32 protein-coding genes and 3 tRNA genes (1 of these 35 running past the window's edge) are annotated in these 41,324 nt (G+C 69.6%); 14 read left to right on the forward strand and 21 right to left on the reverse strand.

Annotated elements, in window-relative coordinates:
- Window positions 1-5, forward strand: partial view of an amino acid ABC transporter permease gene (locus tag ACFVJX_RS04295; protein WP_384124117.1) — the final stretch only. It extends 1,012 nt beyond the left edge of the window; only the last 5 of its 1,017 coding nucleotides appear in the window; its start codon lies beyond the left edge, outside the window; its stop codon occupies window positions 3-5.
- Entirely contained in the window at window positions 2-814 is an 813-nt protein-coding gene (locus tag ACFVJX_RS04300; protein WP_384124114.1) for an amino acid ABC transporter ATP-binding protein, read from the forward strand. The genes ACFVJX_RS04295 and ACFVJX_RS04300 overlap by 4 nt, the downstream gene beginning before the upstream one ends.
- 177 nt (window positions 815-991) lie before the next feature.
- On the opposite strand, the gene ACFVJX_RS04305 is transcribed toward ACFVJX_RS04300, so the two are convergent.
- The 10 genes from ACFVJX_RS04305 to ACFVJX_RS04350 form a co-directional block, all read right to left on the reverse strand.
- Complete coding sequence (locus ACFVJX_RS04305; protein WP_384124112.1) at window positions 992-3,496, reverse strand: MFS transporter; 2,505 nt, start codon at window positions 3,494-3,496, stop codon at window positions 992-994.
- Between the two features lie 339 nt (window positions 3,497-3,835).
- Complete coding sequence (locus ACFVJX_RS04310; RefSeq protein ID WP_384124110.1) at window positions 3,836-4,345, reverse strand: MarR family winged helix-turn-helix transcriptional regulator; 510 nt, start codon at window positions 4,343-4,345, stop codon at window positions 3,836-3,838.
- A gap of 647 nt (window positions 4,346-4,992) precedes the next feature.
- Window positions 4,993-6,507 carry a class I SAM-dependent DNA methyltransferase gene (locus ACFVJX_RS04315; RefSeq protein WP_384124108.1) on the reverse strand — a complete coding sequence of 505 codons (1,515 nt, stop codon included), beginning with the start codon at window positions 6,505-6,507 and terminating at the stop codon, window positions 4,993-4,995.
- 78 nt (window positions 6,508-6,585) lie between these two features.
- Entirely contained in the window at window positions 6,586-8,172 is a 1,587-nt protein-coding gene (locus tag ACFVJX_RS04320; protein ID WP_384124106.1) for an N-6 DNA methylase, read from the reverse strand.
- On the reverse strand, window positions 8,169-9,620 hold the full coding sequence (locus tag ACFVJX_RS04325) for a restriction endonuclease subunit S (protein WP_384124104.1): 1,452 nt from the start codon (window positions 9,618-9,620) through the stop codon (window positions 8,169-8,171). Before ACFVJX_RS04325 ends, ACFVJX_RS04320 begins: the two co-directional genes overlap by 4 nt.
- Window positions 9,617-13,273 (reverse strand): DEAD/DEAH box helicase family protein, encoded by a 3,657-nt coding sequence (locus ACFVJX_RS04330; protein ID WP_384124102.1) that lies wholly within the window; start codon window positions 13,271-13,273, stop codon window positions 9,617-9,619. Before ACFVJX_RS04330 ends, ACFVJX_RS04325 begins: the two co-directional genes overlap by 4 nt.
- Window positions 13,274-13,694: 421 nt before the next feature.
- Entirely contained in the window at window positions 13,695-13,937 is a 243-nt protein-coding gene (locus tag ACFVJX_RS04335; RefSeq protein WP_384124100.1) for a hypothetical protein, read from the reverse strand.
- 574 nt (window positions 13,938-14,511) lie between these two features.
- Window positions 14,512-14,585: transfer RNA gene (locus ACFVJX_RS04340), tRNA-Ile, on the reverse strand.
- 245 nt (window positions 14,586-14,830) lie between these two features.
- Window positions 14,831-14,903 (reverse strand) — tRNA-Asn (locus tag ACFVJX_RS04345).
- A 5-nt stretch (window positions 14,904-14,908) separates the two neighbouring features.
- A tRNA-Asn gene (locus ACFVJX_RS04350) sits at window positions 14,909-14,981 on the reverse strand.
- 191 nt (window positions 14,982-15,172) lie between these two features.
- Here ACFVJX_RS04350 and ACFVJX_RS04355 point away from each other — a divergent pair.
- From ACFVJX_RS04355 to ACFVJX_RS04370, 4 genes are all read left to right on the forward strand, one after another.
- Window positions 15,173-15,472 (forward strand): hypothetical protein, encoded by a 300-nt coding sequence (locus tag ACFVJX_RS04355; protein WP_024492917.1) that lies wholly within the window; start codon window positions 15,173-15,175, stop codon window positions 15,470-15,472.
- 71 nt (window positions 15,473-15,543) lie between these two features.
- Window positions 15,544-16,989, forward strand: a complete 1,446-nt coding sequence (locus ACFVJX_RS04360) for an FGGY family carbohydrate kinase (RefSeq protein WP_384124098.1) — start codon at window positions 15,544-15,546, stop codon at window positions 16,987-16,989.
- Window positions 16,990-17,156: 167 nt separating this feature from the next.
- On the forward strand, window positions 17,157-18,890 hold the full coding sequence (locus ACFVJX_RS04365) for an ABC transporter ATP-binding protein (RefSeq protein ID WP_384124096.1): 1,734 nt from the start codon (window positions 17,157-17,159) through the stop codon (window positions 18,888-18,890).
- Window positions 18,890-20,821 carry an ABC transporter ATP-binding protein gene (locus ACFVJX_RS04370; protein WP_384124094.1) on the forward strand — a complete coding sequence of 644 codons (1,932 nt, stop codon included), beginning with the start codon at window positions 18,890-18,892 and terminating at the stop codon, window positions 20,819-20,821. The genes ACFVJX_RS04365 and ACFVJX_RS04370 overlap by 1 nt, the downstream gene beginning before the upstream one ends.
- Before the next feature lie 46 nt (window positions 20,822-20,867).
- On the opposite strand, the gene ACFVJX_RS04375 is transcribed toward ACFVJX_RS04370, so the two are convergent.
- The 6 genes from ACFVJX_RS04375 to ACFVJX_RS04400 form a co-directional block, all read right to left on the reverse strand.
- Complete coding sequence (locus tag ACFVJX_RS04375) at window positions 20,868-22,013, reverse strand: RNA polymerase sigma factor (RefSeq protein ID WP_384124092.1); 1,146 nt, start codon at window positions 22,011-22,013, stop codon at window positions 20,868-20,870.
- A 270-nt stretch (window positions 22,014-22,283) separates the two neighbouring features.
- On the reverse strand, window positions 22,284-24,191 hold the full coding sequence (gene dnaG, locus ACFVJX_RS04380; protein WP_384124090.1) for a DNA primase: 1,908 nt from the start codon (window positions 24,189-24,191) through the stop codon (window positions 22,284-22,286).
- 73 nt (window positions 24,192-24,264) lie between these two features.
- Window positions 24,265-25,524: an NAD(P)/FAD-dependent oxidoreductase gene (locus ACFVJX_RS04385; RefSeq protein ID WP_384136380.1), complete on the reverse strand. Its 1,260-nt coding sequence runs from the start codon at window positions 25,522-25,524 to the stop codon at window positions 24,265-24,267.
- A gap of 178 nt (window positions 25,525-25,702) precedes the next feature.
- Complete coding sequence (locus tag ACFVJX_RS04390) at window positions 25,703-27,031, reverse strand: deoxyguanosinetriphosphate triphosphohydrolase (protein ID WP_384136381.1); 1,329 nt, start codon at window positions 27,029-27,031, stop codon at window positions 25,703-25,705.
- Window positions 27,032-27,067: 36 nt separating this feature from the next.
- Window positions 27,068-28,021 carry a sirohydrochlorin chelatase gene (locus ACFVJX_RS04395; RefSeq protein ID WP_384136383.1) on the reverse strand — a complete coding sequence of 318 codons (954 nt, stop codon included), beginning with the start codon at window positions 28,019-28,021 and terminating at the stop codon, window positions 27,068-27,070.
- 89 nt (window positions 28,022-28,110) lie between these two features.
- A complete protein-coding gene (locus ACFVJX_RS04400) occupies window positions 28,111-28,929 on the reverse strand; it encodes a Cof-type HAD-IIB family hydrolase (protein ID WP_384136411.1) in 819 nt (272 codons plus the stop codon).
- Window positions 28,930-29,080: 151 nt separating this feature from the next.
- Between ACFVJX_RS04400 and ACFVJX_RS04405 the strand changes: the two genes are divergently transcribed.
- Window positions 29,081-29,818, forward strand: coding sequence for a vancomycin high temperature exclusion protein (locus ACFVJX_RS04405; RefSeq protein WP_384136385.1), 738 nt, complete (start codon window positions 29,081-29,083; stop codon window positions 29,816-29,818).
- Window positions 29,819-29,863: 45 nt separating this feature from the next.
- On the opposite strand, the gene cutA is transcribed toward ACFVJX_RS04405, so the two are convergent.
- Together cutA and ACFVJX_RS04415 are read right to left on the reverse strand one after the other, a co-directional pair.
- Window positions 29,864-30,208 (reverse strand): divalent-cation tolerance protein CutA, encoded by a 345-nt coding sequence (gene cutA / locus ACFVJX_RS04410; protein WP_384136387.1) that lies wholly within the window; start codon window positions 30,206-30,208, stop codon window positions 29,864-29,866.
- 66 nt (window positions 30,209-30,274) lie between these two features.
- On the reverse strand, window positions 30,275-30,982 hold the full coding sequence (locus ACFVJX_RS04415; protein ID WP_384136389.1) for an NADPH-dependent FMN reductase: 708 nt from the start codon (window positions 30,980-30,982) through the stop codon (window positions 30,275-30,277).
- Between the two features lie 88 nt (window positions 30,983-31,070).
- Here ACFVJX_RS04415 and ACFVJX_RS04420 point away from each other — a divergent pair, with 88 nt between their 5' ends.
- The 4 genes from ACFVJX_RS04420 (at window position 31,071) to ACFVJX_RS04435 (ending at window position 34,387) form a co-directional block, all read left to right on the forward strand.
- Window positions 31,071-31,871, forward strand: a complete 801-nt coding sequence (locus ACFVJX_RS04420) for an aminotransferase class IV family protein (RefSeq protein ID WP_384136391.1) — start codon at window positions 31,071-31,073, stop codon at window positions 31,869-31,871.
- An 88-nt stretch (window positions 31,872-31,959) separates the two neighbouring features.
- On the forward strand, window positions 31,960-32,421 hold the full coding sequence (locus ACFVJX_RS04425) for a DUF5990 family protein (RefSeq protein ID WP_384136413.1): 462 nt from the start codon (window positions 31,960-31,962) through the stop codon (window positions 32,419-32,421).
- A gap of 379 nt (window positions 32,422-32,800) precedes the next feature.
- Window positions 32,801-33,664 carry a hypothetical protein gene (locus ACFVJX_RS04430; RefSeq protein WP_384136393.1) on the forward strand — a complete coding sequence of 288 codons (864 nt, stop codon included), beginning with the start codon at window positions 32,801-32,803 and terminating at the stop codon, window positions 33,662-33,664.
- Between the two features lie 99 nt (window positions 33,665-33,763).
- Window positions 33,764-34,387 (forward strand): class F sortase, encoded by a 624-nt coding sequence (locus tag ACFVJX_RS04435; RefSeq protein ID WP_384136394.1) that lies wholly within the window; start codon window positions 33,764-33,766, stop codon window positions 34,385-34,387.
- 21 nt (window positions 34,388-34,408) lie between these two features.
- Here ACFVJX_RS04435 and ACFVJX_RS04440 read toward each other — a convergent pair whose 3' ends face one another.
- Window positions 34,409-35,197 carry a sulfite exporter TauE/SafE family protein gene (locus ACFVJX_RS04440; RefSeq protein ID WP_384136395.1) on the reverse strand — a complete coding sequence of 263 codons (789 nt, stop codon included), beginning with the start codon at window positions 35,195-35,197 and terminating at the stop codon, window positions 34,409-34,411.
- A gap of 276 nt (window positions 35,198-35,473) precedes the next feature.
- Here ACFVJX_RS04440 and nirB point away from each other — a divergent pair, with 276 nt between their 5' ends.
- From nirB to ACFVJX_RS04455, 3 genes are all read left to right on the forward strand, one after another.
- Complete coding sequence (gene nirB, locus ACFVJX_RS04445; protein ID WP_384136397.1) at window positions 35,474-38,071, forward strand: nitrite reductase large subunit NirB; 2,598 nt, start codon at window positions 35,474-35,476, stop codon at window positions 38,069-38,071.
- On the forward strand, window positions 38,071-38,439 hold the full coding sequence (gene nirD / locus ACFVJX_RS04450; RefSeq protein WP_384136399.1) for a nitrite reductase small subunit NirD: 369 nt from the start codon (window positions 38,071-38,073) through the stop codon (window positions 38,437-38,439). Before nirB ends, nirD begins: the two co-directional genes overlap by 1 nt.
- 86 nt (window positions 38,440-38,525) lie before the next feature.
- Window positions 38,526-39,455: an oxidoreductase gene (locus ACFVJX_RS04455; protein WP_384136405.1), complete on the forward strand. Its 930-nt coding sequence runs from the start codon at window positions 38,526-38,528 to the stop codon at window positions 39,453-39,455.
- Window positions 39,456-39,485: 30 nt separating this feature from the next.
- On the opposite strand, the gene ACFVJX_RS04460 is transcribed toward ACFVJX_RS04455, so the two are convergent.
- Window positions 39,486-39,896 carry a VOC family protein gene (locus tag ACFVJX_RS04460; RefSeq protein WP_384136407.1) on the reverse strand — a complete coding sequence of 137 codons (411 nt, stop codon included), beginning with the start codon at window positions 39,894-39,896 and terminating at the stop codon, window positions 39,486-39,488.
- A 131-nt stretch (window positions 39,897-40,027) separates the two neighbouring features.
- The gene (locus ACFVJX_RS04465) at window positions 40,028-41,047 is read right to left on the reverse strand and encodes an ArsR/SmtB family transcription factor (protein WP_384136409.1); all 1,020 of its coding nucleotides are present in this window, start codon (window positions 41,045-41,047) and stop codon (window positions 40,028-40,030) included.
- Window positions 41,048-41,324 lie beyond the last annotated feature (277 nt).

Consider the following 41,324-nt stretch of genomic DNA (forward strand, 5'->3'; position numbering starts at 1 on the left):
AGTGACCACCGACACCCGACACACCGAACAGCACCCTCTCGTGGTGGCACGCGCGGTGCGCAAGCACTTCGGCGACCTGGAAGTACTCAAAGGCATCGACCTGACCGTGGACAGCGGGGAGGTCGTCGTCCTCCTCGGCCCGTCGGGCTCCGGCAAGTCGACCTTCCTGCGGTGCCTGAACCATCTGGAGGTTCCCGACGGCGGCTCCATCCACATAGGGGGCGAACTGATCGGCTTCCAGAGGACGAGCACCGGAACCCGCCACCTCAAGCCCCGCGAGGTGACCCGGCAGCGCCGCGACATCGGCATGGTCTTCCAGCACTTCAACCTCTTCCCGCACCTGACCGTGCTGGAGAACCTCGTCGAGGCCCCCACCGGAGTGCTCGGTGAGCGCAGGAACGCGGCGCGGGAACGGGCCCTGGCTCTGCTCGACCGGGTGGGAATCAGCGACAAGGCCGACGTCTATCCGCGCCAGCTCTCCGGTGGACAGCAGCAACGAGTCGCCATCGCCAGGGCACTGGCCATGCGGCCCAAGCTGATGCTCTTCGACGAGCCCACCAGCGCACTCGACCCGGAGCTGGTCGGTGAGGTGCTCGCCACGATGCGGGACCTCGCCCACGACGGCCTGACCATGCTCGTCGTCACCCACGAGATCACCTTCGCCCGCGAGGTCGCCGACCGGGTGATCTTCATGGACGCAGGCCACGTCCTGGAGAACGGCACACCGGAACAGGTACTGGACCACCCGACGCATCCCCGGACCCGGGAGTTCCTCAGCCGCTTCCTCGTCAATCAGCCAGCCCAGGGAGGGTGAGGAGGGCCGCCGTCCCTTCCGGCCGGTCCGCGGGAAACCGGTGAAGGGACCGAGGCCCTCCAGGTGTCGAGCTCGTGGTCGTGATCGTGGTCGTGGTCGAAGTTTGTGGTCGAGGCCGACAGCTCCACGGCCGCGCGGACCAGGCGCAGGACGCGGTGGCCGCCGCGCGGGCAGGACTCAGAACGCCGGGTGGGACAGCTCGATGTCGACGTCGTCGACACCGGAGCCCGTCACGTGCAGCGCGGTGGCGACAGCCGGGTACCCGCTGGCGACGACGGAGTACTCACCGGCGTCCAGATCGGCGAAGGCGTACGCGCCGTCCGCGCTGGTGGTGGCCGTCGCGGCGACGTTGCCCGCGGCGTCGATGAGCGTGACGCGGGCGTCCGGCAGCGGGCGCCGGCCGGCGCCCGCCCGCACAGCTCCCTGGAGCCGGGCGCCCGCGACGAGGGCGATCTCCACCCGGCCCGAGCCGCCGGCGCCGATCGTGACGGGATGGGCGGCCGGCCGGTGCCCCGCGGCGTTCACCGCGACCGTGAACTCGCCGACGGGCAGCCCTCCGAAGGTGAACTCCCCGTCGGCTCCGGTCTGTCCGGTGCCGAGCACCTCGCCGCGCACATCGGCCACGATCACCGTGGCGGCGGCGACCGGCCGGCCGTCGGCACCACTGACGACGACGCTCAGACCCGGCCCGGCGGAGAGCACGATGTCGTGGGCGAGCGGCTCCTCACCGACGGTGACGGTGGCCGCCTGCGGCTGGAGCCCGTCGGCCGCGGCGATCAGTACGTAGGTCCCGGCACCGGGCACGGCGAGCTCGTAGCCGCCGTCGGAACGGGCCTCGGCCCGGCCAAGTTGACGCCCTGTCAGGGAGATCAGGGTGACGGTGGGGCGCGAGGCGCCGCCGGAACTGCGGATGCGTCCGTGAAGGGCGGGTCCGGCCGGGACGGGTGCCTGACCGGGGGCCTGGACATCCTGGACGGTTACCTGACCGGAGGCCTGGACGTCCTGGTCCACCCCCGTGCCGACGGCCGCCCCCGTGCCGACGGCCGCCTCCGTGCCGACGGCCGTCTCCGTGCCGACGGCCGCTTCCGGGGCGGGTGCCGGCGAAGGCTTCGAGGGGGTGACCGGTTCGGCGGCCGGTGCGGCCGGCCGCGTGCGGCGGAAACCGATCAGAGTCGCCGTTGCGATCAGGGCCACCAGCATTCCGACCGCGCCGACGGTCATGCAGACGTGGACGGCGTCGGTGAAGCTCGCACCGATCGCGCCGCGCGCGGGGCCGGTCGCCCCGGGGCCGAGCCCGAGGTGGCCCGCGGCGCCCACGCCGCCCTTCGCGAGGGCGTCGCCCACCCGCTGCTGGTCGGCGGCGGAGAGTCCGGAGTCCGCGAGGTGTCCGGGCAGCGCGGAAGTGATCCGGCTGGTGAGTACGGCACCGAGGACGGCGGGGCCGAGCGCGCCGCCGAGCTGGCGCAGGGTGTTGTTCCCCGCGCCCGCCATCCCCGCCAGGTGATGCGGCACGCTGCCGACGGCGACCGCACTGATCGGCGTCATCACGAAACCCATACCGAGGCCGAACAGCGCGAGCGGACCGGCCATCGCGCCGAACCCGGAGTCGGTCTCCAGACCGGTCAGCCACAGCATGGCACCGCCGACGCCGAACAGGCCGACGCTCAGCAGTACGCCGGGCGCGACCTTGCCCATCAGACGGCCGACGAACGGGCCGGTGAGGACGGAGACGCCGTTGAAGACCAGCATCCGCCAGGCGATGTCGAGGACGGAGAGCTGCTGGACGCTGCCGAAGAAGAGGCTGAGGGTGAAGACGGACCCGATCATCCCGAACATGACGACCGCGTTGACGACGCCGGCGCCGGTGAAGGGACGTACCGCGAACAGCTTCAGGGAGAGCATCGGCGAGGCGGAACGCAGCTCGGCGACGATGAAGGCGATCAGACCGAGGCCCGCGGCTGCGAACGCGACGACGACCTTGGTCTGGCTCCAGCCGCCGGTCCCGCCTCCCTCGATCACCCCGTAGATCAGACCGATGATGAAGACGATCGCGGCGATCTGGCCGGGGACGTCGATGGCGCGGCCGTGCGCGGAACGCGAGTCCTCCAGCATCCGCACGGCCACCAGCCCGGTGACGGCGGTGATGACGGCGGCCGGCAGGAAGATCCAGCGCCAGTCGGCGTGCTCCAGGATGACGCCGCTGATCAGCGGGCCGAGGGCCATGCCGATGCTGAGGGAGGCGGCCCAGGCGCCGATGGCCTTGGCGCGGGCGCGGAAGTCCGGGTAGGCGTGACTGATCAGGGCGAGCGTGGAGGAGGCGAGAGCCGCGGCACCGGCGCCGGCGACGGCCTGGCCCGCCCAGACCTGCGGGACGCTGTGCGCGGTGAGGGAGACCACCGAGCCGGCGGCGAACAGGAACATGCCCGCCAGATAGGCCTTCTTGCGGCCGTACAGGTCACCGATCAGACCGAAGGTGAGGATCAGCGCGGCCATCGGCAGGATGAACGCGTCGGAGACCCACTGCAGGTCGGATGTGGAGGCGTCGAGCCCCTGCTGGATACGCGACAGCGACACCGAGACGCTGCCGATGGGCACGTAGGCGGCGAACATCCCGAGACACGCCAGCACTGTGGTCAGTACCGGGCGCTGGACGGGGCGGTGGGCGGCGGATATCGCGGTCATGGGTGAGACGGACCTCCTGATCGAACGCGGCGGCCAAGTTATCAGTTGCCTGTCATAGTCCCAAATGGCTGAGATAGACGGATGCGGACTTCCCCGCTCGCGGGCAGGACACGGGGCGCGGGAAAGCGGCGTTACGTTCCGAGGAAGGGGCAGGGGCCGTACGTCCGTGGAAAACGGCAGCGTCCGTACGTCCGTGGAAAGGGACAGGGGCCGTACGTCCGTCGAGTGCGGCAGGGGCCGTACGGTCCGTGGGCTCGCCGGCCGCCGGCCGCCGGCGCCGATCGTGCACGGCGACCGTCCGTCATGGACCCCACCGGGCGGTCCGACGCCGGAGAAGTCTCAGCCGGCGGCGGGCGGGTCGGGCCACATACGGGCCACCGGGGAGTCGGGGCCGTCGAGAGCGATGGCGATGCGACGCATACCGAGCGTCAGACGGTCCAGCTCCTCGGGCCCGCCGACCACATCGGAGAGTCGCTCCACGACACCTTCTACGAGCCGCCGCCCCTCGGCCATGCCCCGCCGCCCGGCCTCGGTCGGCTCGACCAGCACGACCCGTCTGTGCACCGGGTGCGGATGCCGCTCGATCCACCCGATCCGCTCGAGATGCGCGAGCGCCGTCGTCACACTCTGCGGCGTGATGTTCTGCCCACGGGCCAGATCCGCGCCGGACAGCGGCCCGTACTGATCGAGCGTCATCACGATCCCGAGCTGCGTCATCGTGACGCCCAGAGGGCGCAGCCGTTCGTTCAGGGCACGGCCCACGGAGTTGTTCGCCCGCCACATCGAGTGACTGAACGTCTGGTTCCACGACGTGCCGGAGGCGGTCCCCTCCGGGCGACGGCTCGGCATCTTCAACTCCCTGCGGACAAACGAGTCCCATCGTAGCGGCAGGGGGGCGACGGGCCGGGCGGCCCGTGCTGCGGCACGGCCCCGGAGCGGTGGTCGCCGGCCGGCCGGAGGGGGTTCGGCCCTCACGAGACCGGGCCGGACGAGGCAGCGGTGCGACTTCCCCCGGTCCGTCTCACGCAGAAAGCCCCGGAAAACACGAATCCCCAGGCCAGAACGATTCTGCCCGGGGATGCTCGGTGGGGCGGGTGGGACTCGAACCCAAAAGGGTGACGCCTCTCACCTGCGGAAACGTCACAGAGGCGGACATTCGCATCCTGCTGCGTCCCTCTCCGTCCTCCTCGATCCCCGGCAACCACGGTGCCGTGCGGTACGTACCGCACGGCTTCGGGGCACCCTAGGCGCCTACAGCAGGAGACGGCCCACCCGGCACACCCGCCGCAAGACAGCAAACCCCACGGCTCACCCGTGGTGCATACTGCCCGCCTCTCCCCCTGTTCGACACAGTCACGCTCTGCTACAAGCGGAATCGGCCGACGTGTCGCGCTCGGGAGCGGGATACCAGGGCCTCGCATAGTTCCGCGCTCTCCTGGATGGTCGTCCCGGGCCTTGTGCGTCGTCGCTGTCCGCCGCGGCCCCTCGCATCCCGCTTACGCGAGGCTCTCCGCCACCGCGCGGAAGCGCTTGCCCGCCTCGTCGAGGTGGTCAGCGATGGACAAGGCGATCTCTCCAGGAGAACCGAAATCGTCAAGGGTCGCGGCGAGATTGGCTTTCAGGTCCAGGCTGACACTCGGCCTCTCCAGAAGTTCATCCACCGGGTACCGGCGGAAGCGCGGGGACGGTATGCGCCCTCGATGGTCGCTCTCGCCGGGCCGGTAGGCGGCGAGGAAGTCCGCGAAGTCGTCCTCCATGAGGGGCCTGCCGGTGTCCGTGTGGTGGTTGTCGGTCCTGGCGTCATACACCCATAGCGCGCGCGTGGCGGGATCGCCGGTTGGTCGAGGAACGGACTTGGTGAAGAAGAGAATGTTCGACTTGGAGTTGGTGCCGTGGAAGATGCCAGTGGGGAGCCGCAGCAGGGTGTGGACGTCGCAGTTCTTGAGCAGGGCTTCGCGGACGGTGGCAGCGGCACCACTGCCGAAGAGGACACCGTCGGGGACAAAGACCGCAGCCCGTGCGCCCTGAGGCAGCGTGATGGCTAAGTGCTGGAGGAAGTTGGTCGGCAGGTCCGCTTTCTGTGCCCAGAAGTCGTCGCGCTGGTCGGTGTCGGGAACGATGTCGCCGCTCTTGAACGGGGGGTTGCAGATGGCCACGGTCGCAGCCACGTCCCGGTGGTACCGGCGGGTGGCGACGCCCTTGGCCTTGAGGGAGTCGGCGCGCAAGACCGGCGGCATGTCCGAGAGGACGCGTCCGGTGTTGAGCAGGATGTTCATGGTGGCGAACCGGCACATCTGGGCGTCGATGTCGGCAGCCGCGATGGCCGTCGAGTCGACGTACGTGCCGGAGGCGGCCATCTCCCGGTGAGCTGCGATGAGCGTGCTGCCGAGGCCGCCGGCCGCGTCGATCACTCTGTCCTCGCCCGTGACGGCGAGCGCTTTCGCGACGACGGCGAGAAGCGGAGGCGGGGTGAGGATCTGCCCGGTCTGCCGCTTGGTGAGGAAGTCCTCGCGACACTCGGCGAGCATGGAGGAGAACGCCTCACCCAGGGCGCCCTGGGGGACAGCGGTCCACTGGTACGGGGCGAACTCCTCGACGATGAGGCGTCTGAGCTCGGACATCCGGTCGATGTTCCAGGGCTGGGCGTCACAAAAGAGGACGCTCGCGGTGGCCCTGCGCGGGTCGACCGGGTTGGGCGCGCCGAGCTCACGCAACAGGCGGGTGAGGAAGGTGTGCAGGTCCTCGCCGTTGAGGTCGGTAAGTTTGGGCCAGGTGCCGGCCGGGGCGATAGGCAGTTTGGCGAACCGCCCGGGACGCAGGGTGTGCTCATGGTCGATCTTGAGGAAGAGCAGGTAGGCGATGTGCTCGACAAACTCAAGGCGAGTCAGGGCTTTGGTGCTGGTCTTCTCCCGGTAGAACTTCCACAGGCGATCGGTTATCCGCCTGCTCGTCCAGTCGCCTTCCTGCGGCTCTCTCGCCGCTCCCCGGCTAACGCCCCGCCCCACCGTCATGCTTTGCCCTACCTTCCGTCGTGCCCCGAGCGCGCCTGAGCTTCATGGGCCCCATCGCCCCGCTCGGGTGACGGCGGCCTACCGCTCTGGTGCTTCTTCGCCTTGGGTGATGCTGTCGTCCACGGCCTGTGCACTCGGCTTGAGCGCACGGGCTACTGCGGTGAACTGGGCCAGAGCCGTCTCTAGTTCATCCACGATCTCCTGGGCGATCACGTCGGGGGACGCGAAGACCGTGTCGGAGGAGGACGCGGACTGAAGCACCGTCAAGTCCAGATTCACCTTGTCGCGAGCGATCAACTCATCGTAATCGAACGCACGGAACCGTTCACTGGGCTTTCGCGCCGAAAAGTCGGAACCACCGGAGTGGTAGGCCGCGACGAAGTCGTCAAGGTGCTCACGGCGTAGCTGTCGCTGCTTGAGGGTGAAGTGCTGGTCGGTGCGGAAGTCGTAGACCCAGAGCTGGCGGGTTCCGGGGCGGCCTCCGGAGCGCTGGCCGGTCTTGTCGAAGAACAGGACATTGGCTTTGACGCCATTGGCATAGAAGATGCCGGTCGGAAGCCTGAGCAGGGTGTGCACGTCACACAGGTCGAGAAGGTTGCGGCGGATCATGGTACCCGCACCACCCTCGAAGAGGACGTTATCGGGTAGGACGAGGGCGCCACGCCCGTTGGTCTTCAGCAGGTTGTAGATGTGCTGGACGAAGTTGAGTTGCTTGTTGGTCGTGGGCGCCCAGAAATCGGTACGGGCGGTGTACGCCTCGCCGGTCACCGAGCCGACACCGAAGGGCGGATTGGCGAGCACGATGTCGTAGTGCTTGTGGATCGGCTTGGCCAGCGAGTCCTGAATGGTGATCAGCGGCTTGGCCTCGGAGGTACCGATGCCGTGCAGCAACATGTTCATCAGGGCGAGACGGGCGGTCTCGCGGACCAGTTCGTAACCGGTGATCGACCCGGTCTGGAGCTTGCGTCCCTCGTCGCCGTACAGCTCGTCCTCGTAGCGGGTAGCGATGTGCGCGTGCGCGGCGATCAGGAAGCCGCCGGTGCCGCAGGCCGGGTCGGTGACCGTCTCGCCGATCTTCGGCTGGACGCAGTCGACCATGGCGTCGATGAGGGGACGCGGGGTGAAGTACTGCCCCGCACCTGTCTTACGGTCCTCCGCGCCACGCTGGAGGAGGCCTTCGTAGGCGTCGCCCTTGAGGTCCTGGTTTTCGGTGGTCCAGGTGTACGGGTCGATCAGATCCTTGATCAGGCGTTCCAGGATGGCTGGCTCGTGGATCTTGTTGCTTGCCTTCGTGAAGACCTCGCCGAGCATCGTGCCGCCACGCTGGCCGAGGTCCTTGAGGATGAACTCGTAGTGATCTAGCAGCGCTTCGGCGGACCGCGTGGTCAGACTCGTCCAGTCACGGCCCTCCGGGACGAGCGGGGCCTCAGGGGCGTTGCGGCGGAACTTGGCGGGACGCTTGGCCCGCTCGTCGGCCATCTTCAAGAAGAGAAGGTACGTAAGCTGCTCGACGTAATCGAGCGTCGAGACGCCGGAGTGGCGCAGTAGCTCGCAGTACGACCAGAGACGGTTGACGAGGGTGGAGGTCGGGACCGGCGCGGGGACGGCGATAGCCGGGGCCTGAGCCCGGGTGACCTGCTTGTCGTTACTCACGGCGGTGCTCACAGGGAAAGCTCTTCCTGGCCCGAGGAGGCCGGCTTGCTGGTGGTCTTGCGGAGAGCGCGCTTACGTGCGGGCTTGACAGCTGCCTGACGCTGGGCACGGATACGGTCGAGGAGGGCGGAGGCAGGCTCGTCGGTGGGGTCCTGGGGGACGAGAGCTCCAGTGAAGGCAGCGTTGAAGAGCGCGCCGCGGAGCGCGGATGCCTGTTCATAGCTTTCCGCCAACACTGCCCTGAGGGCCGCCCTCTCCTGCTCAAGATCAGCCAGCCTATCCACGATTCGGCGCTGCGTCCCAAGAGGCGGTACGGGCACAAGGATCCGTTCGACCTTCGCCTTATTCAAGGCTGGCTGGTTCCCCCCGGACGCGGAAGTTCGCGTCTCTTCATACCTTGAAACCAAAAACTGATAAATAAATTCTGGGAGAATTTCAGTCTCGGAAACTCGAATTGAGGCGCAATTCTGATTATGCGCGGCAGGAATATCGAGAATAGCAGACTGCCCTCGAGTCTTCCCTTCCCCAATCATCGCAAGCATCACCGTCCCAGGAGGGTGAATCCTATTTTCCGGCTTCGAGATCGACTCTCTCGAAATAAACTCTCGCGTCTCGCTGATCCTCTTGAATGAGACCTCTCCGCTACTTACCCACGGAATATCCCCGCTCCAAAAATCTGGATTCCCGCGAGACGGAGTCGATCCCACCGAAACACGAAACAGAGAGCCCAGCCGACTCCAAATCCAACTGCTGGGAGTATCCCATGCCTCAGAAGAAGATCTAGCCTCGCCTGAAACTAGGTCCTCGGCTTTCCCCTCCGAAAAGTCATCAGTTACGAGACGGCCACTAAATGCCTCTCGCAGCAAAGCCCGAAAGAATTCATCTGCGAGACGTTCCACCTCACGAAGCGAGGCCTCCCCAGCCCGAATAAGGGCGAGCTGTTCGTCCAACTTGGCGACGATTCGGCACTGTTCAGGGAGAGGTGGCAGCAGGATCGGAAAATCCGAGAACTGCTCCCAGTGCGCCCTAGGGCGATCACCCGTCGGATTCTTCTCCATTACATAGTGAACAAAATCAGGGCTCAGCATTCGATACAGCAAAAATCGAGAATCCACACCCTCGACGGATGGGAACACGATAAACTCTCCAGAACAGATCCCCGCGAATTCCGCGACGGTCACCTTATTTAGATATGGACGCAACCTCCCATACAGAAGATAACCCGGCTGCACCACGGGAGAAGAACTCTTGATGGTCGCCGAATCACCGAATCCAACGACTCGTCCAGTATGTGACTCTACATTGTCCATACCGAGATAGGGAAAATTATCCGAAGGGGTCGGCTGGCGGCGTCCTGAGGCCGGAGTAATCAAATCCCCGAGCGTCGCCCGAACCCATCCCTCCGGCAGCCTCTCCCCCGGCGCGCTCGCCACCGATTCCCCCGCGCCCGAGTCCGTCACGCACCCAGCTCCTTGTCCAGTTCGTCAATGATTTCTTCCGCCCGATTCGCTCCGAATTCGGCGAGGAATCCGTCCGTTCCGTTGCGTGTCGTGAACGGGGCGTAGTCAAGGTCGGCGGTGTCGAAGCGTACACGCTCGATGGTCGCGCCGACGATGTGGTCAAGCCACCATCGCTCGCGCTTACTGAAGCTGACACCGGACTGTTCCTGGCGGGCGAGCCAAGCCGCATAGCGCTCCCGTACAACCTCTTCGTGGGGGCGAGGAGCCGGAGCTCCGCGTTCAGCGCCGCCGGCGAGTTCGTAGCGCAGGAGGGCGAGGAGGTCGGCGGCGGTGCGCTTGGCGCGCTTGTGTACCAGCGTCTCGCCGACGTTCTCATACGCCTTCCAGAGAGTGTCTGGGGTCCAGGAGCGCGGCGGACGGGCAACGCTCCGTGCCACGTCCTTGAGGCGACGCAGGGCGGCGGCGGGCGGGACATCAGAGTCGGCGCCGAAGGCGATAGTCAGGGCCGCAATCTCGTCGCGGTTGTCGTCGATGTACTGCTTCCAGTCACGGACGGTGGCCTGTGCGCTCTCCTCGTCGTCGACGGCCGCGCCCGCCCGGACCAGCGCGTCACGGCTGTTCTCGTCATAGAGGATGTCCTTAGCGCGGCGCATCTCCAGGAGCCTTGTACGCAGTGCCGGCGCGGCGGCGAGTGGCTTCAGCGCATGCTCGATGAGGTCGCGGACCGCTCGCTCGGGGTTTCGGCCGACGCGCTCAGCTGCCTCCCGCGCTCCCAGCTGCTCATCGATCGAGACCGCCTTGACCATGCCGTGGACGATCTCCTTCAGCGGGACACCACCGCTGATCCGCTCAATCTCGGCGCGTTCCTCGCTCGTCATCTGAAGGTCGAGTTTGGCGAGGCGGGAGGCGAGCGTGGAGACCTCTTCCTCCTCGATCGTGTGGGCGGCGGTCTTGCGGAGCAGTTTCTCCAAGCTGATCTGCTTGTCGCTGTGACGCTCCAGCGGGGCCGCGTCGACCTTCGGCTTTCGTGTGACGCCGACTGCGTCCACCATGACGAATCGGGTCTTGGGGCCCACCCCGGGTGTCACCCGTTCGAAGTCGGTGAGGGAGAGCGTCCGTGCGCCTCGGCCCTTCATCTGCTCGAAGTAGGCCCAGCTCTTGACGTCCCGCAGGAAGATCAGGCATTCGAGGGGCTTGACGTCGGTGCCGGTGGCGATCATGTCGACGGTGACCGCTATACGGAGCTGGGGGAGGTTACGGAAGTCGGCGAGCCGTTCGGCCGGCTTCCTTGCCGCGTGCGTGATCTTGGTACAGAAGTCGTTGCCCTTGCCGAAGACGTCACGGATGACCTCGACGATCTCTTCGGCGTGATTGTCGTTCTTCGCGAAGACCAAGGTCTTGGGAACGTACATCTCGTCCCACAGCAGCGCGCCGGTTTCCGAATCGCGTTTGGCCCGTTCCGGGAAGATCTCCGTGAACAGCCGGTCCCGGAAGGTCTGGATCACCGTACGCAGCTGGTCCTTGCTGATGATGCCGACGCCGACCTCCTTCGCGCCGTACTCGATGTCCTCGGCAATATCCTCGTACCGCTGACGACGGGTCCGGCGATCGCGGACCGGGACCGTTCCCTGCGCGATGACCCCGCCCTGGCCGGTTATCCGCGTCTCGATCTCGTATACGGAAAAGTCGACGTTGACCCCGTCGGCAACCGCCTCCCGGTAGGTGTATTCGCTGACCAGGTTGCCGTTGAAGTAGCCGAAGGTCTGGGCGACCGGGGTGGCGGTGAGACCGACGATCGGGGCGTCGAAGTACTCCAGGACCGAGCGCCACTTGCCGTAGATGGAACGATGGCACTCGTCGACGACGATCAGGTCGAAGGCTTCGGGGGGGATGGTGGCGTTATAGCCGACCTCGATGTCGCCAGGCACGTCGTACGGCAGGTCCGCTTCTTCGCCCTCACCCTCAGGGGCCGTGTCGGGAAGATTACGGCCGGTGAGTTCCATATAGAGGCGCTGCACGGTGGAGATGACAACCTTCGAGGAGGCGAGCATCCCTTCCGCACCCAGCCGCTGCACGTTGAAGAGGTCGGCGAACTTGCGTTGGGTATCCGGGGTAGTGAAGTTCTCGAACTCCGCGAAGGCCTGTGCGCCCAGGTTGTTGCGGTCGACGAGGAAGAGCACCCGTTCAGCGCGTGCGTGCTTGAGCATGCGGTAGGAGAACGTGACCGCTGTGAACGTCTTGCCCGCGCCGGTGGCCATCTGAACGAGAGAACGGGACTGCCCCATGCCGTGCTGGCCCCTGCCGAGAGCAACAGAGTCCTCCACCCCCTGAACGGCGGTGATCTGAGCGGGGCGCAAGGGGCGCTCATCAAGTTCGGGCATCCGAAGCCGCAGCCGAGCGCGGTAGCTGGGAGCCTGCGGGTCCTCGTCGGCTTGGCGCATCCAGCGTGCCAGGGTACGTGGCTGGTGAAAGGAGAAGATCCGGCGCGTACGGGAATCCGGATCGAGAGTGGAGCGGAAGCGAGTCTCGCCGCCATCACTCACGTACCGGAACGGCAGTGGGGTGCGCCAGGCGACCAAGCGCTGCTGTGCGTCGGTGAGATGGTCGGCGTACCCATTGACCTGAGTTTCCGCTGCTGTGAGGTCAGCGCCTTCTCGCTTGGCCTCAATGACGCCGACGAGCTTCGCCTCTACATATAGGGCATAGTCGGCTCGGCCCCGTGCCGTGGTCACCTCACGTACGGCCACACCGCTGCCGCGCCGGTCACCCTGTACGTGGAGATTGAGGCCGGATGCAGCGTCCTGGACGTACCAGCCGGCCTGCGCCAGCATCTCGTCGAGCTTGAAACGGACCTGTGCCTCGGTCAGGGGCTCTCGGGATGCCTGCTCCGCGTTGTCAAGCAAGCGAGCGCGCTCTGCCACCGCAGCCGAGGCTGCGGCTGTGCTGGTGGCATCGGCGCGGTGCCGGTGAGCGCGCTCTTGGTCGGCCGCCGTCTCGATGGCCGCCAGCTGAGCCTGCATAGCGGCGACCTGGCGGGCCAACTCCTCGCGCTCGGCCTGGGCCTGGGCGAGCTCGCGCTCGGCAGCGGCTCGCGCAGCCTGCTCGACCTGCGCCTGTGACGCCTGATCCCGGTAGCTCAGCCGGGCCTCTTCGAGTGCCTTGCGGGCAGCGGCGATATCGTCCGCTAGCCGGGCGTTCCTGGCGGCCGACGTTCGGTCAGGGCTCGGCGGTACGAAGGTGAACTGCTCCCGGGATCCGGTGAGCAGACGGTGGTACCAGACACCGAGGCGGAAGCAGGTCTGCAAGGCACGGAAAGCGTCTTCGGCGCTGTCGTGACCTTTGTGATTGGCGTCGTTGCCGAGTGTGCGGACCTCGTGGAAGGCGTTACCGACGTCGCCGTGGAGGTAGCCCTCCCGGTCCAAGGCTTTGAGACGGTCGAACTGAGTACTTCCCTCGACACGAACCCGGCCCCGGCTCACCAACTCCTCCGCGAGGGCTTCGCCGAACTGCCGCGACTTGATCAAGGAGGTGTTGGGATCGTCGAAGACGTGGCTCTCAGTAGCGGCCCCGTAGGCCACGAGGAGCGGCAGGTCAGCCAGGAGGAAACCGAAGTTCCTAGACTGCTGAGCGAGGCGTACCAGTCTGGGGTCCACCGTAGAACCACCTGCACTCATGTGACCCATCCGCCTTCCAAGTGGGCCACACCTGGCGCTGAAGCCTCGATGACGTCCACGTCTCTCACCAGTACGTCTGCGTGATCCTCAATGGACCCTAACGGGGCAGCCCTCCGTGCCGCTAAGGTTTCCTACGACACCGTGCGAAACCTGCGGCTACCTGCGTCATCGGAGTCACCCCACCAGCAGGGCAGCGCGACCGGGTCTGCTGTGCCTGCGGGTGACAGGTCAACTTGTCACCCAACTCTCCATCAGACCCGGCGGTCGATCCGGGCCAGCCGATGGAGCCGGTGGCGGGTCAGGATCCGGTGGACCGTCGAGGCCAGGAGGCGGAGGATCGGGCCGCTCCTCGACGGGGCCAGTTCGCGGGATTGCCGCAGGTCTCAGACCTGTTCCTCGATCACGGCAGGCTGCTCTCGGGCGTCGACTCAGGACCGGCCCCTGTTTTGCGGGTACGCAGCGAGTTGTAAAGCATGGTCCCGCCCACACCCATGCCAGCACCAATAATGACGCCTTGTTGGCGGCCCACCATCTGACCGATCTTGATGCCCTGTTGGCGGCCCGCCAACCGGTAGGCAGCTCGCAAGGCTGCGGGACCGCCCCGCTTCGCGGCTTCTGCGGAGAGCTTGGCGTAGTCCCACATCTGGGGGCACCTCGGTTCGTTTCACTGGTCGGGACGAAACGATGGTCTCAGGGCGGCATGACGCAGGTGGGAAAATTCGCTACTTCTCGTCATCAGCAGCCGCTCCCCTCCTATGGCGATGACGCCTGTGACGTCGAGGTTTGCCAGCAATGAGTAGGTACGTAAATGCGTGCAAAACAACTGCGCCCTGCGGTCAGACGTGGACCGCGGGTGCGACGTGCACCAGGTACGCCGTCGCGCGCACCCGGGCAAGCAAGGGCGCGCCTTCCGGGCCTTCGCCGATGCCAGCGGTGTCACCTGGCAGACCAGGTGACACGGCAGAGACAGCAGGGGGGCGTCATGCGATCTGGCAGGCACGGATGGAGCGCGAAGCCTCCCTATGACGGCCGTGGGACTGCGCCACGACGCTCCCTCATGCAACGACCACAAATGGCCAGGTCAGCGGCATCTAAATCGATCCGACCCGCTGAAACAGAGGAGCCGTACCGCACGACGCGCGGCTGGTACCGCACGGAAAACCGCCACACAATCCACGTTTCCCCAGGCCAGAACGATTCTGCCCGGGGATGCTCGGTGGGGCGGGTGGGACTCGAACCCACGGCCGACGGATTATGAGTCCGCTGCTCTAACCGGCTGAGCTACCGCCCCTTTTCGGCGTGGCGCGTACATGTGTACGCGCCGTCTGCCGCAGCATAGCCGGTCATACGATCTCTTGCTTCGGATGCCCGGGTACTCGTGACCATGAAGACTGCGCTGGTCCCCGCCCGGTTCCGGTCGACGTGAAGTTGACGCGAAAGAGTCACACCAGCCCCACGCGCACCACGGTGGCAGGCCTCCGGAGAACCGGGTCCGGGCACGCGAAAAAGGACCCCGCAGGGCCCTCTTCCGTTCCGCTCCCCCGACTGGACTCGAACCAGTAACCCTCCGGTTAACAGCCGAATGCTCTGCCAATTGAGCTACAGGGGATCGCGCTCCCCCGACTGGACTCGAACCAGTAACCTGCCGGTTAACAGCCGGCTGCTCTGCCAATTGAGCTACAGGGGATTGCTGCGTTGCCTCGAAGAACACCTGCCTGGCGGCTGCCGGGCGGCGGACGTTCGCTGCGACACATACATTAGCGCAAGCAGGGGGGTGCTTTGCCAATCGGTATCGGCCGGGGTGATCTCCGGTGCCTGCGGGTAGGCGAGCAGCACACGTCGCACCACGTCGCACGGAGTGAAGGAAGGGTGGCAGCCATGCGGTACCGGCTCACGTTCATCGCCGGAGTGGCCCTCGGTTACGTGCTCGGCACGCGTGCCGGGCGCGAGCGTTACGAGCAGCTGAAGAAGTCCGCACGCCAGTTCTCCCAGAACCCGGCCGTGCGCAACACCTGCGAGTCGGCGGCCCAGAGCGGGCGCGAGTTCGCCGGCAAGGCGGCCCACGTGGTGGGTGAGAAGGTCGGCGACAAGGTGCCGGCCTCGGTCGCCGACCGGGTGCGTTCGCTGCGCGGGCGCGGTCCGAACGGCGAGGACGACTGGGGTACGACCAACACCTGAGGCCGCGTCCTCCTCGATGTCTGCCGTACCGCCGGTGCAGGAATGCTCCGGCGGTACGGCAGAATCTGTGTATGGGCATAGTCGCCGGCTTGGACAGTTCTTCCGCCTTCACGCACATCGTGGTCTGCGATACGGACACGGGTGCCGTACTGCGCCAGGGATACGCCGCACATCCCGTGGAGGCGAAGGCCACCGAGGTCGATCCGCAGGCATGGCTGCTCTCACTCGGTGAGGCGGCCACCGGCGGGCTGCTCGAGGGCGTGCAGGCCATCGGGGTGTCCGCGCAGCAGCACGGGCTCGTGCCGCTGGACCGGCAGGGCAATCTCGTACGTCCGGCACTGCTCGGCAACGACAAGCGGGCGCAGGTGGCCGCGGCCGATCTGATCGACGGGCTCGGCGGGCGGCAGGCCTGGGCCGAGGCGGTCGGGGCGGTGCCGCAGGCCGCGCAGCCGGTGTCGAAGCTTCGCTGGCTGTCGCGGACCGAGCCGGAGATGGCGCAGCGGGTCGCCGCCGTGCTCCAGCCGCACGACTGGCTGGTGTGGCAGCTGTTGGGCCGCCCGGCCCGGCGGACCACGGACCGGGGCGCCGCGTCCGGGAGCGGTTACTGGTCGGCGGGCAGCGAGTCCTACCGGCCGGAACTGGTGGAGCTCGCGCTCGGCCGGCAGGCGGCGCTGCCCGAGGTGCTCGGGCCCTGCGAGGCGGCCGGCACGACACCCGAGGGGCTCCTGATCTCGGCGGGCACCGGCGAGACGATGGCGGCGGCGTTCGGGCTGGGGGTCGGGGTCGGTGACGCGGTGGTGTCGCTGGGGGCATCGGGTTCGGTGATGGCGGTGCACCACGAGGCGCTGGCCGATTCGACCGGAATGATCAACTCGTTCGCGGACGCCACCGGGATGCATCTGCCGGTCGTCTATACGTCGAATGCGGTACGCGCGCTGCGCGGCACCGCCGAGATGCTGGACGTGGAGGGGCTCGACGAGCTGTCGGCGCTGGCGCTGAAGTCGACGCCCGGCGCCTCCGGGCTGGTGCTCCTGCCCTATCTGGAGGGGGAGCGCACCCCGCGGCTGCCGCACACGGCCGGGACGTTGAGCGGACTGCGGCGGGAGTCGATGAAGCCGGAGCACCTGGCGCGGGCCGCGTTCGAGGGGATGCTGTGCTCGCTGGCCGACGCGCTGGACGTACTGCGCGGGCGCGGTGTCGAGGTGCGGCGGGTGTTCCTGCTGGGTGCCGCCGCCGAACTGCCCGCGGTGCAGGCGATCGCGCCCGCGCTGCTGGGGACGCAGGTGATCGTGCCGGAGCCGGCGCAGTACGCGGCGCTGGGTGCGGCCAGGCAGGCGGCCTGGGCGCTGGGGGTCTCGCAGGGGACGCTCGATCCGCGCACTCCCCCGTCCTGGCAGGACGCGGCGGCACAGGTGCTGGATCCCGGCGAGGAGCTGGCGGTCGGCCAGGCGGTGCGCCAGCAGTACATCGCGACGCGGGACCAGATCCACCCGGGGGCGTTCGACTCCGCGCTCTGATCCGCCTACCGTGGGTGACCAGCAGGGGGCCGGAACGGCGTTCCGCCGAAAAATTATGGACCGGGTCTGTTTTTTGACCTGGACTTGAATAAAAACGTTCGCAGTCCCGGCGGGCGGTGCCGGAAGATGGTTCGACTCCCGACCTCTGCCGACTCCGAGAGACACGCGTGCTCATAAAACTCCTGCGGGCCTATCTCGGCCCGTACAAGAAACCGATCGCTCTGCTGGTCGTCTTCCAGCTGCTGCAGACCTGCGCCACTCTCTACCTGCCGACCCTGAACGCCGACATCATTGACAACGGTGTCGTCAAGGGGGACACGGGTTACATCCTCCAGTACGGCGGCGCCATGATCGTCGTCAGCATCGCCCAGGTGGTCTGCAACATCGGGGCGGTCTACATCGGCGCGCGTACCGCCTCCGCGCTCGGCCGCGATGTCCGGGCGTCGGTCTTCGACCGGGTCCAGTCGTTCTCCGCACGTGAACTCGGCCGGTTCGGCGCTCCCTCACTGATCACCCGTACGACCAACGACGTCCAGCAGATCCAGATGCTGACCCTGATGACGTTCACACTGATGGTCTCGGCACCGATCATGTGCGTCGGCGGGATCATCATGGCGCTCGGCCAGGACGTGCCGCTGTCCGCGGTGCTCCTGGGGGTGGTGCCGGTCCTCGGCATCGCGGTGAGCCTGATCGTCAGGCGGATGCGTCCGCTGTTCCGCACGATGCAGGAGCGCCTCGACACGGTCAACCGGGTGCTGCGCGAGCAGATCACCGGCAACCGGGTCATCCGCGCCTTCGTCCGCGACGGCTACGAGGAGAAGCGGTTCCGCGGCGCCAACAACGAGCTGACGGACGTGGCACTGTCCACCGGCCGGCTGATGGCACTGATGTTCCCGACCGTGATGACGGTCGTGAACGTGTCGTCGATCGCCGTCGTCTGGTTCGGCGCGCACCGGATCGACAGCGGTGGGATGCAGATCGGCGCGCTGACCGCGTTCCTCTCGTACCTGATGCAGATCGTCATGTCGGTGATGATGGCCACCTTCATGTTCATGATGGTGCCGCGCGCCGAGGTATGCGCCGAGCGCATACAGGAGGTCCTGGAGACCGATTCCAGCGTGGTGCCGCCGGTCGACCCGGTACGCGAACTGCGTGCCCACGGTCATCTGGAGGTCCGGGGCGCGCACTTCCGCTACCCAGGCGCCGAGGCCTCGGTGCTCAGGTCGGTGGATCTGGTGGCCCGGCCGGGCGAGACGACCGCGATCATCGGGTCGACGGGCAGCGGCAAGTCGACACTGCTCGGTCTCGTACCCCGGCTGTTCGATGTGACGGACGGCCAGGTGCTGGTCGACGGGGCGGACGTAAGGACGCTGGACCCGGTGCTGCTGGCCAAGACCGTGAGCCTGGTCCCGCAGAAGCCGTACCTGTTCTCGGGAACGGTCGCGTCCAACCTGCGGTACGGGAACCCGGACGCGAGCGACGAGGAGTTGTGGCACGCGCTGGAGGTCGCCCAGGCCAAGGGGTTCGTCGAGGGTCTGGAACACGGGCTCGACGCACCGATCGCGCAGGGCGGCACCAATGTCTCCGGCGGGCAGAGACAGCGGCTCTCGATCGCGCGGACGCTGGTCCAGAAGCCGGAGATCTACCTCTTCGACGACTCGTTCTCGGCGCTGGACTACGCCACGGACGCGGCACTGCGCGCGGCGCTCCTGCGGGAGACCGCGGCCGCGACCGTGGTGATCGTCGCGCAACGGGTGTCCACCATCCGCGACGCCGACCGGATCCTGGTGCTGGACGAGGGCCGGGTCGTCGGCTCCGGCAGCCACCACGAGCTGATGGACGGCAATGAAACATACCGGGAGATCGTGCTCTCCCAGCTGACGGAAGCGGAGGCCGCGTAATGGCCGGGCCTGGCGGACGCATGATGGCGGGCGGGGCGCCGACCGAGCGGTCCATGGACTTCAAGGGATCCTCGAAGAGGCTGCTGAGGCGCTTCGCCGCGGAGAAGGCCACGCTGTACGTGATGCTGGTGGCCGGTGCGCTGAGCGTGGCGTTCTCGGTGGTCGGCCCGAAGATCCTCGGCAAGGCCACCGACCTGGTGTTCGCCGGCGTCGTCGGGCGGCAGTTGCCCGAGGGGACGAGCAAGGAGCAGGCCATCGCGGGCCTGCACAAGTCCAACAGCGGCCTGGCCGACCTGCTCTCCAAGGTGGACTTCACCCCCGGGCAGGGCATGGACTTCGACGCGATCGGCCATGTGCTGCTGGCGGCGCTGGCCGTGTACGTCGCGGCCGGGCTGCTGATGCTGGTGTCGACCCGGCTGTCGATCCGGGTGATCAACCGGGTCGTGTTCCAGATGCGCGAGGACATCCAGACGAAGCTGTCGCGGCTGCCGCTGTCGTACTTCGACCGGCAGAAGCGCGGCGAGGTGCTCAGCCGGGCGACGAACGACATCGACAACATCTCGCAGACGATGCAGCAGACGATGGGCCAGCTCATCAACTCCGTGCTGACCATCGTCGGCGTGCTGATCATGATGTTCTGGATCTCGCCGCTGCTGGCGCTCGTCGCGCTGGTGACGGTGCCGCTGTCGGTGGTCGTGGCGACGAAGGTGGGCAAGCGTTCGCAGCCGCAGTTCGTCCAGCAGTGGAAGGTGACGGGCAAGCTCAACGCCCACATCGAGGAGATGTACACCGGGCACACCCTGGTGAAGGTCTTCGGCCGGCAGGACGAGTCCGCGCGGGACTTCGCCGAGCAGAACGACGCGCTGTACGAGGCCGGGTTCAAGGCCCAGTTCAACAGCGGGATCATGCAGCCGCTGATGATGTTCGTGTCCAACCTGAACTACGTGCTGATCGCCGTGGTCGGCGGTCTGCGGGTCGCCTCGGGCGCACTGTCGATCGGTGATGTGCAGGCCTTCATCCAGTACTCGCGGCAGTTCTCCATGCCGCTGACCCAGGTCGCCTCGATGGCGAACCTGGTGCAGTCCGGGGTGGCGTCGGCCGAGCGGATCTTCGAGCTCCTGGACGCCGAGGAGCAGGAGGCCGACCCCGCGAAGGGCGAGGGCGAGCACCCCGGGATCCTGCGCGGCAACGTCTCCCTGGAGAACGTGTCGTTCCGCTACGACCCGGAGAAGCCGCTGATCGAGGACCTGTCGCTGAGCGTCGAACCGGGCCACACGGTCGCGATCGTCGGCCCGACGGGGGCCGGAAAGACGACACTGGTCAATCTGCTGATGCGGTTCTACGACGTGACGGGCGGCCGGATCGCCCTCGACGGGGTCGACATCGCGAGGATGTCGCGCGACGACCTGCGGTCGGGGATCGGCATGGTCCTCCAGGACACCTGGCTGTTCGGCGGGACCATCGCGGAGAACATCGCGTACGGCTCCTCGGGCGATGTCACCCGGGAGCAGATCGAGGGGGCGGCGCGGGCGGCCCACGCCGACCGCTTCATCCGCACCCTGCCGGACGGCTACGACACGGTGATCGACGACGAGGGCACCGGAGTCAGCGCGGGTGAGAAGCAGCTGATCACCATCGCGCGGGCGTTCCTGTCCGACCCGGTGATACTGGTGCTCGACGAGGCGACCAGCTCGGTCGACACCCGTACCGAGGTGCTGATCCAGAAGGCGATGGCGGGCCTGGCGCACGGTCGTACGAGCTTCGTCATCGCGCACCGGCTCTCCACCATCCGGGACGCCGACGTGATCCTGGTGATGGAGAACGGCTCGATCGTCGAACAGGGCACGCACGACGAACTGCTGGAGGCTCAGGGCGCGTACGCCCGGCTGTACGCCGCCCAGTTCGCCCAGGCGGTCGCCGAGGTCGACTAGCGAGCCGCTCCGCGGCTGCCCCGGTCCGTACGTGCCTGCGCGCGCGTCAGTCGAGGTAGCCGCGGAGCTGGTCGGCGAAGGCGTGGTCGCGAAGCTTGTTGAGGGTCTTGGACTCGATCTGGCGGATGCGTTCGCGGGTCACCCCGAAGATCCGCCCTATCTCCTCCAGCGTGCGCGGCCGCCCGTCGGCCAGCCCGTAGCGGAGCTGGACCACCTTGCGCTCGCGCTCGTTGAGGGTGGAGAGCACCACTTCCAGGTGTTCGCGCAGCAGGAGGAAGGCGGCGGACTCGACCGGGGATGCCGCGTCCCCGTCCTCGATGAGGTCGCCGAGCGACACGTCGTCCTCCTCGCCGACCGGGGCGTGCAGGGACACCGGTTCCAGGGCCAGGCGCAGTACCTCTCCGACGCGTTCCGGAGTCAGGTCGAGCTGGGCGGCTACCTCCTCGGGCGTCGGTTCGTAACCGCGTTCCTGGAGCATCCGGCGCTGGACCCGTACGACGCGGTTGATCAGTTCGACGACGTGGACCGGGACCCTTATGGTCCGCGCCTGGTCGGCGAGGGCGCGGGACATGGCCTGCCGGATCCACCAGGTCGCGTACGTGGAGAACTTGTAGCCGCGGGCGTAGTCGAACTTCTCGACCGCCCGGATCAGTCCGAGGTTTCCCTCCTGGACGAGGTCGAGCATGGTCAGTCCGCGGCCGACGTAGCGTTTGGCCACGGAGACGACGAGGCGCAGATTGGCCTCGATGAGGCGGCGTTTGGCCGTCCGGCCCATGACCACCAGACGGTCCAGATCGACGGCGAGGCGGGTGTCGGGGTCGGGGGTGCGGGCGAGGCGCTCCTCGGCGAAGAGCCCGGCCTCGACGCGGCGGGCGAGCTCCACCTCGTCGGCGGCGGTGAGCAGCGGGATGCGGCCGATCTCCCGCAGGTACTGCCGGAAGAGGTCGGACGACGGCCCTCCGGTGTCCGGCCGGCCGCGCTGCGCGGGCGGCTCCGGCGGCTCGGCGGACTCCTCCATGACCACCTCGGGCGGGTCGGGGATGTCCTGCGCGTCCGCCTGCGCGCCGGGCGGTTGCCGCCCTTCGGGCTCGGTCGGTCGCGGGTCGGCCGCGGCTTCCGGATGACGCGGGGCCCGGGCTTGCGCGGGGACGGCCGGGACAGGCTCGGTCTGGCTCACGGTCCGGGTCTGCACGGGGGCGACCTCCAGGTGATCGCTGCCGGACCGCGGGATGGAGGACCACCGTCAGGGCGGTCCGGCCGCGTTCCGATGACTCTCAGCCCGACCTGCGATCAGGGGGCGGCGTCGCGGGGCACGCACCTTCACCCACCCCCTGGTCGCAGGTCGGTCTAGCACCGCCATCCAGTGTGGGGTACGACACACAGCCGCTACGAGGGGCGTGCGGGGACTTTCTGAGTCCGGGTGGTGACCGAGTGGTTACGCGGGGGCCCGGGGGCCGCCCGGTCAGAGCGCGTCGGCGCCGCTGTTGCGCAGGGACTGGGCGTACTGCTGGAGGACCCAGACCTCGTTCTGCGCGGCGGCCAGGTGGTCGGGGGCGACGTTGCTGCCCAGCCGGGCGAGGCTGCCCTGGACGTCGTTGATCCGGCGGTCGACGGCGCGCAGCCGGACCTTGACCAGGTGCTCGCCCGCGTACGCCTCGTCGATGGACTTGCCGTGGAAGACCTCGACCGCGAGCTCGGTGACGAGCTTGCGCACCGTCTCGTTGGGCGTCGCGTCGAGCACCTGGACGAGGTATTCGCGGGTCTCGGGGACGCCGATCTCCGCGCCGCCCGCCTCCGCGATGCACTGGCGGACCGCGGCGTACGGCGGGGCGGTGAACTCGTCCACCCCGTAGGCGTCGAAGGCCGGGGAGACCAGGGCGGGCTTCTGCAGGGCGAGCTTGAGCAGCTCGCGCTCGGTGCGGTGGGCCGGGCTGCGGAGGTTGAGTGCGGGGCCGGAAGGGACGACGGGGGCCTGCACCTGCTGGGGCTGTGCTCCGGACCGGGAGGAGGAGCGTGCGGGACCGCGCTGGTCGCCCCGGCCCCGGGCCCACTGGGCGAGCTGGTTGACCCGGTGCACGACGTACTCCTGGTCCAGGATGCCGACGAAGCCGGCGAGCTGGACGGCGACCTCCCGCTGGACGCTGCCCGTCTTGATCTTGGCGACGACGGGGGCGGCCTCGTCGAGCGCGGCGGCGCGGCCGGCCGGGGTCTCCAGGTCGTAGCGGCCGACGATCTGGCGGAGCGCGAACTCGAAGAGCGGGGTGCGGGGTTCGACCAGGTCGCGGACTGCCTCGTCGCCCTTGGCCAGCCGCAGATCGCACGGGTCCATGTTCTCCGGGGCGATCGCGATGTACGTCTCGGCGGCGAACTTCTGGTCGTCCTCGAAGGCTCGCAGCGCGGCCTTCTGCCCGGCCGCGTCACCGTCGAAGGTGAAGATCACCCGGGCGCTGCCGTTGTCCATCAGGAGCCGGCGCAGGATCTTGATGTGGTCGCCGCCGAAGGCCGTGCCGCAGGTGGCGATGGCGGTGGTGACCCCGGCGAGGTGGCAGGCCATCACGTCGGTGTAGCCCTCGACGACGACGGCCCGGCTGGCCTTCGCGATGTCCTTCTTGGCCAGGTCGATGCCGTACAGCACCTGGGACTTCTTGTAGATCGCGGTCTCTGGGGTGTTGAGGTACTTCGGGCCGTTGTCGTCGTCGCGCAGCTTGCGGGCGCCGAAGCCGACGATGTCACCGGCGGTGTCGCTGATGGGCCACATCAGCCGGCCGCGGAAGCGGTCGATGGGGCCGCGCCTGCCGTCCTGGGAGATGCCGGAGGCGATCAGTTCCTTGTCGCTGAAGCCCTTGCCGCGCAGATAGCGGGTGAGGTGGTCCCAGCCGGCCGGGCTGTAGCCGACGCCGAAGTGGGCGGCCGCTGCCTGGTCGAAGCCGCGCTCCGCGAGGAACTTGCGGCCGATCTCGGCCTCCGGGCCGTCGAGCTGCTCGATGTAGAACTGGGCGGCCGCCTTGTGCGCCTCGACCAGCCGGATCCGCTCACCGCGCTGGTGGGAGGGGTTGTACCCGCCCTCCTCGTACCGCAGTGTGACGCCGGCCTTGGCGGCGAGCCGCTCGACCACCTCGGAGAACTGGAGGTGATCGATCTTCATCACGAAGGCGATCGTGTCGCCGCCCTCCTGGCAGCCGAAGCAGTGGAAGAGACCCTTGCTCGGACTGACCTGGAAGGAGGGGGACTTCTCGTCGTGGAACGGGCACAGGCCCTTGAGGTTCCCACCGCCCGCGTTGCGCAGCTGGAGGTACTCGGAAACGACGGCGTCGATCGGGACCGCGTCCCGGACCGCCTTCACGTCGTCGTCATTGATCCTGCCTGCCACGGGTGAAGTCTACGGGTGGGCGGTGACAGTCATGGTGCGGGCGGGTGTGATACGGGCCGCCGGCCCGGATCCCTCAGATCAGTGACTCCAGCGGCACGGACGGATCGGCCAGCGCGTCCGGGTCGACCGGCTGACCGGCCTTGATCAGCTCCTGCACGGTGTCGGTGACGTCCCACACGTTCACGTTCATTCCGGCGAGCACCTTGCCGTCCTTCAGCCAGAAGGCGATGAACTCGCGCTTGCCGGCGTCACCGCGGATCACGACCTGGTCGTAGCTGCCGGGCGGCGCCCAGCCCGAGTACTCCAGGCCGAGGTCGTACTGGTCGGAGAAGAAGTACGGGACCCGGTCGTAGGAGACGTCCTGGCCGAGCATGGCGCGGGCCGCCGCGGGGCCGCTGTTCAGCGCGTTGGCCCAGTGCTCCACCCGCAGCCGGGCGCCGAGCAGCGGATGGGCCACGCCCGCGACGTCACCGGCGGCGTAGATGTGCGGGTCGCTGGTGCGCAGGGAGGCGTCGACGGCGATGCCGCCGCCCTGGGCGCGGGGGGCGATGTCGAGGCCGGCGGCCTCGGCGAGTGCGGCGCGCGGGGCTGCCCCGATCGCGGCGAGGACGTCGTGGGCGGGGTGCTCCTCGCCGTCGTCGGTGCGGACGGCGAGGACCATTCCGTCCTGGCCGACGATCTCGGTGAGCCGGCCGCCGAAGTGGAAGCGGACGCCGTGGTCGCTGTGCAGATCGGTGAAGATCTGGCCGAGCTCGGGACCGATGACCCGGTGCAGCGGGGTCGGTTCCGGCTCGACGACGGTGACCTCCGCGCCGTAACCGCGGGCCGCCGCCGCGACCTCCAGGCCGATCCAGCCGGCTCCGGCGATCACCAGATGGCCGTTGTCGCGGCCGAGCGCGGCCAGTACGTTGCGCAGCCGGTCGGAGTGGGCGAGGCGGCGCAGATGGTGGACGCCGGCCAGGTCGGTGCCGGGGACGTCGAGACGGCGCGGCTCGGCACCGGTGGCCAGGAGCAGCTTGTCGTAGTGGATGACGGTGCCGTCGCCGAGCTCCACCGAGCGGGCCTCGCGGTTCAGCTGGGTGACGGGCTGACCGAGGTGGAGCTCGATGTCCGCCCCCGCGTACCAGGCCGTCTCGTGGACGAAGACGCTGTCGCGGTCCTCCTTGCCGGCCAGGTACCCCTTGGACAGCGGCGGCCGTTCGTACGGATGGTCGCGCTCATCGCCGATGAGGATGACCCGGCCGCTGAAACCCTCGGCGCGGAGTGTCTCCGCCGCCTTCGCTCCGGCCAGTCCTCCGCCGACAATGACGAACGTCCGATGTGCGTCGACCACTTGATGCCTCCTCGGTGCTTGCTGCGCGGCGCCAACTGCGAGCGTCCCGCACGCAGCGTGATGGCGAAAGGGGGTGTGACCCGATCAGGTCACGCCCAGTGGTCATGGGACGGTCCGGGGACCGCCACCGCCGGCGGTCTTCGCCGCCGTGCCACCGAGGCGGGGTTCCGGTGCCCGGTCATCGGCCGCGCGCCGTGAGCGAGTGGTGCAGGGTGCGGGCCGACGCGTCCGTCAGGGCGGCGATCTGGTCGACCAGGACGCGCTTGCGGGACCGGTCGTCGGGGGCGGCCTCGTACAGCGCCCGAAGCTGCGGCTCCAGGCCCTCCGGCGCGCGGGCGGTCAGCGCCGCCGCCAGTTCGGCGATGACGACCCGCTGGTCGGCGCGGATCACTTCCTGTTCGGCGCGCTGCATGACGTAACGGTCGGCGACCGCCTTGAGCACCGCGCATTCGTTGTGCGCCTCGCGGGGCACGACGAGCTCGGCGCCGTATCTGCTGAGCCGGCCGGTGCCGTACGCCTTGCGGGTGCTGCTCTCGGCGGCGAGGCAGAACCGGCCGATCAGCTGGCTGGTGGCGTCCTTCAGCCGGGCCTGTGCGACGGCCGAACCGTCGTAGCCGTGCGGCCACCACTCCTGGCCGATGAGCCGGTCCAGCGCGTCGGACAGCTCCTGGGGGTCGGTGTCCGCCGGGACGTACCGTCCGATGGCGACCGCCCAGATCTCCTGCCGCTCCGGCTCCGCGTCCAGGCAGTTGGGGTCGATGTGCCCGGCGTGCAGGCCGTCCTCGAAGTCGTGGACCGAGTACGCCACGTCGTCGGACCAGTCCATCACCTGGGCCTCGAAGCACTTGCGGCCGTGCGGGGCGCCCTTGCGGAACCAGTCGAAGACCGGCTGGTCGTCCTCGTACACGCCGAACTTCGGCGAGCCCGGGTCGGTCGGGTGCGCGGCCCGGGGCCAGGGGTACTTGGTGGCGGCGTCGAGGGCGGCGCGGGTCAGGTTGAGCCCGACGCTGACCAGCTCACCGGTATGGGTGTCGGGCACGAACCGCTTCGGTTCGAGCCGGGTCAGCAGCCGCAGCGACTGGGCGTTGCCCTCGAATCCTCCGCAGTCGGAGGCGAAGTCGTTGAGCGCCTGCTCGCCGTTGTGTCCGAACGGCGGGTGGCCCATGTCGTGGGAGAGGCAGGCCGTCTCGACCAGGTCGGGGTCGCAGCCGAGGGCGGCGCCGAGCTCCCGGCCGACCTGGGCGCATTCCAGTGAGTGGGTGAGCCTGGTACGGGGGCTGGCGTCCCAGACGTGGCTGCGGGTACCCGGGGTGACGACCTGGGTCTTCCCGGCGAGCCGGCGCAGCGCGGCGGAGTGGAGCACCCGGGCGCGGTCGCGCTGGAAGGCGGTGCGGCCCGGCCGTTTGTCCGGTTCGGTGTCCCAGCGCTCGGCGTCGGCGGCGCCGTAGGGTGCCGGCTCCGATTCCTGGGTCCGGTGGGTGCCCTGCGTGTCGTGCGTGCCTTCCATGGGGTCGACATTAATCGGCCGCGGTGACAAGAGGGCTCAGGCGGACGCCAGGAAATGTGTGTTCATCAGAGTTTCGTACGCCGGGGCGCCGGCCGTCCGTGCCTGGTCGTAGCGGTGCAGCAGCAGCCGGGCCATCGCCGGGTGCGCGCCGAGCGGGGCGGCCGCGATCCACGGTGCTGCTCCGGCCGCGGCCGAGGCGAAGCGTCCGGGGGCGGTGAAGTACGAGGCGACGGCGACCCTTCGGTGGCCGCGGGCGGCCAGTGCGCGCAGGGCGGCCGGGACGGTGGGCGTCGCGGCGGAGGCGTAGGCGGGGATGACGGGCACCCCGCCGAGCCGTTCGCTGAGCAGCCGTGCGGTGCGACGGGTGTCCGCGGCCGATTCGGGGTCGCGGGATCCGGCGGCGGCCAGGACCACGGCGCTGTCCCGGTTCCCGTCGTCCGCCGGCCGCCAGCCCGCCTCGGCGAGCCGCCCGTGCAGCGCCTCGACGAGCAACGGGTGCGGTCCGAGCGGTCCGGCGGTGCGGGTGCGCAGGGCGGGCGCGCCCGCGACGGCCTGCGGGATGTCCTGTTTGACGTGGTAGCCGCGGCCCAGCAGCAGCGGGACCAGGACCGCGTCGCCGTCGCCGAGGGCGTCCAGGCTCTGGGGCAGGAGGGGTTCGTTGAGCTCGATGTGACCGAGCCGGACGTCGAGTCCCGGCCGCAGTTCCCGCACCCGGCACAGGAGCTCCTTCACCGTGCGCAGCGCCCGCGGGTCCCGGCTGCCGTGCGCGACGGCGACCAGGGCGGGGGCGGCGGGGGTCGGAGGACCCGTGGGGCCCTGTGCGGGTCCCTGGGCGAGCTGGTGCCGGGTGCGGGGCATGGGCCGTCGGGTTCCGTTCGGGGAGACGAGGCTGAGCTGGGTGCCGAGCTGTGCGGTGATGCGGGTCAGCAGTTGCGCCGTGCTGTCGAGTGGCAGGGATTCCGGGGAGTGTTCCGGTGCCGGCTCCGTCATGGACCGATGGTGCAGGGCGCAGGTTGCCGCGTCGTTGCGTGCCGGTCACGGGTGTTTACCGCGACCTCACCGCGCTGCCGGGGGCACTGTCAGACGACGGCGGCGGCCGTTCGGTCCGCGTCCCCGAACAGCCGCTCGATGACCAGGGCCACCCCGTCCTCCTCGTTGCTGACGGTGTGCACCGGCACGGCGGCCAGCACGGCCGGGTGGGCGTTGGCCATGGCGTAGCCGGTGCCGGCCCAGTCGAGCACGGTGAGGTCGTTGGGCATGTCGCCGAAGGCGATGACCTCGGAGGCGTCGATGCCGCGACCCGCGCACAGCGCCGACAGGGTGCCGGCCTTGGTGACGCCCGGCGCGCTGATCTCCAGCAGCCCGCGCCCGCCGGAGTGGGTGAGCTGCACCTCGCCGCCCGTGCCCCGGCGGGCCGCGGCCAGCAGGGTGTCCGCGTCGAGCCGGTCCGACCAGACGAACAGCTTGGTGACGGGGGCCTCGGTGAGCCACAGGTCGGCGAGGGAGGGGACGGGCAGTTCGGCGCCGATGTCCTCGGAGAGGCGCAGCCGGTAGGCCGGTTCGTAGAGGACCTGGTTGCCGGTCTCCAGGGCGAAGCCGATCCCGGGGACCGCGGCGGCCAGCGCGGTGGCCACCCGCCGGGCGGTGCTCAGGGGCAGGACACGGGAGGAGAGGACGGTGCGGGTCGCGATGTCGTACACGAGGGCGCCGTTGCTGCACACCGCCGTGCCCAGCAGGCCGGTGGCCTCCGCGAGCCGGTCGACGAACCGGGGCGGACGGGCGGTGACGATGACGATCTCCGCCCCCGCTCCCTCGGCCGTGCGCAGGGCGCGCAGGGTGCGGGGCGAGAGGGTGCCGTCGTCGCGCAGCAGGGTGCCGTCGAGGTCCGAGGCGATCAGACGCGGGAGAGGGCGCGGGAGGGGCGGTGGGAGAGGCATCGGCCGATGCTACCGACGGCCGTCCGGGGAGAACCCTTTGGGCCGTGCCGTCGTCCACTCATAGAGGGACGGTGCGACACGGCACCGGACGTACAGGAACGGGGGCGCTCCCATGCGGCTGGGGCGACGGGGTGCCGGGACGGACGACCGGGACCGGCCGGCGAGGACGGCCGCCCGGCTGCGGCCCCGGCTGCCCAGGACCCGGCGGGGGCGGCGGCGCGCGGTGCAGGCGGTGATGGTCGCCTGCGTGCTGGGCCTGGCGCCCGTCACCTGGATGTACACGGTCGCCGACGCCCGGGTCCGTACGGTGGCGGACGCGCCCGCGCAGCAGGTCGCCGTGGTGTTCGGGGCGGGGCTGCGGGACGGGAAGCCGTCGCCGTATCTCGCGAGCCGGCTGCGGGCCGCGGCCGGGCTGTACCGGGACAAGAAGGTGAAGGTCGTGCTGGTGACCGGTGACAACAGCCGGGTGGAGTACGACGAGCCGGACGCGATGCGCACGTTCCTGGTCGCGCACGGGGTACCGGACGGCAGGATCGTCAGCGATTTCGCCGGCTTCGACACCTGGGACTCGTGCGTCCGGGCCCGGAGGATCTTCGGGGTGGAACGGGCCGTGCTGGTGACCCAGGGCTTCCACGTCCGGCGGGCGATCGCGCTGTGCCGGGCGGCGGGGATCGACGCGTACGGCGTAGGGGTCGACGCCGTACATGATGTGACCTGGTACTACGGCGGGACGCGGGAGGTGTTCGCGGCGGGGAAGGCGGCCCTGGAGGCACTCTTCGAACCCGATCCGCACTTCCTGGGCCCGCGTGAGCCGGGGGTGGAGGCGGCCCTCGCGGGGGACGCCCGGTGAGCCCTGCCGGGTGACCGGGCCGGAGCCTCCGGGCCCTCAGCTCCCTCAGCTCCCTCCGGAGGTGACCGGCGCGGTCTCCGCCGACACCCAGCCCAGGTAGCGGGCGCTGCCCCGTACCACCGGCATCGCGATGATCTCCGGGGTGTCGTAGTCGTGCGCCTCCTGGAGGTGGGCCTCCAGTTCGTCGTACCGCTCGGCCGTCGTCTTGATCAGCAGCTGCCACTCCTCGGTGGTCTCGATGGCGTCCTGCCACCGGTAGACGGAGAGGACGGGCGCGGAGATCTGTACGCAGGCGGCGAGCCGCGCCTCCACCACGCCCTGCGCCAGCAGCCGGGCCTTCTCCTCACTGTCCGTCGTGGTCAGTACGGCGAGCCATGCGGACGACGTCACTCGGGTCTCCTCGGATCGGCAGCGGTTGTCCTCCGATTGTCGGGGGTCGAAACCGCTGCCGCCCGGTCATCCGCCGTACGGATGCACCTCCTTCGCGTCCCGCAGCGCCCGGCCCCACCACACCAGCTGGTCGAGGAGCGTCTTCGCGGCGGCGTCGGGACCGGCCGGGTCGCGGTGCCTGCCCTCGTCGTCGAACAGCGCTCCGGCGTTGTGGAAGGAGACGGTGTCGCGGATCGAGACGGCATGCAGTTCGGCGAAGACCTGCCGCAGGTGCTCGACCGCGCGCAGCCCGCCGGAGACCCCGCCGTAGGAGACGAACGCGACGGGTTTGGCCTGCCATTCGGCGTGGTGCCAGTCGATCAGGTTCTTGAGCGGGGCCGGGTAGGAGTGGTTGTACTCGGGGGTGATGACGACGAACGCGTCGGCGGCCGCCAGCCTGGCCGAGACATCGGCGAGCAGTGCCCGGTCCTCGGGTCCGGGACGGTACGAGAGGGCGGTCGGCAGGTCGAGTGCGGCGACGTCGACCAGGTCGGTCCCGATGCCGGGGTGGGCGTCGGTGCGGGAGCGGAACCAGTCGGCGACGACCGGCGCGAAGCGGCCCTCGCGGTTGCTGGCGAGGATGACCGCGACGTTCAGCGGGACGGAGCCGGGCTCGGTCGCGGAGGTGGTTGCGGGCTCGGTGTCAGGGGTGGTTCCGGCTGCGTTCTCAGGTGTGGTTCCGGGCTCGGTGTCAGGGGTCGTTCCGGCTGTGTTCTCAGGTGTGGTGAGGTCCATGGGAAGAGGCTCATGCCTCAACCATGGTTGAGGTCAAGCGCGGCGCAACCGGCCCATCCGCCGCCCCTGTCGGCATACGGTGGAAGGCATGACGACTCCCGCGGCCACGCCTTTCCCGTACGCCGAGTTCGACGGACACCCGGCCACCGAGGACGATCTGCGGACGGCCGCCTTCTTCAACTACGGCCATTTCACCGCCATGCAGGTCAGGGACGGCCGGGTGCGCGGACTGGGGCTGCACCTGGAGCGGCTGGACACCGCGAACCGGGCGCTCTTCGAACTCCCGCTGGACGGCGGCCGGGTGCGCGAGCTGATCCGGCACGCACTGGCGGGCGCGGAGACCGTGGACGCCTCGGTGCGGGTGCACGGCTTCCTGCCGCCGGGCGCCACCGCCACGACCGTCATGGTCGCGGTGCGCGGGCCGGTGACGATGTCCGCCGAACCCAAGAGCATGATGTCCGTGCCGTACGCCCGTGCCGTGCCGCACCTCAAGCGCCCCGGTGAATTCGGCCAGACGTACTACGGGAACCGCGCCTCGCGGGCGGGTTTCGACGACGCGGTGCTGACCCTGCCGGACGGTTCGGTGACCGAGGGCTCGTTCACCAACATCGGTTTCTGGGACGGTGATTCGGTCGTCTGGCCGCAAGCACCCGCACTGCTCGGCACCACCATGGCCCTGCTGGAACAGGAGCTTCCCGGCACCGGGGTCCGGTCGGAGCAGCGTCCGGTGACGCTGGACGGGCTGGGCGCCTACCGGTCGGCGTTCGTCACCAACTCGCAGGGCATGGCGCCGGTCCGGCGGATCGACGACACCGAGTTCACGGTGGACGAGGGGCTGATGAAGCGGCTGGCCGCGGCCTACGAGAGGGCGCCCCGCGACACCGTCTGAGAGGCGCCGGGCCCCGACGGGAGACCATGGGCGCATGCAGATCCCCGAAGGCCCGCGAACCCCGCAGAACGAAGTCCCGCGGTCGCACATGCAGATCCACATCGAGGGCTCGCGCCTCCCCGGCCGCACGGGCGGGCCCGGCGGCGACTTCGCCGGCTACGAGAACATCCACGTGGGCGTGCAGCGCAAGGACCGGCCCGGCGAGCTGTTCGGGCTGCTTCCGGGCGACGCCCCGTCCGCCTCCTGGACCCTGGACTGCGCCGCGGCCGTCACCGGGGACGGGGTCGAGGTCAGCGGGCCGTACGTACAGGACCGGCTCGGCGGGCGCTTCGTCTACCTGTCGTGGGGCACGGTCGACGGGGACGGGCACTTCTCCATGTTCCGGCGGGCCAAGCTGATGTTCGCCGACATCGGGGCGGACGTCATGGAAGCGGCCGTCCGCTCCGGGCACCTCACCGCGCGGCTCGCGCTCTCCGACGCCCGGGGCGGGCCGCTCTGCGGCCGGGTCCGGCCGCCGCTCGCCGAATGGACCGCCACCGCTCCGCACTGACGCATCGGTTCACCGCACAAGGAGCCGCCCTCACCGGGCCCAGGGGGGAGGGGTCCGGTGAGGGCGGCGGCCGGGGGCGACGAGGCGACGCCGTCCCGTGGGGGGTGTGATGCGTGTGCCCCTCGACGACAAGGTCATGCGTGTGACGTGCGCCACATTCGCTTCGGGGGGTGTCACCCGATCGGCACCGGGGGTCAGGGGATGCCGCTCCTCCCCCGCCATCACCGCCCCGACCTGCACACATGTCAGGTGGCAAGGAGGCTGCGCCGGTCCGATCGGGTGACAGCTGACTCGGTGTCAGCAGGCGTGGGCGGCCACCCGGCCGTTAGCTCGGAGCCAGGACACACCCGCCAGCGCCCCCTGCTCGGAGGAACCCCCCATGCGCAGTCCTGCTCGCCTCGTGACCGGCACCGCCGCAGCGGCTCTCTCCGCCGCGGCGCTCGGCCTCTGTGCCGCCGCCCCGGCGGCGTACGGGGACGAGCTGGGCCCGCTGCGGATCACCCCGGCGAGCGCGGCCCCGGGGACCACGGTCACCGTGAACACCAGCGCCTGCGGGGGCGACACCGGCGCGACCGGCGACGCGAGCTCCTTGGACGCGTCCCGTTTCGCACTGGCTCCGGCCACCCTCAAGGAAGTCCTGGCCGGTTCGTTCCGGGTGCCGGGCAACGTCGCGCCCGGCCCGTACAACATCGGAGTGGACTGCGAGAACGGCAAGAAGGCCACCGGTGAGATCGAGGTGAAGGCCGCCGCGGGCAAGGACAGCGACGATCCGGCCGCCACCGCGGGCAGGGACGACTCCGCCAGGACCGACACCGCTCCGGACGAGACCGAGGGCGACTCCCCGACGGACCTCTACGGCTCGTCCGACCCCGGCTCCGCGGAGTACGACTCCGCGGGACTCGACGAGGCCGAGGCCGCCGGTTCCGCCCTCGTACCGGACTCCGGCACGGAACCGGGCCGCGGCACGTCCAGCGAGCTCCCGAGCGCGTCGGAACGCCCGACCCCCTCCACGCACGACAGCTCCTCGGCACAGGACAGCTCGTCGGGCTACGAGACCCCCTCCGGCCACCGGTCCTCGGCCGTACCCACCGCCCCCACGGGGCACGTCAAAACCGGTGTCGGCGGCAGCGTCGGGCCGGACACCACCCAGATCGCGGCGGGCGCCGGCGTACTCGCCGCGACCGCCGTCGGCGGAGCCTGGCTCCTGCGTCGCCGGGCGAGCGGCACGCAGGACGGCAGCTGACGGAGACTTCCACCTCTCCGTACCGCCTGGTTTCCGTCCCGGTGGCCCCGAGCCACCGGGACGGGACCGTATCCACCTTCCGTCACCCGGAGGACGACCGTGTCCCAGAAGGCCAAGGGCTGGCTGCTCGTCGTCGCGGCACTCGCCGGTGTCTGGCTGATCACGAACGGCGCGGACACCCGGCTGACCCCACCGGGCCCGGCATCCGCCGACGCCTTCGCCGCCGGGCCGGAACTGCTGCCGGGCTCACCGGTCGCCGAACCGCTGCGCCCCTCGGCCCCCGTCCGTATCCGGATCCCCGGCATCCGGGTGGACGCACCGATGATGCGGCTCGGGCTCGGCGCGGACGGCAGCCTCGACGTGCCGCCGGCCGGGAACACCGACATCGTCGGCTGGTACAAGGACGGCACGCCCCCGGGCGCCAAGGGCACCGCGATCGTCGCCGGCCATGTCGACAACGCCCAGGGCCCGTCCGTCTTCTACGACCTGGGCACACTGAAGAAGGGCAGCACCGTCGAGGTGGACCGGCAGGACGGCCGCACGGCCGTCTTCTCGCTCGACGCCATCGAGGTGTACGACAGCAAGGACTTCCCCGACCAGCGGGTCTACGGGTCGTCGGAGCACGCCTCGCTGCGGCTGATCACCTGCGGCGGCGGCTTCTCCGATTCGACCGGGTACGAGGGCAACGTGGTGGCGTACGCGCACCTCACCTCGGTGCGCTGACGTCCGGCCCGCCCCCGGCGCTCAGGCGTTCCACTGGTCGAACGCGAGCTTCGCGACGAGTGAGAACACCACGACCAGCAGCACCCCGCGGACGAACTCGCTGCCCCTGCTCAGCGCCATCCGCGCCCCGACCAGACCGCCCGCCAGGTTGAAGAGCGCCATCAGGCCGGCCAGCTGCCACATCACGTTGCCCTGGTAGGCGAACATGGCCAGCGCGCCGCCGTTGGTGCAGACGTTGACGATCTTCGCGGTGGCGGAGGCCGTCACCAGATCGAGGTGGAGCACCGCGGTCAGCGCCAGCACCAGGAAGGTGCCGGTGCCCGGTCCGAACAGCCCGTCGTACAGGCCGATGCCGCCCCCGACCAGGACGATCGCGGTGACGGTACGGGCCCGGGTGACCTGGGGTGCCGTACCGTCCTCGGCCGCCCTGCCGAACCGGGGCCGCAGCATCACGAACGCCGCGACCGCCAGCAGCACCACCATGATCACCGGGCGCAGCACCTCGCTGCTGATCCCGGCGGCGAAGAAGGCGCCGGTCATCGATCCGGCCAGGGCCGCGAGTCCGATCCGCAGGGCCGTACCGACCTTCACCGGCGCCTTGCGCGCGTAGGCGACGGCGGCGCCGGACGTACCGACGATGGCGACCGCCTTGTTGGTGCCCAGTACGTGCGCCGCGGGGACGTGCGGCAGGCCCAGCAGCAGCGCGGGCAGCAGGAGCAGCCCGCCACCGCCGACCACCGCGTCGATCCAGCCCGCCGCACCCGCGGCGAGGCACAGCACGACGAGGGTGGTCACGGTTATGTCAGGCATGATCGCGACCCTAGGGAAACGGCACGTGTCACGTCCAACCGTGCCGCCGCCGGGGCGGGAAAGTTGAGCGAACTCAGAGCTTTCCGGACTCCCCCGGGCGGCGGTGGCCGCCCCCGCCGCCCTCACAGACCGCCGGCAGCGGCGCTGAGCGCAAGGTTCCTCCCGGGAAACAGCGGGGATCCGGACGGGTAACACCCGCCGGACACGCTTCCTCCATGAGCACACGGGCCGAGGCTCTCCCGCTCCACCCGCTCACCGAACACGGAGGCTTCCGAGATGCCGGTGTCCCCTTCCCCGACCGCCGCCCACACCTCCCGCGCCGCCGCCGTGCCGACCATCGTGGTCGTCGGGCACGGGATGGTCGGCCAGCGCTTCCTGGAGGCCCTCGCCGACCGGGGGCTGACCGCCGCGGCCGGTACCGCGAGGGTCGTCGTGCTCTGCGAGGAGCCTCGCGCCGCCTACGACCGGGTCCAGCTGACCTCGTACTTCTCCGGACGCACCCCGGACGATCTGTCGCTGGCCGAGCCGGGCTTCATGGAGCGGCACGGCTTCGAGCTGCGTCTCGGCGATCCGGCCGAGTCCGTGGACCGCGGGGCGCGCACCGTCACCGCCCGCTCCGGCGAGGTCTTCGGCTACGACACCCTGGTGCTGGCCACCGGCTCCTACCCGTTCGTCCCGCCGGTCCCCGGCAAGGACACCGAGGGCTGCTTCGTCTACCGCACCATCGAGGACCTGCTCGCGATCGAGGAGTACGCGAAGAAGGCGCGGACCGGCGCGGTCGTCGGCGGCGGACTGCTCGGTCTGGAGGCCGCGGGCGCCCTGAAGGGGCTCGGACTCGACACCCACGTGGTGGAGTTCGCGCCCCGGCTGATGCCGGTGCAGGTCGACGAGGGCGGTGGCGCGGCGCTGCTGCGCACCATCGAGAACATGGGGCTGACCGTCCACACGGGCGTCGGGACCCAGGAGGTCACGGCGGGCGGGGACGGCTCGGTGAACGGGATGTCGCTCTCCGACGGCTCCTCGCTCGCCACGGATCTGGTGGTCTTCTCGGCCGGGGTGAGGCCCCGCGACCAGCTGGCCCGCGACTGCGGTCTCGCGGTCGGGCAGCGCGGCGGGATCATCGTCGACGAGGAGTGCCGCACCTCCGATCCGGCGGTCCTCGCGATCGGCGAGTGCGCGCTCGCCGCGGACGGCCGGGTGTACGGACTGGTGGCGCCCGGCTACGAGATGGCACAGACCGCCGCCGGGGTGATCGCGGGCGAGGAGGCGTCGTTCACCGGTGCCGACATGTCGACGAAGCTGAAGCTGCTCGGAGTGGACGTGGCGTCCTTCGGCGACGCCCACGGCACCTCAGACGACTGCCTCGACGTGGTGTACGCGGACTCCCGCTCCGGTGTCTACAAGAAGCTGGTGATCGGGCGGGACGGCACGCTGCTGGGTGGGGTGCTCATCGGGGACGCCGACCAGTACGGCACGCTGCGGCCGATGACGGGCAGCGTCCTGCCGGTCGCCCCCGAGCAGCTGGTGCTGCCCGCCGGTGCGGGCGGCGCGGCCGTGCTCGGCCCGTCCGCACTGCCCGACGACGCGGTGATCTGCTCCTGCCACAACGTCACCAAGGGCGCGATCCGCGAGCACGGCACGCTGCCCGAGGTGAAGAAGTGCACCAAGGCGGGTACCGGCTGCGGCAGTTGCGTCAAGGTCATCGGCCGGCTGCTCCCGCAGAGCCAGGACAAGGGCCTGTGCGGCTGCTTCCCGTACACCCGCGGCGAGCTGTACGAGATCGTCCGCGCCCTGGAGATCACCTCGTACGGTGAGCTGCTCGACTCGCACGGCCGGGAGGCGGCGCGCGGTGGGGACGGCTGCGAGGTCTGCAAGCCCACGGTGGGTTCGGTCATCGCCTCGCTGGCCCCTACGGTCGGCGCGAGCGGTTATGTGCTGGACGGCGAACAGGCGGCACTCCAGGACACCAACGACCACTTCCTGGCCAACCTCCAGCGCAACGGTTCGTACTCGATCGTGCCGCGCATCCCCGGTGGCGAGATCACCCCGGAGAGGCTGATCGTGATCGGCGAGGTGGCCCGGGACTTCGGCCTCTACACCAAGATCACCGGCGGCCAGCGCATCGACCTGTTCGGCGCCCGTGTCGAGCAGCTGCCGCTGATCTGGACCCGGCTCGTCGACGCGGGCTTCGAGTCGGGGCACGCGTACGGGAAGTCGCTGCGGACGGTCAAGTCCTGTGTGGGGCAGACCTGGTGCCGCTACGGCGTGCAGGACTCCGTGAAGATGGCGATCGACCTGGAGCTGCGCTACCGGGGCCTGCGCTCCCCGCACAAGCTGAAGTCGGCCGTCTCGGGCTGCGCCCGGGAGTGCGCGGAGGCCCGCGGCAAGGACTTCGGGATCATCGCCACCGCAGGCGGCTGGAACCTGTACGTGGGTGGCAATGGCGGCGCCACCCCGCGCCACGCGGACCTGCTCGCGCAGGACCTCTCCGACGCCGGACTGGTCCGGCTGATCGACCGGTTCCTGATGTTCTACATCCGCACCGCGGACCGTCTCGAACGCACCTCCACCTGGCTGGACCGGATCGAGGGCGGCCTCGACCACGTCCGGGACGTCGTCGTGCACGACTCGCTCGGGCTCTGCGACGAGTTGGAGCGGCTGATGGCCGACCATGTCCGCGGCTACCGCGACGAGTGGGCCGAGACCATCAACGACCCGGAGCGGCTGCGCCGTTTCGTCACCTTCGTCAACGCACCCGACGCGCCCGACCCCTCGGTGAGGTTCGTTCCGGAACGCGATCAGGTCAAGCCCGACCTGGACATACTCGCGGGCCCGGTCCTCGCCGTCCGCACTCTCGAAGGGACCGCATCCTGATGACGACCGAGACGATCCGGACGGCACGGACCGCACGGGACACCGGGGTCGTCCGGCTGGCCGCCGGAGGCGACTGGCTGGCCGTCTGCGACCGCTCGCTCCTCACACCGGGACGCGGGGTGGCGGCGCTGCTCCCGGACGGCAGGCAGGTCGCCCTTTTCATGGACCGGGCGGGACGTGCGTACGCGATCGACAACCGTGACCCGTTCACCGGGGCCTACGTCCTCTCGCGCGGTCTGGTCGGATCGGACGGCGGGCAGCCGTTCGTCGCCTCCCCGCTGCTCAAACAGCGTTTCGACCTGGCGACGGGTGCCTGCCTGGACGACGACGAGGTGACCGTCGCGGTCTTCGAGGTACGCGCGGACTGAGCCGGCCCTCCCGCACGCCGGTGACCGGTCGGGCCCCGTGAACGGGCCCTTCCGGTCAGCGGTCCTTCCGGCCGTAGGCTTGATCCATGACCCAGGGCCGGTACGCGAGCGACATTCCCGACCAGAGCGGCCGTACGGCCGTGGTGACGGGAGCCAACAGCGGTATCGGGCTGATCACCGCCCGGGAGCTGGCACGCCGCGGTGCCCGGGTGCTGCTCGCCTGCCGTGACGAGCGGCGCGGCAGAGCGGCGGTGTCCCGCATCCGCGCCGCGGTGCCGGGCGCGGACGTGGAGTTCGCCCCGCTGGATCTGGCCGATCTGTCGTCGGTACGGGAGTTCGCCTCGGCCTACACCGCGGAACGGCTCGATCTGCTGATCAACAACGCCGGTGTGATGGCCCTTCCGTACGGGAGGACCGCGGACGGTTTCGAGACCCAGTTCGGCGTCAACCACCTCGGCCATTTCGCCCTCACCGGTCTGTTGCTGCCGAAGCTGCTGGGTACGCCGGGCGCCCGGGTGGTGAGCGTCTCCAGCGGTCTGCACGTGCTGTCCAACATCGACATGGGCGATCTGAACAGCGAGCGGAACTACCGCCGGTGGATCGCCTACGGCCGCTCGAAGACGGCCAATCTGCTGTTCGTCCACGAACTGGCCCGGCGGACCGCCGCCGTCGGCTCCACCCTGGTGGCGGCCGCCGCGCACCCGGGCTACGCGTCGACCAATCTGCAGACGGCGGGCGTCCGGATGGAGAACCGCAGGACGGCGGAGCGGATCGTCGAGCTCGGCAACCGGATCATCGCCCAGCCCGCGTCGGCGGGCGCCCTGCCCACGCTGTACGCGGCCACCGCGCCCGGCGTGCGGCCCGACTCGTTCACGGGTCCGCGGCTGCTGGGCTGGCGCGGCGCGCCCGCTCCGTCCTGGCGGGCGGGCTGGACGCTCAACGATGTGGCGAGCGAACGGCTGTGGGTGGCGTCGGAGCAGCTGACCGGTGTCGCCTTCGCGGGCCTCGGAGTCTGATCCCGGGCCCGCGGCTCCGGACCGGCGGGGTCAGCCCTGGCCCTCGACTGCGGCCGGGTCCATCCATACGACCTCCCAGTTGTGGTGGTCGGGGTCCTGGAAGGACCGGCCGTACATGAAGCCGAGGTCCTGCGTCTCACCGACGGGCGACCCGCCGGAGGCGAGGGCCGTGTCGACCAGCTCGTCCACCTTCTCGCGGCTGTCGGCGCTGAGCGCGATGATCATCTCGGTGGTCGTCGAGGCGTCCGCGATCTCCTTCTTGGTGAACTCCTTGAAGCGCGGCTCGTCCAGGAGCATGGCGAAGATCGTGTCGCTGATGACCAGACAGGCGGTGTGCTCGTCGCTGAACTGCGGGTTGAACGAGTAGCCCAGCTTGCCGAAGAAGCCCTTGGTCGTCTCCAGGTCCTTGACCGGCAGGTTGACGAAGATCAGCTGAGGCATGACCGTCTCACTCTCTCGTTGGGTCGATCCTGTGTGCGTGATGTGAACGCGTTACGAGAGGTAGACGCCCGGACCGCCGGAAACTCATCGGCGCCGGACGAGGAGACGCGCCCGACGGGGCCCCGGACCGCTCAGGACACGGCGAGCGGCGCACCGCCCCGCAGCAGCGAACCGCCCAGCGGCGTCAGGGTGTGCAGGACCGAGCTGCCGTGGCGCAGGGTGTGCACCAGGCCCGCCTCACGCAGTACGCAGGCGTGCTGGCTGGCCGACGCCAGGGAGACCCCGGCACGGCGGGCGAGCTCGCTGGTCGTGCAGCCGTCACCGATGGTGCGCAGGACCGTGGAGCGCGTGTGGCCGAGGAGCCGGCCGAGCCAGGGGCCCGGCTCGGCGAAGACCGGGGCACTGGAGTGGCCGACCGGATAGACGAGGACCGGTGGCAGCAGCGGATCGCGCAGGACGACCGGGGCGCCGCGACAGAAGAAGGACGGCTGCAGGAGCAGCCCCCGGCCGTCCAGGTGCAGTTCACGGTCGACCGGGTAGTCCGCCTCCAGCACCGGGGCCCGCCAGCGGATCACCGGCGGGAGCGAGGCGAGCAGTTCGTCCACGCCGCCGTCCAGGAGGGCGCGGCCGCGGACGGCGCGGTCGGCCTCGACACTGGCCTGGACGTGCGGCCAGTACGGTTCGACGGCGGCGCGGTGGTAGCCGCGCAGCGCCCCGATGAGCCGGCCCAGCGGCTCGGAGCGCCCTTCGCGCAGGGTGTCCAGCCGTACCGGCCGTATCGCACGCCGGGCCGTGACCGCGCGGCCGACGGGTGCTCCCCCGGCGCCCAGCACCGCGAGTTCCTCCCGCAGCCGCTCGGGCGGGGTGTCGCGCAGGGCCTCGATTCCGGTGCCGAAGTCCAGCGGCTCCGAGCCTTCCTGAGAAGGCGTCAGGAAGTCCGGGAAATAGCCGCGCGACGGGACCACGGCGGACAGCAGACGTACTTCACCATTCAACCGCGGACGCGTTTCCGTGCGCCATTTCCCGAACACCGTGGAAGCACGCCGGTCCCTCAACCGGTGAAAACTGAGAATGGTCTCCCACAATGCGTCCGGCCCGGTGGCCATCCGCACCTTGGAAAGGTCCCATCCGGATACATGGATACGCAGCACCGAACCCCCACCCGCTTGCACCTGCAATTACCCCCACACAAGAGTATGCGAGCCGTCACACCACGTCACCACGGGGTTTCGGCCAGAGGTGAAACGTCTCGCACCGACCCGGTGTCACCCGAAAGGCTGTACGACGTCGGGTTGCGAATCCAGAGCCACCGGAAGAGCGAGTGAAGGCCGTGGGGGGTTTTGCTCGTTCGGCGGCGGTCGGCGATGGTGCGGCTCCGCGCCCGGCAGGGGTAAGCGGGGTGCGGTCCATGGATGGGGATCCATGGAC

The organism is Streptomyces sp. NPDC127177 (assembly GCF_042672475.1).
Classification (GTDB): Bacteria; Actinomycetota; Actinomycetes; order Streptomycetales; family Streptomycetaceae; genus Streptomyces.

Bases quoted from the DNA above. Each gene is read 5' to 3' on its own strand.
- ACFVJX_RS04305 (WP_384124112.1), bottom strand. From the start codon at position 3,496: ATGACCGCGATATCCGCCGCCCACCGCCCCGTCCAGCGCCCGGTACTG.
- ACFVJX_RS04310 (WP_384124110.1), bottom strand. From the start codon at position 4,345: ATGCCGAGCCGTCGCCCGGAGGGGACCGCCTCCGGCACGTCGTGGAAC.
- ACFVJX_RS04315 (WP_384124108.1), bottom strand. From the start codon at position 6,507: ATGACGGTGGGGCGGGGCGTTAGCCGGGGAGCGGCGAGAGAGCCGCAG.
- ACFVJX_RS04335 (WP_384124100.1), bottom strand. From the start codon at position 13,937: ATGTGGGACTACGCCAAGCTCTCCGCAGAAGCCGCGAAGCGGGGCGGT.
- ACFVJX_RS04355 (WP_024492917.1), top strand. From the start codon at position 15,173: ATGCGGTACCGGCTCACGTTCATCGCCGGAGTGGCCCTCGGTTACGTG.
- ACFVJX_RS04360 (WP_384124098.1), top strand. From the start codon at position 15,544: ATGGGCATAGTCGCCGGCTTGGACAGTTCTTCCGCCTTCACGCACATC.
- ACFVJX_RS04370 (WP_384124094.1), top strand. From the start codon at position 18,890: ATGGCCGGGCCTGGCGGACGCATGATGGCGGGCGGGGCGCCGACCGAG.
- ACFVJX_RS04390 (WP_384136381.1), bottom strand. From the start codon at position 27,031: ATGGAAGGCACGCACGACACGCAGGGCACCCACCGGACCCAGGAATCG.
- ACFVJX_RS04395 (WP_384136383.1), bottom strand. From the start codon at position 28,021: ATGACGGAGCCGGCACCGGAACACTCCCCGGAATCCCTGCCACTCGAC.
- ACFVJX_RS04405 (WP_384136385.1), top strand. From the start codon at position 29,081: ATGCGGCTGGGGCGACGGGGTGCCGGGACGGACGACCGGGACCGGCCG.
- ACFVJX_RS04415 (WP_384136389.1), bottom strand. From the start codon at position 30,982: ATGGACCTCACCACACCTGAGAACACAGCCGGAACGACCCCTGACACC.
- ACFVJX_RS04420 (WP_384136391.1), top strand. From the start codon at position 31,071: ATGACGACTCCCGCGGCCACGCCTTTCCCGTACGCCGAGTTCGACGGA.
- ACFVJX_RS04425 (WP_384136413.1), top strand. From the start codon at position 31,960: ATGCAGATCCACATCGAGGGCTCGCGCCTCCCCGGCCGCACGGGCGGG.
- ACFVJX_RS04430 (WP_384136393.1), top strand. From the start codon at position 32,801: ATGCGCAGTCCTGCTCGCCTCGTGACCGGCACCGCCGCAGCGGCTCTC.
- ACFVJX_RS04440 (WP_384136395.1), bottom strand. From the start codon at position 35,197: ATGCCTGACATAACCGTGACCACCCTCGTCGTGCTGTGCCTCGCCGCG.
- nirB (WP_384136397.1), top strand. From the start codon at position 35,474: ATGCCGGTGTCCCCTTCCCCGACCGCCGCCCACACCTCCCGCGCCGCC.
- nirD (WP_384136399.1), top strand. From the start codon at position 38,071: ATGACGACCGAGACGATCCGGACGGCACGGACCGCACGGGACACCGGG.
- ACFVJX_RS04455 (WP_384136405.1), top strand. From the start codon at position 38,526: ATGACCCAGGGCCGGTACGCGAGCGACATTCCCGACCAGAGCGGCCGT.
- ACFVJX_RS04460 (WP_384136407.1), bottom strand. From the start codon at position 39,896: ATGCCTCAGCTGATCTTCGTCAACCTGCCGGTCAAGGACCTGGAGACG.